Source organism: Prosthecobacter dejongeii (assembly GCF_014203045.1).
Taxonomy (GTDB): domain Bacteria; phylum Verrucomicrobiota; class Verrucomicrobiia; order Verrucomicrobiales; family Verrucomicrobiaceae; genus Prosthecobacter; species Prosthecobacter dejongeii.
Genome location: NZ_JACHIF010000004.1, coordinates 104,943 through 162,613 on the forward strand (window position 1 = coordinate 104,943; position 57,671 = coordinate 162,613).

Below are 57,671 nucleotides of genomic sequence, written 5' to 3' on the forward strand. Positions count from 1 at the left end.
CAGCTTCCTTCTCGGCCTGGAGACGAGCTTTCTCGGCGGCCTTTTCAGCCGCTTCCTGTTCACGGGCGAGTTTCGCAGCTTCCTTCTCGGCCTGCAGACGGGCTCTCTCAGCAGCCTTTTCAGCCGCTTCCTGTTCACGGGCGAGTTTCGCAGCTTCCTTCTCGGCCTGGAGACGAGCTTTCTCGGCGGCCTTTTCAGCCGCTTCCTGTTCACGGGCGAGTTTCGCAGCTTCCTTCTCGGCCTGCAGATGGGCTCTCTCAGCAGCCTTTTCAGCCGCTTCCCGTTCACGGGCGAGTTTCGCAGCTTCCTTCTCGGCCTGGAGACGAGCTTTCTCAGCAGCCTTTTCAGCCGCTTCCTGTTCGCGGGCGAGTTTCGCAGCTTCCTTCTCGACCTGGAGACGGTCTCTCTGGGCAGCTTTTTCAGCGGCTGCCTGTTCCTTGGCTACTCGAGCTGCCTCTTTCTCTGCGGCGATGCGTGCCTTTTCGGCTTCTTTAGCTGCGGCTTTTTCGGCAATCGCTTGTTCACGCGCGAGGATCACGGCTTCTTTCGCGGCCACATCGGCAGCGAATTTGGCCTCTTGGGCCTCGGCTAGCTGGGTGGCAAACTCACGCAACTGCCGAGCAAGATCCATGGCTGTTTCTTTCAGCGTCTCGGCGGCCTCCGCTGTCACCCGGGGCAAAAGTTCTAGCGAGTCCAGACGGGTGGCGGTGTCGCTGAGAAGTGAGGTAAACTTAGGGTCGAGCTTCGTGGTCATCGAATGTTTGGCTGAAACGGAGGGGTCATGAATGGAGACAGTTTCGACCCTGTAAAGTCACTTTGATGGTCAAATGAACTTCATTTCGTTGAGCGGGGTCATGAGGCGGCAGTCATTCGGAAGGAGAGATGAAACGGAGCTTGAACTAACCCTAGAGACTGCCTCATGCTTTGAACTTGTACATGACGAAAAAGTTCTTCTATCTCGGCCTAGCCGCGCTGCTCAGTGGTTTTATTGCCTCAGGCGAAGTTCCTCAACAGCCTCATGAAAAGCTAACCCTTTTACGCACGCTGAAGATCGACACCGGCACAATCACCACCGTGCAGCGTGATGACTCAGGGACGCGAACCGTCGTCAAACTGGTGCTCAATCCGGCCAAAGGATCAAACATTCATGTCGAGGTTTGGTTGCCCGATGCAGACAAGTGGAACGCGCGCTTTCTCGGGCTAGGCAATGGCGGCGCGGCGGGCAAGATCAATCCCGGGGGCCTAGCGTCCGCGAGCGCGCAAGGTTACGCTGCGGCAACGACGGATATGGGAACCGCGCCCAATCCTGACTCAGGGATTGGCAATCCAGAGGTGTGGAAAGACTTCGGTTATCGCGCCACCCACCTCATGACGGTTGTTGCCAAACAGATCGTGCATGCGCATTACGGTCGGGAGCCAGAGTATTCATATTTTAGTGGTGGCTCAACCGGTGGTCAGCAAGCGCTTCAAGAGGCACAACGTTACCCAGAGGATTACGATGGCATCGCTGCTGCCGTCCCCGCGCATTGTCGCACGCCGCTGCATGCTTACTTCCTGTGGAATGAACAGATTCTCAAACAATGCCCGTTTACGAAGGAGCAAGACGCGATTGTCATCGCCGCTGCCAATGAAGTCATGGCCTCTCGCGAAGTCCCTGTAGCGGCAGGGAAGTTCGTCTCGGATCCTGGTTGCACGCCACAGGACATTGAGGCCGTCATTGCACTGGCAAGGAGAAAGGATACCACCCTGACCGATGATCACGCTGCTGCGCTGAGAAAGCTTTTCAATGGCCCCCGCCATGCGGTGACGGGTGAGCGCATTTTTAATGGCATCCCCCTCGGTAGTTCCATCGATGCCGCGCATGGGCACCTGTATCTTTTTAAATGGGTCTTTGGTGCTGACAAGAAAATGGAGGCGATCAATTTTGGTGCGGACATGGATACCTACACGGCCAAACTTGCTCCATATTTGAATGCCGAGAATCCCGATCTCAGCGCCTTTGAGAAGCGCGGGGGCAAGCTCATCATGACTCTCGGTACCGCTGATTCTGTCGTGCCTTACCATGCCTCCGTAGATTACTACGAACGCGTGATCGGCCACTTTGGCAGTGTGGAAAAAGCGCGTTCGTTTTTCCATTTTTACATTGTCCCCGGCCTCGCTCATGGCGGCGGACCTGGGATCAATCAACCTCCCAATCTGCTGGAGGCCGTCCGGGCCTGGCGTGAACAAGGAATCGTTCCCCATTCTTTGTTAGGTCGTCATGCCACGGAAAATGGCAAAGGCAAAGTCGAATGGGAAATGCCGCTCTACCCTTACCCCAGCCGCACGAGCTGGAATGCGGCGACATCCCGCTACGAAGAAACGGCCGGCCCCCGTGGCTTGGGCCCGCCAGTAGGGATCGAATAAACCTTAGGCAGGGACGACTTTGATCTTGTCGGTTTTCTTGCACAAGGATCGCAACTCCTGTGCAGTTATAGTGAGACGCCGCGTTTCCACGGTAAAAAGTCGTCCTGCCCCAGTGCCACCGCTTTAGGAATGTAGGTGCCACTGGCCGTGGCGATGCAAAGTTCCAGCAGGCTTTCCCCCATCTGCTCCACGCTTTGTTCCCCACTGATGATGGCGCCAGTATCAAAGTCCAAGATATCGCTCATGCGTTTCATCAAGGTGCTATTGGTGGAGATCTTCAGAGTCGGGCAGATGGGATTACCCGTGGGGGTGCCGAGGCCGGTGGAAAAGAGCATGAGGTTGCAGCCTGCACCTGCTAAAGCGGTGGTGGACTCGACATCGTTTCCTGGAGTGCAGTAGAGCGTGAGACCGCCATGTTTGCGGATGGGTTCCCCATAATCCAGCACATCCACAACGGAAGAGGTGCCGCCTTTTTTCGCGGCACCTGCGGATTTGATGGCATCGGTGATCAAGCCATCACGGATGTTTCCTGGGGATGGATTGGCATCAAAGCCTGAGCCACAGGCCTGGGCAGCACCTTCATAAGTGCGCATCAGATGTACAAAACGATCCGCCAACTCTGGCGTGACACAGCGGTCACAGAGACTTTGCTCTACCCCACATAATTCAGGAAATTCAGAGAGCACCGGGGCACCGCCAAGTGCCGCCAAAAGATCTGCCGTATGACCGATGGCGGGATTTGCTGAAATGCCTGAGAAGCCATCTGAGCCTCCGCATTCCACGCCAACGATGAGATCCGAAAGCGGGCATGGCTCACGGCTCTGCTCATTGGCCAGAGCCACACCTTCAAACGTGGTGCGAATGGCACGTGCCATCATGTCCCGCTCCGAGTTGCTTTTCTGCTGCTCAAAGATGTGCAAGGGCTTATTGTAATGAGGATAGAGCGTGGAAAGAGATTCCTGTAAAAGACTGACCTGGGCATGTTGGCAGCCCAGGCTCAAAATCGTGGCACCTGCGACATTGGGAGAGGCGATGTAACCTGCCAGCAAGTTGCAGAGTGCGATGGCATCTTGGCGTGTCCCGCCACAGCCGAGGCCATGCTCCAAAAACTTGATGCCACTCACGTTAGGAAATAGAGGAAGCGGCGAAGCCAGAGCGTCCAATTCCAGTGATGCTAAAGACGTTAGATCTTGGCCATTCCGATAACCGTCAGCCAATCGCTGGGCATATCGTTCATAGGGGGAGCTCTGAGCATAACCTAAAGCACGAGTGAGAGCCTCGCGCATGAAAGCGAGATTCCTGTTTTCACAAAAAACCAGAGGGATGACCAGCCAGTGATTGGCCGTTCCCGCTGGGCCATGATGGCGTTTGTATCCCTGAAAAGTGCGGTTCTTCCAGCGGGATACATCCGGTGCCGACCAAGCCATGTGCTGCTTTTTCCCAGAAAAAGCTGCGGCCTCATGCTTGAGGTTATGCGTGTGTACAAGTGCCCCTGCGGAAATGTTCTGAGTGGCTCTCCCCACGGTGACTCCGTACATGGTGGCTAAATCGCCGGCGACAAAGTCTCGTGCGGCAAATTTATGTTTGGCCTGGATGGGTTCTTTCAAAGTCCATGGCTGCCCCTCAAGTACAGCGGTCTTACCTGCGGGTAAATCATGAAGGGCGACGATGAGATCATCAGCGGGATGGACGCGGAGCAGCATTTGCGGTAAAATGAATGGTTGTCAGGTCTGAGTTTGAATCACGTCTCTTCACTGATCCAGGATTTTACTCCAAACTGATCATACTTCTTCCGTCCATGTCACTTGATGAACGCGATTACATGCGCCGCAGACCTCCGCATTTCGGCGAATGGCTGAAGGGCTGGACGGCGTTCCATGTGATCTTCGCTGTCAATGTGGCCGTATTCTTTCTCCAGTGGGGTTTGCATGAGGCCTGGGTTCGAGATGTTTTAACGGGGGAGTTGATCCGGCCCTGGGGCGGCATCAGTGTAGAGGCGTTAACTTTGGGGCGCTTTTGGACCCCGCTCACCTTCATGTTCGTTCACGATGGTTGGTGGTCGTTTTTGGGGACCATGCTGCTTTTCTGGACTGCAGGACGGCGTGTACAAGTCTTGTTTGGCAGTCGAAGTTTGGTGATCATTTACCTTTTGGCTGGAGTCGTAGGGGCCGCTGTCCAAATGGCTATTTTCGCTTATCTTTTGAAGTCCACTTCTGTTATTTTGATGGGGGCCACAGCTTCGTCTCTCGGGGTTTTATTGGCCTATGCAGTGGCCATGCCGGAAGAGGAGGTGCCAGTGTTTTCGGTGAGTTTATGGACTTTTTTGCGGTTCGTCTTGGGAGGTTATGCCCTTGTCGGGGGGCTTTCACTCTTTGGGGTGCTACCTAGCTGGGTGCCACGAGGGGCAGGGGACTGCTTTGCGCATCTAGGAGGGGGCTTGGCGGGCTGGTATTTTGCACGTTCTCTTGGATACGGGGGTGTACCTGCTCATCTGCTGCATAGTTCGGGTTCCAGTTTAAGAAGGCAGCCACAGATGGTGAGCGCGAGGCGGCCCAGACTTCCGGTGGTGGATGTGGACCTGGAGGCCGTCCGAAAGGAAAATCCACGCAATGATCCCCTGCTTAATCTTATGAAGGACGAGATTGACCCCATCTTAGACAAGATCAACGATCACGGCATGGGAAGCCTAACCAACGATGAACGACGGACTCTGGAGAGGGCCAGTCGTCGCTTTGTGAAATAGGTGAGGGAACGTTAAGGAAGACGCGGAAATTTGTCGAAGTCAGGCTTCCGCTTTTCCACGAAAGCGTTTTTACCTTCTTTTGCTTCCTCGCTCATGTAATACAGCAGCGTTGCATTGCCGGCGAGATCGAGAAGGCCCATTTGGCCATCGCAGTCGGCATTGAGAGAAGCTTTAAGGCAGCGTAGCGCGAGTGGACTGTGACCCAGCATTTCACGGCACCATTTCAGGGTCTCTTCTTCCAGTTGAGCCAGCGGCACCACCGTATTGACGAGGCCCATGTCCAGCGCCTGCTGGGCATCATATTGGCGACAGAGATACCAGATCTCACGAGCCTTCTTTTGACCGACGATCCGTGCTAGGTAACTGGAGCCAAGCCCGCCATCGAACGAGCCCACCTTAGGTCCTGTTTGACCGAAGCGGGCATTGTCTGCGGCGATGGTGAGATCACAGACGACATGCAGGACGTGGCCACCGCCGATGGCATATCCTGCCACCATAGCGACGACAGGTTTTGGCAGCGTGCGGATCTTGCGTTGGACATCAAGAATATTCAGGCGAGGTACGCCATCGTCACCGATGTAGCCTGCATCTCCACGGACTTTTTGATCTCCACCTGAGCAGAAAGCCAGTGGCCCTTCACCACAGAGGATGATCACCCCAACTTCCCGATCTTCATGAAGGATGTCCAGCGCGATGAGCATCTCCTTCACCGTCTGCGGGCGGAAGGCATTGCGTACTTCGGGCCGATTGATGGTGAGTTTGCCGATGCCGTCAGCGGTTTTCTCAAGCTTGATGTCCTGAAAGGTCTGGATGGTCTGCCACATAGAGAGGGAAGTTTACGGTAGTTAGCACGGTGGATGGTTGCAGTGGATGGCAATGGTTAACACAAACCAAACGACTGCCACCCACCGCTAGCAACGGCAGACTTGGTTAAGCCACAAAGTCTGTGTAGCTCTTGAGCTGTTTCAAACGTGCAGCCACATCAGCCTGGGTCACCGTCTGCAACTTGTGTGTGCTGAAGGCTTCACAGGTGTAGCTGGCGGTAACGCTCCCGTGGACGACGGCGGTCTTGAGATCTTCAAAAGTCGGCTTGGTTTTGCCGTTGGCGGAGAGCCAACCCGCAAGTCCGCCGAGGAAGGAATCACCGGCACCTGTGGGGTCAAAAACGGAGTCGAGGGGGTAGGCCGAGCAAGCAAAGAAATCTTCCGTGTTTTCGCCAAACAAGAAGCTGCCGTGTTCACCGCGCTTGACGATGACAAAACGCGGGCCCTTGGCCTGGAGGCGGCGGCCTGCTTCAACCAGGTTGGTTGTGCCGGCGAATTCTTTGGCTTCGCCGTCATTGATGACGAGGAGGTCGATTTTTTTGAGGACGTCATGCAGGCGCTCATTGGCGATGCTGATCCAGAGATCCATCGTATCTGCCGTGATAAAATCGGCTCCAGTGCACTGTTCCAGGGTCTGCATCTGATTGTCTGGGCTCATGTTCGCCAAAACGGCGATCTTGGCAGCGGCACCTGCGGTGGAGAGCTTGGGAGTCCAATGCTCCAGGACGTTGATCGCCACATTGTGGGTGGTGCGGCTGTTCATGTCATCATGATACTCGCCACTCCAAGTGAAGGAGGCACCTGTGCTGCGCTCCAGGCCATCCAGGGTGATGCCTTTGCTGCTCAGAAGGTCAAGATGGCCCTGCGGGAAATCATGACCGATGATGCCGACAAGGTGAACCTCGGGGGTGAAAATGCTGGCTGCCAGAGCTGCGTAGGAGGCAGAGCCGCCGAGCAGGTTCTCCTGGGCATCTTGAGGGGTCTTGACATTGTCCAGGGCGACGGTTCCAGCGATAATGACTGACATGAGATAAGTAGGCGTTTGGGAATAGTTCTTGCAGCGTTGCGCCAGACCTCCGTAGGTTGTCGGGTGCAAAAGGCGGCGGAGTATCCGTTGGGCCTCTGCCGTGTCAATATCGTTCATCCCTGGTCCGCCTGCCTCCATGCGTTTCTCTGTCTTATTGATCACGCTGGCATTACTGCCGCTGGCGATGATCCTGCATGGCTGGATTTTTACCGAAAGGCAACTTCCTCACCTGCGGACGCACGCCATGGCCGCGATGCAGGAAAACGGCATCCGCGCGGCTGTAGCTGACTTGCGATATTTGGACCTGAGAGTGGCTGGAAATGCCGCGGATCTGGCCTCTCTCGAAAAAGCCAGGGCTGCTTTGGCTTCGCTAGGGCCGGTGAGGGTAGTGTCAGATGAATTAGGGATCCCTGCCAACCTGCGTGCCCGTTTAGAGGGAGGCACTTTATTTCTAGACGGCTGGTTGCCCGAGGCTGACAATATTCTTCAAGTTCAGCAACTGCTGCGCAAATTACGCCCTGACTTGGAACTCCAGACGGGGGGCTTGCAGCATGATGCTCAGGTCCGTTGGCCAGAGGGGGAAAAGGGACCTCTCACCGTAGATAGTCGGCTTTTGGGACCCATCATTGAAAAACTCAGGGTGGCACCATGGTTGGAAATGATCCGTGATCCTAACGGGTTGATGGCAAAGGGGATCTTATCCGCCAATGGGCTGAGGGCGGCCTTGGTGGCGAATTTCCCAGAGATGAAAATGGAGGAGCTTTTGGAGAGCACGCATACTCTGTCTGCCACCTTTTCAGATCCTGCATTGCTGCTGCCTCTGGTAACACGCTTTTTTCAGGGGGCTTCCCCTCGCCGCATTTTAATCAATGATGAGGGAGAACCTTTGCTAGAGGCTGCGGCCACGCGCACTTTGGAAAGTGAATGGTTGGCCCTGCTGCGACCTGTCACAGGTGGGAAAAAGGTCGTTTTAAATTTAACTTTTTATCCTTCCGAATATCACCTGCCAGATTACCGACCCCAAAGCCCACTTCAGGTGGATCAAGTGACGACTCTCCAGGAGGTTTTAGCCGGGCAATACATATCCTTTTCCCCTGGCAGCGCTACGCTAACCGCAGAGCAGCAAACGAGGTTGGCCGCTTTGACGCCGCTTTTACTGACAGCAGGCCCGGCCGCCCGTTTCGTGATAGGTGGTCATGCTGTTCCTGGGGAAAACTCATCGCAAGATAAGGCTCTGGCTCTAGCCAGAGCGGAGCAAGTGCATGCTTTTTTGATTGAGCAGGGGCTTCCTGCGCGGGATGTGAAAACAATGGCGTTTGATTCAGTCCCTGCTGGCACAGCAGGCGCTCCTGCGCAGATTGACAGTGTCGAGATTTTGCTGCGCTGATCCTTTGATATGAAGTACGAGTTCACTTCCCTCGAATCCGGCCCTTTGCTGTATTTTTTACTGCATAGTGGGGTCTTTGTGGCAGGGATTGGGTGCCTTTTTTTTCTTCTGGGACTTTGGTTTGGTGCTCTCACATGGGGGCGTTATCGGAGGCAGAATCAGCGATTGCAAGAAGAGTCCAATCTGCTGAGGGAAGAGATGGCGGGGCTCAAACGAAAGCTGGCAGAACAGGCTGTGCGACCTGTGACTGGGGCCTTGCCCGCAGTGGTCCCTACAGCTCTGCTCACTGAGGTTTTGCCCAGCGTCAGTGATATTTTTCCCGAACAGCGTAGCAGTGTTGGCATGGCTGCGACGCTCCCGCCTGATCCTGTCACAGAGCCTAAATTGGCGATTCCTTCCATTCCCGATCTTCCAGAAACGCTTCGGCCTGAACGCAGCCCGGTTGGTGAAGTTCCCATTTTTCGATCCCGCCTGCGTTTGAAGTCCATCGCTGACTCTCCTGCTTCTACTCAGGAAGAGCAGGCGGTGGAGCCCTTTTCTTTCCTCCTACCAGAGGAAGATCCCGACACTGCTGATTCAATGTCGCCAGAAGATGCTGAGTCCACCGAGGGTACGCCAATCTCTGCCCTGAGTTTCATTCTGAATCCTGATTCCACCGCGATCACGGCCCCTGTTTCCGCTCCACCTTCCGTCATTCCAGAGAATGATCCTGTTCTAGGATTGATTTTCAAAGAACGTCCTGCCGACGTGGATAATTTGACCCGTCTTCAAGGCATCTCGCCGACGTTACAAAATCGGCTGCAAGAACTTGGCATCTATCGGTTTCAGCAAATCGCTAGCTGGAACCACTCTCATGTCCGTGAGTTTTCCCGCCGTCTCGCCTTCAAGGATCGCATTGAGCGCGAGCGTTGGGTGGAGCAAGCTCGCCGTTTTATGGACGGCGAACTGGTTTGATTTTTCGAGGCGACCCCTAGGAAGGAACAAATTACCGTTCTTTGGAAGACGGCGCGTTCAGGAATTTACGCACTTCGTTGAAGAAGCCGTCAGGTGCCGCTTGCTGGGCATGGTCACGCACTCCTTCAAACCAGCTTTGGGTGCTTGGTGTGTGGCTATTGGCGACCTTCAGGAGCAATTCCATGGTGATGGGGACTGCCTGTCCAGTATGAATGGCTGCCGAAAGGGCGAGTTCTGCCGCACGGTCAAAAACCCATCCCAGATCTGCCCCAGAGAAACCGACCGTGGCCTCGACCAAAGCATCCACATTCAAGTTGGAGATGGGTTTGTCTTTGGCCAAAAGCGTGATGATCTGCGCCCGCGCGCCCGCATCTGGGGGCTGAACGAAGATGGCCTGGTCAAAACGACCTGGACGGCGGAAAGCAGGGTCTAGCGACCACGGCTGATTTGTGGCACCAATGACGAGCACCCGTTGATTCTCACGCAAACCGTCGAGTTCATGGAGGAACTGATTCACCAAATTCCGAAGTTGGCTTTCGCGCACGTTGCGGCGGTCTTGAGCCAGGGAATCTAGGTCATCGAAAACGAGCACGCATGGAGCATTTGCACGGGCGGTTTCGAAGATCTGATGCAGATTCCGCTCAGTGCTACCGAAGTAGGGATCAAAGATCTCATGCAGACCTACCGAAAGGTAATTGCACGGGACTTCCCCCGCGACAGCGCGCAGAACGAGTGTTTTACCACAGCCAGGAGGGCCGTAAATGAGGATACCACCTCCGGTGCGGCGACCGTAGGCTTTGTAAAGATCCGGATATTGAAGCGGATAAATGATCTTCAAACGGATCTCTTCTTTGAGCTCATCCATGCCACCGACATCGGCAAAGGTGGTCTCAAAGCGATTTGGATCTCCCGGCGTAAAGAATGTCTCTGGCCGCCAGTCATAGGGCGGCTCATCAAACGGATCATCGTAGAATTCCTGGGAGGATTCTCCTTCTTCGAGAGTGTCATTACCACTGGTCGGGGGCTCCGGTGTGGATGGGGCGGGGGATGTGCGGCGAGCGTCACGAGCGGTGCGGCCCAGCTCGCGTTCAAGCGCAGGATCGCTCATCGTCCCATCAATCTGGGCAGCACGGTCAAAATGCTCGATGGCTTTGGCGCGATCATTCTCGCTCAAGTGAACTCGACTCAGGAGCAAGTGCGCTGAGGCGTTATCAGGTTCCTGCAACAGGACGCGCTCAGCACGTACAGCGGCTCCGGAGGCATCACCTTCCATGAAAAGCACTCGAGCGACTCCCAACTGGGCGTCGGTATGGTCAGGATCAATCGCCAGCACACGTTCGAATGCCTCACGGGCATCTTCTAACTGCAACAAGTCCATGCACGCACGGCCGAAGAGTAGAAGTAGAGAAACATTGTCTGGCGACTGCTCAAGAGCGTCGCGGATGGCCTGGAGGGAAGACATAGCCTTTAAATCAGGGGGGTGATGGCACAGGGGTGCTCACACAGTGGCAGTTAAAAGCGGCTGGCGGCGGATGCGAGAGATTTCTTTCGCCTTTCATAGGGTTCTACGTTCCGAGTTGAAATCAAGCTGACCCAGTCTCTTGATGGAGACGTTGATTTTTTGACCCCGTATTATTTACCTCATGCTTTTTGACTGGATTGCCGCTGCTCGCCCTAAAACTCTAGGGGCTGCGATTGCCCCTGTGGTGGTGGGTTCTGTTCTCGGGTGGAAAATCAGTGGGCAGTGGAGCACCTGGCTTCTCCTCTGCACGTTGGGTAGCACGATTGCGCTGCAAGTTGCGACGAATTGGTTCAATGATGCCCTGGATTTTATGAAGGGGGCAGATACTCAGGCTCGAGTGGGCCCACGCCGCATTACGGCGGCTGGGGTGATGTCTCCCCGCACCGTCATGACAGCCGCCTGGGGCATGCTAGGCGTAGCGGTACTGCTGTCTCTTCCGCTGATTCAGGCGCGCGGCTGGGCCATTGTGGTGATCGGTGTCCCGTCACTGTATTTTTGCTACGGCTACACGGGTGGGCCCATGCCTCTGGCCTACCGCGGGTTGGGCGAGTTGTTTGTGATCTTGTTTTTTGGTTTTGTGGCCGTTTTAGGCTCCGCTTTTGTCCAGTCTGGGGAGTGGCTGGTGGCTGGACTAGTGGCCGGATTTCAGATTGGCTGCCTCTCCACGGTTTTGATTGCCATCAATAATCTGCGGGATCAGGCGGAGGATCGAACCACGGGAAAGCGCACTTTGGCAGTCCGGTTTGGAGTGACTTTTGCACGAGTAGAAATTACGGCGTTGATCATCCTGGCTCATTTGGCGGGTTTATATTGGTGGGAAAATGATTTTCCCCGGGCATTAACGGTGCCGCTGGCGGTGGTCCCTGTGGGCTTGTTTCTGATTTTGAAAATTTGGGTTTTACCTCCTGGTCCAGCTTACAATCGACTTCTTGCATTGAGTGGCATGCAGTTATTGCTTTTCGCCGCGTTGTTCTGCTGGGGCGTATCTCGAACACACTTGACGCACCTTTGAGTCCTGATCTCCAACCCATCTTCATTTACGAATACCTGCTGCGCAGTGGGGTAGCACTGAATTCAGCCTCCCACCGCCGGGTCTTTCCCGGGGCTTTATTGCGAGTTGGTGAAGGCTACGGTTGCGTGCATCCATGGCCTGAATTTGGGGATGCCCCTGTGGAGGAACAATTGCGCCTTTTAGCAGATGGAGTCACGACTCCGGTCACCGCCATGGCCTTGCGCTGTGCCGCTCTAGATGGGGCTGCCCGCGAAGCCGGGGTGAGTCTTTTTGAGGGGTTGGACATCCCTCGAAGTCACTACTCCTGGAGTTTTGCCCAGGACACTCGCCCTCAGTTCGAGCGAGTGATGGAGGAAGGATGGCTTGCGATTAAGGCCAAGGGCTACGCGAATTATGGTGAAACCACGCGTTTTCTGGAAAATTGCGCGCGCATGTCTGGCGGGCAGAATTTGCGATTCCGGGTCGATTTTAACGGATGCCTAGACGCGGAGTCATTTCAGAAGTTCATCGAATTCATGCCTCTGCGAGTTTACCGCCAAATGGATTTTGTGGAGGATCCTTTTCCATACGATGCGGCTCTGTGGGCTGGGGCTCAGTCGCGCTGGGGGGTGAAATTGGCGTTAGATAAAGGCTGGCGTGATGGCTCCGAAGGCTTTGAAGCGGTGGTCGTCAAACCAGCCCGGCGGGATTGGCGCAGTGTGGCTGAAAGACATCCCGAAAAACCTTTGATCCTCACCTCCGCCATGGATCATGGACTGGGACAAATGTTTGCTGCTTATGAAGCTGCCGTAGCGCAAAAGGAGATTGGCGAACGGGTTGGGCTATGTGGTCTGAGCACTCAGCATTTGTTCGAGCCGGATGGTTTTTTTGAGCGCATCCAGGTCCTTGGGGGATGGATGACGCCTGACCTTAGTGGCGGTGGACTGGGTTTTGGCGATGTCTTGAAAAAACTGCCCTGGCGGCCTTTGAAGTAGATGGGTAGGCTCCAGAAACACATCATGAACATCCAATGGGACAGTGCCGATAACCATCTGGCCATCAATCCAGCCCAGCCTGAGTCAGCGGAAGGGGTGGATGATTTTTTAAAAAGGCAGGGCTTGCAGGGGCTTTGCCTTTTCCAAACCTCTGGCAGTGAGGGTACGCCTAAGTGGGTAGGACTAACCAAAAGAGCGGCTTTGATTTCAGCAGCGGCGGTGAATGCCCATTTCGAAGTCACGAAGGGGGATCACTGGCTCATCGCTCTGCCTTTGCATCATGTGGGTGGTTTTTCCATCCTGGCTCGGGCGCACCTCAGTGGCAGCCGCGTCACGCAAACTTCGGCAAGGTGGAATCCGCAAGAGTTCGCCAATTTGTGTGAGAAAGAGAACATCACGCTGGTCTCACTCGTCCCCACCCAGGTGCATGATCTAGTGCAGACTCATGTGACGTGCCCAGACTCTATTCGCGCTGCAATCGTGGGGGGCGGGGGAATGTCGCAGACCCTTGCAGATTCTGCCATGGAGCTAGGCTGGCGAGTTTTTCAAAGCTACGGAATGACCGAGGCTTTTTCACAGATCGCCACCCAGCCCTACAATTCGTTCGGCCCAGTATTCGATGTGAAATCTTTGGAGGTCTTGCCGCATTGGAATCTAACGACCGATCCTTCCGATACCTTAACTTTACGAGGTCCTGCTTTAGCCTCGGGTTATGCGTCTCGTTCTGTAGTGGGCGAGTGGCGATGGGAGGCCATTCCAAAGGAAGGGTTGAAGACGCGAGATCGAGTCCGGCTATGGGTGCACGGCACTCGCCAGTTCCTGGAGTTTAAAGGCAGGGAATCCGGGTATGTCAAAATCTTGGGCGAATTGGTTCATCTAGCCCCGTTGCAAGAACAGGTGGAAAATGTAGCTCGGCAGTTAGGGTGGGCTTCTTTGCCTGTTTTGCTTCCTATGGCAGATGCTCGTGCGGAAACTAAACTGATCCTGGTGGTGGAGTCTTCAATGCCTGATCCACAGGAGCTGATGGAGGCTTTTCACCAGCAATCACCGCCCTGGCTGCGCATCACTCAGTCCTACTTTTGCCCGACGATTCCGCGGAGCGATCTCGGGAAAGTCAGAGGGGAAGTACTTCGTCAAATCGTAGAAAACGCTCTTTCTAGGAAGCAAATTTGATCTCTATCTCGAAGAATCTGCAGCTAATCGTTTTTCCTTCGGGCTAAATCTCAGGTTGACGCCAGACATTCAAGATCGTTTAACTACACAACTTTGTTCCCGATGCATTCGCCCTTTCTCGCTGCGGTTTCTGGCCTTCAGTTTGGGCTGGAAAGTCTCTCCCTCCCCAGCTTAATCATCGCTGGTCTGCTGGCTGTGCTTTCCATGATCAGTTGGACGGTTCTAGTAGCCAAGTGGCATTTGCTAGGCAAAGCTACAACAGCCAACAATGAGTTCATGGGCAAGTTTCGGGAAAGTGCTCATCCCTTAGCGCTTTACCTCATCCGCGAGCGCGTGGCCCTTTCGCCCATGTATCATGTGTATCACGAGGCTTGTCGTGAGCTTGCCTTTTATCTCGTTGGAGAAGAGGAACCTGGCAAAACTTTTAACAGTCGGCTGCAGGGAGCCGGACGCATCACTTCTTCACAGATGGGAGCTGTTCAAAATGCCATGGAGCGAGCCGTCGTCTCTGCGGCCACTCGTGTGGAGGTGCGTCTAGGTTTGATTTCCACGGTGTTGGCCGTGGCTCCTTTCCTAGGGTTGCTCGGTACGGTCTGGGGGATGCTGGATGTCTTTGCCATTCTTGCTCAAACCCAGGGTGAAGCAGGCATCGCTGAGTTAGCCCCGGGTATCTGCTCAGCACTACTGACGACTTTGCTGGCGTTGTTTGTCACCATCCCCAGCCTCCTCGCTCACAACTTTTTAGTTGGCAAAATCAGGGCCATGATTGTGCGACTGGATAACTTCGCCAATGAACTCAGCGGGGTATTGGATCGGCAATTTGTGGATCATCGCAGTCCTGATGAGTCTTTGCCCAGTCTAGGTGCCATGGGCACCCCGACCATGCCAGGATTCAGCCATTCTCCAAATCAGCCCCTGGCATCTGAAGGTAAACTGGCCACCACATGAAGCGTGTCTCTCAGCGTCATCTTCCCGTTTATGTCAGCCAGGTAAGCTTAGCTGCTCTTTTGGATCTTGTATTGATCCTTTTGCTGGCGGTCATTCTAGTCGTCCCTCTCCTCCGGCGCGAAAAGGTGATTGAAAAGGTCCCCGTGACTCCAGATCCGGGAATCAAAAATCCGATGCCGACAGCCAAGGTGGACCTGCGCATTCAGCCAGATCAGTCCATTCTACTGGATGGTAAAAAGGTCACGGGTGAACAACTGCTTCCAGAATTGAAAAAGATACTCTCAACAAAGCCGGATTGTGGCGTTCTTGTCCACATGCCGGCGAATTTTGCGGCGGGTTCCTTAGCTCGGCTGATGGAGGAAATGCATCGGGTGGGCGTTAAGCACACGGCGGTGGAAGTGCTGGACGGTAGCCAACCCTGATTCCTTCCTTTTCCTTTATGCCAGCTAAGTCGCAACACCCGCCTTTGGAGCCCGTCTGGGCCGTGATGGTGGCTGTCGTTTTAGGGCATGTTTTATTGGGGGTTGTCATTTGGACTGTGCTCCCCTTGTTTAAACCTACTCGTTTTATCCTGCCTGTTGAGGCACCTTTTAAAGATGCTCATCATTGGTTTTCTCCGGGTGATTTTCGGCGGATTCAGGCTCCGATAACGAGCTTACCTGTGAAAAGCGAGCCTCCACTAGGTGCGCTTTCTTTGAATGCACCCATCAAACAAGCTGCCGAGCTCAAAGACGTAACAAGCACACTGGCTGAAACGCCGCTAGTTTCGCCCCAGGGGAGTATGGCAACCGTTGCGCGACCTACGAGTAAGATCATCACGCTCTCTCCTGTCTTGGAGTTAGATCCAAATGCACAGCCTCAGGTGAGGTCTTCTCGGCCGCCCATCACCATGATGGAGATCCTCAAACAGGCGAAGCTAGAAGAGGCAGAGCGTCAAGCCACCGGGGGCGCGAACATGGATCGAGTTTTAAAAGCGCTGGAGCAAGCACTCAGCCAAAGCTGGAATCCGCCTCCCGTGAAGGAGGTGCCCGTGCTTCAGCGCGACGTTCGTTTGCAATTCATCATTGGTCGAGATGGAACGGTGTTACAGGCTGAGGTGACTAAAAAATCTGGAGCCTCCGCTCTGGATGAATCGGTCACCCAGTCGGCGAAGACCTTGAAAAAGATTTCCGAGTCTCTTCCTTCAAGTTTCCCAAAAGACCGCTACACTGTGGAAGTAAATTTCCACATTGAGTAAATGACTGGCCAGCGAATATTTCTCTTAGCTTTGCTCTTGCTGACCCAGTCAGCCGCACAAGCTGTGACTTTGCCGTCATGGTTGAAGCTACCTGCTGCTTCCAGAAAGGCTTCAGTCAAACTATCTCAGCATAAGCTGAGGCTGGGGGAGTTCTCGGGTGCGACTGGGGTAAGTGCCAAAAATTCCCTCCTAACTGAATTGACCAATTCACGAGAATTCCAGATCACGGATCTGGGGGCCGACTTTGTCGTTTCAGGCTCATCGGTCGGTGGACGTGTGATGGGGCGCCTGGTGCGAGCCGATGGTAAATTGGTCTTTGAGCGGACTTATGCAGCACCTGGACTGGATGAAAATTTGCGGGCTTTCGCCGACGATGTCATTTTTGCCGCCACTGGCAAACCGGGGCTTTCAACAAGTCGGTTGGTCTTTGTCAGTGATCGCACCGGTACGAAGCAGATTTACACCTGCGATGTTCAGGGAAAAGAGGTCCAGCAAATCACGCGCCATACGCATGGCGCAGTCTCCCCTTCATTGTCACCCGATGGAGGTGCCATCGCTTATACCGCTTATCGCTCAGGTTTTCCAGTGGTTGAAATTTTAGATCTCGGTGTAGGCTGGGAGCGCACTGTGACGGATACCCCCGGCAGTAGTTTTGGGGCGGCATTTTCTCCCGATGGTCAAAAGCTGGCCCTGGTTATGAGCTTCTTGGGAAATCCCGAAATTTTTGTTACCGATTTAAGCACTAACACCGCAGGCTGCATCAGCGATACCATCGGTGCCCCGAGCAGCCCTTCCTGGCATCCCGATGGCAAGCAGGTGATCTTTGCCGATGATCGGGGCCAGGGGCCACGATTGTATGTGGCTGAGGTGCCGGACAAGGATGGGTCCGAAGCTCGGTTGTTCTTGTGGCGTGCAGGACACTCTTTTTGCACAGACCCAGAATTCTCTCCGGATGGTCGCCATGTGGCTTTCACCACACGAATCGGTCGAGAAACGGCGGTGGTGATCAAGGAATATCCTCAGGGTGCAGCGCAGGTCATCCAGGCCGAAGGTGCTCAGCATCCATCTTGGAGCCCCAACGGACGCTACCTCTGTTACTCTCAGCATGGCACACTGTATGTGCATGATCTGCGCACGTCCGTCCGCCGCACTGTATTGACCCAGTACGGGACCATTTCTGAACCCCGATGGATGCGATGAGACTCTGCCTAACCAGTTTTCTGACTTCAATCCTGCTTTGCAGTTGTGGTGGTGTCACTTCTCCCTTTCAGGAAAAAAAAGCTGACATCGTTTTTGCCCTTGGTTCAAAAGATGGCTTCGCCAGTCCGATGATGGCTTCCTTGAAACCAGCCTGTCCCGCTCTGGAGTTTCGGGGGACAAATTATGCGCTCAATGGTGCCCATAAAAAGCAGCTTCTTCAAATGGCCGAAAGCTGGAAGGAAACGAAACCGCGCTACCTCATTGCTGGTTATACCCCGCCGGATCTGCCTGATGACTATGCCCGAGCTTTATCTGAACGCCGTGCTCAGGCTGTGAGGCAGAACCTCATCGAAGCAGGGGTGGAAGCCTCGCATCTTCAAACCGTGGGCTTTGGGCATGATTCAGCCCCGTCTGGGCCGACCACGTCGGTGGTCGTCATTTATAAGCAGTAAAGAATTTAAATAAGCTGAATCTATGCCTGAAAGGCCGCAATAAGGCCCTTCAGGCAGAGGATTATGAGGCAAGCACGGGTTCTTCTGTGGGAGCAGGCACCGATTCCTCGGCTGTTAATTCAAGCAATGACGTTTGCTCTTCGGTTTCATGGTGTCCTTCTTCTGCGGCGACTTCCGCAGCCAAGCGCAGTTCCTCCTGCTTCGTCGGGCGCGTGTCTTCCGTGGTCATCCGCACGCCAATGGGTTTGCTGATGCCGAACTCCTGCATGGACACACCATAGATGACGTCAGCGCGACTCATGGTGCGCTTGTTATGCGTCACGATGATGAACTGGGAGTTATCAATGAAGTTGTCCAGCATCTTCAGGAAACGTGAGATGTTCGATTCATCCAGTGGGGCATCAAGCTCGTCCAACACACAGAATGGGCTGGGTTTCACCTGATAGATGGAAAAAAGGAGGGCCACAGCCGTCATGCTGCGTTCTCCACCGGAAAGTAGCGAAATGGTCTGAAGCTTTTTGCCCGGCGGCTTGGCGATGATTTCAATGCCAGATTCCAAAGGATCCGTGTCATCTGTGAGCATCAGGTCGGCCTTCGCAGTGGGGCCAAAGAGCTCGCGGAAGTTGTTGTGGAAGAAACCCCGCACGAGTTCAAAAGTCTCTGAGAACATCTGCTTTGTGGTCTCATTGATCTTGGCGATGACCTGCAGCAACTCCTCTTTGGAATTGATCAAATCATTGTGCTGAGTGTCGAGGAAATTATGACGCTCCTCGAGTTCTTCGAATTCCTGAATGGCATCCAAATTCACTGGTCCGATACCCTCCAGCTTCTGGCGCAGTTCACCGACAACTTCATTCACGAAATCCCAGTCTGGATGGCCTTCTTCGCCAGGGATTTCAATCGCCTCTAGATCCACGTTGTCAGCATCTACGACCGGGATTGGAAGCGCTTCGGAGGAAATTTCAGAGGCACTGTCTTCTGATTCAGGAACTTGGCGGCTGTCCGCAGAGTCCATTTCAGCAGAAGATAAAGCGGTCTTTTTCTTCTCCCCTCGTCCTCTGGATTTTTTCTGCTCCTCAATGCTGTACATCAAGGCATGATAGTCTGGTTCAAACGCAGAGATGTGGAAGGAATAGCGTTCCTGCACCTGATTGATGAGGTTTTCCAGCCGCAGATCCACTCGGGTCAATTGCACTTCAATCCGGTTGCGCGAATCGCTCAACCCCGTGGTTTGCTGGCGCAAAAGCATGAGTTGGTTCTCAAGCTCCGTGACGCGCTCAAAAGCGGCGGCCCGATCTTCTGTCTTGTTTTGCAAATGTTCGTCGATGGCCTCAATAGCCCCTCGTTGCGATTCCACCTGTTCTGCAAAACGAGCATTTTCTGCAATGCTTTGTTCCATGCGGCTACGCCACGTATTGATCTCCACATCGAAGCGTTGGATAGAAGCCTCCAATTCGTGCAACCGGGTTGCCATAGGTGCCTTTTGACGTTCGAGAGATTGAAGCGCACTTTGTTCCAAAGCTAGGGCGGTGCGGAGCTCATTGAGTCGCTCACTGGATTCCAATTCGCGACGGAGAAAAGCCTCCATTTCCACTTCCAATTCACCTTCATGAATTCGTGCACCCTCGAGTTGCTCTTGGGCCACAGTGGATTCCTCACGCTGCCAGGCGATCTGTGCTTCAGCAGCTTGGATACGGCTGGTGATTTGGTTTTGATCCCACTCCACACTTTCCAGTTTGGTGGTGGCCTGCTGGAGAGCACGCTGCACCACAGAGAGTTTGCCTGTGAGTTGGGAGAATCCTTCGCGAGCTCGTTGGCTTTGCTCGCGTAGGGTCAATTCCTCCCGCTGCATTTCCTCCACCTGCGCACGCAATTGGTCCACAGCTTCTTCCTTTTCGAGAACTTGGTATTCGTAGCCTTCTAACTCGACTTTGAGCGTGCGGACTTCAGCTTCACGGCGGAGCATGGATGCGGCTTCTTCTTTGGTGGCTCCCCCATGGATCACCCCATCTGCACTGATGAATTCGCCCTTCATTGTGACGATGGCCACATCTCGAAGCTGCTTTTTCAGTCGCAGGGCCGTGTGTAGATCTTCGACGATGAGGACGTTGTTGAGCAGACGGTCTGTGAGTTCTTGCACACCCTGACGTGCCTTCACTTTATCCACTGCCCAAGCGATGCCGCCCTCCGGCACCAGTTGCCGATCTGGCACGGCTCGCATGGTCGCGAAGTCATGTGGAAGTAAAGCTGCTTTGCCGAGCTGTTTGTTAGACAGTCGGTCTAGGATCTGCGCGGCGAGTTCACTATCGGTCAATAGCACTGCCTGGAGATGGTCTCGAAGAGCCGCTTCAATAGCTGCTATGAACTGAGGCTCCACCTCAATGGAGGAGGCCAAAAGTCCGCGCACGCCGACAGAAAAGACTTCAGGGTTATCGAGGCCCTTCAATACTTGCTGGGTGCCTTCGGCTAAGCCCTCACCCTTTTGCAGAAGCTGCTCGATGATCTCAATGCGGGAACGTCTCTGAGTGACAGCGCGCTGAAGTTCGGTGAGTTCTTCATTCAGAGCATCCCGTTGAGCGCGCTTTTCAATGATGTCACGAGCGCAGTTTTTAGCCTTTTCATCCAGTTCATCACGGGTCTGTTCGAGATCCTGAATTTCGCTCTGAAGATTGTCGAATTCGATCTGGCTGGCTTCTTTAGCCTGAGCCGAAGATTGTCGGTCATGCGCTAGAGTTTCATGCCGTTGGCGGTCGGCGGAAATTTGGTTAGTCAACGACTGAGCACGAGCATCTGCTGCTGCGATTTGGCCTTCAAATTGACGAATGGATTCGCGCACAGCACGGCGATCGCTGTCCAGGCGACTGCGGTCTGGCAGGATGGAATTGTGGACGGAGAGGTGCTCATTGAGCGACATTTGCCGGGTCTCAATATTTTCGCGAATGCTGATGAGTTGCTCATCCGCGCTAATCATGTCGGCTCGTTGTTGTTCCAGATGCTGCTGGCCTAGCTGGATCTGCTCCTCATTCTGACGGATGCGGCCCTGCAACTCTTCATTACGCTCATTGTTAAACCCGATGCGACCTTCTGCACTTTGGACTTGGCTGCGCAGTTCCTGGGACTGTTGGCGGAGTTGGTTGATTTGTGATTCGACAGAGTGATAAGCCTCACGAGTTTCAGTGGCTTCTTGTTCAGTCGCTTGGAGGCGGGTTTGTAGGTGTTCCAGTTGCTCCGTCATCATGCGCACATGATTTTCGGACTCGGCTTTTTCCGCACTGTATTCGCTGTATTGGCGATGTGCGAGATGGGTGTCAAACATGCGGACATCATCCAGCAGAGTCTGGTAACGACGTGCTTTGGCGGCCTGCCTCTGCAGGGTTCCCATTTGGCGCTTCACTTCAGCGATCACATCGGCCACGCGCAGTAAGTTGGCTTCGGTGTACTCGAGTTTGCGCAGAGCTTCCTTTTTCTGCCCTTTGAATTTCGTAATCCCGGCAGCTTCTTCGAAAACCATGCGGCGGTCTTCAGGCTTAGAACTGAGCAACATGTCAATCTGGCCCTGGGCCATGATGGAGTAAGCCTGTCTGCCAATCCCCGTGCCTGAGAAGAGATCATTGATGTCCTTCAGACGGCAGACGGTGTTGTTTAGGCGGTATTCACTGCGACCGTCGCGGAAGACTCGGCGGCAAATGGCCACCTCGTTGTATTCCACGCCCAGGGCCTGCTCGCAGTCGGCCATTGTCAGCACCACTTCGGCAAGGCCTACGGGTTTGCGTTTGTCCGTACCGTTGAAAATGACGTCTGCCATTTCCTCTCCGCGCAAGGCCTTGGCCGAGGTTTCTCCAAGCACCCAGCGAATGGCGTCCACCACATTCGATTTGCCACAGCCGTTCGGTCCGACAATGCCAGTGACCCCTTTGTGAAACTCAAAGTGCGTCTTATCGGCGAAAGACTTGAAGCCGTGAAGGGTGAGGCTTTTGAGGTACATGAGAGTGAAAAGGTTGAACCTGTTAAAGTGCCAGACTCAGTCCTTATTGGGCAAGTGAGAAGGGAGGTTTTTACCATATCTTGTGTTTATTTAATTTTAATTAAACAATATGTATGGTTTTAGTGTGCGGGTTTCTTGTGAATAGTGGTTTGGGCTGTGAATAAGCAGGCAATAAAAAACCCGCCAGCGAAGTCGCAGGCGGGTTCTTAGTCGGATGCTGAAGCGGCGTTTATTTGGCTTTCACCAAGACCTTTTCAAGGGTTCCCGCAAAGTCTCCTGCTGTAGTGCTGCCGATCTGGTTGCCGAGGTCTTTGCCATCGGCGCTCAGGAACTGGATGTGGGGGATGCCTTCCACTTTGTATTTGGAGGAAGGGGCTGCGTTGGCTTCCTGGTCCACGTCTAGATAGGCCCAGACGAATTTGTCATGTAGGGGAGTAACTTCCTTGCTGGGATAAACAGTCTTTTTCATGGACTGGCACGGACCGCACCAGGCGGCTGAGAAGACGAGGATGACTGGTTTGTTTTCCTTTTTGGCCATCTCAAGAGCGGCTTTGTAATCGGTGCCAAATTTAGGACTGCCATCTGGGAAATCAGCGGCGAGCAGGGGCAGGGTAAAAACGGCAGCAAGGAGAGTGATGAGCTTTTTCATAAGTTGGAGGTGCGTGGTTTACGACACGTGGATAGGACGTCCGTGATCGGGTTTTTATTCCAATTGTAAACGTGCGAGGGTGCCATAAAGGCTGCCTTCCTTAGCCACCAATTCTTCATGGGTGCCGCGCTCGACGATGGTGCCTGCACTGAGAACGAGGATCTGATCACAGCGGCGCACGGTAGAGAGGCGGTGGGCGATGATGATGGAAGTGCGGTTTTCCATGAGCTTGTCCAGGGCGTCCTGCACGAGGCGTTCGCTCTCGGCATCAAGGCTGCTGGTGGCTTCATCGAGGATGAGGATGGCGGGGTCTGCGAGGATGGCGCGGGCGATGGCGATGCGCTGGCGCTGGCCACCGGAGAGTTGGGTGCCGCGCTCACCAACCAGTGTGTCGTAACCTTCGGGGAGTTTCTCGACAAAAAGATGCGCATTGGCTTTTTTCGCGGCTTCAATGATCTCAGCCTCGGTGGCATCGGGTTTCCCATAAGCAATGTTTTCCCGGATGCTGCCGCCGAACAGAAGAATCTCTTGGGGAACGAGGGCTAGGTTTTTACGCAGGGTTGGCAATGCCATTTCGGAGATGGGTTGGCCATCGATCAAAATGCGACCACTTGTGGGCTCATAGAAGCGGTAGAGCAGGGAAATGGAGGTTGTTTTACCACTGCCACTTGGACCCACAAGGGCGATGCGCTGGCCTGCTTTGGCTTGCAGAGAAAACTCGCGCAATACAGGCGCATCTGGGCGTGTAGGGTAGGCAAAGCAGATATCGTGCATCTCGATCTCGCCTTTGAACCGGACCTTAGGTGCGTCAGGGGCTTCTGGCTCGGTCGGTTCTAGCAGGATCTCACGCACGCGATCCGTCGCGCCAAGGGTGCGCTGGATCTGAGTGATGAGCTCTGAAAACTGACCGACCGAGGAAGCAATGACGGCACTGAAAGCGGCAAATTGAGTGAGCTCCTCAGAAGAAATCTGGCCTTCACTGAGCATCCGCAAGGCGACCCAAGTGACGACGATGAGGGCGAGACTGAAAGCAAAAATGATGAAGGCCACAAAGGCAGCCCGAGGGGCGGCGGCACGGATGGCTGTGGTGAGGAAATTGCCGAGGTTTTGGTTATACCTGGCCATTTCATGAGCTTCGTTGGCGAAGGCTTTGACACTGATGATGCTTTGGAGGCTTTCTTCCACCACCACCTGAGTGGTGGCCAGGTCATCCTGGGCTTTGCGCGTCAGTTTGCGGATGCGGGCACCGAAGATGGCGATCATAACGATGACCACGGGAATGGTGGCGATCATCACAAGCGCCAGTTTTACACTGATCTGGAGCACAAGGACTAATGAGCCCAGGAGCATGACGCTGTGGCGGATGACCATGGGAATGGCCACTACCAGTGTTTCACGCATGGATTCCACATCATTGGCCAAACGAGAAGCCAGTTCGCCTACGCGACGCGCATTGAGGGTGCCCATGGGCAGACGGATGATGCGGCTGTAGGTTTCTCTTCGCAGAGTTGCCAGCGCACGTTCACTGGCTTTGGCAAACAGCATGATACGCCAAAAGGCAATGAAGGCCTGCACTGTCACAATGCCGGCCAGAATGAAGATGGAGTGCTGCAACTCGGCCATCCATTCAGGTCCCTTAGCGCCCCCGAGTCCTTTGCCCACGACCTCTGCCGTCAGCTTAAAGAACGTGACCGAGAGTAATGCCGTCGTGGCCAGCGCAATCAACGCAGGGATGAAAACATTGAAGTGTGGGCGCAGATAGCGCAGGAAAAAAGAGGCATCCCGCCAGGCGGCGCGGTCCCAGATCTTTTTGGTCGGTGGGGTGTCAGGCATGAAAATTCAGGAGAGGAGATAGATCAAGAAAAAGGCGCGATGCACGCACTACTTGGCATGCGCCCACAGTTTCAGGGAACGAGATGGATTTTCGCGACTCAAAAAATTAAGGAAAAACATCAAGAGTCGGCAGTGTGGAAGGGATAAGAGTGGATGGCAAGGACGGCAGTCATCTGGTTGCAACAATGGCAAGGATGAACGAACGAGATTCCTGCCTCTCATGCTGCAAGTTTCTCAACTCAATCTCCCAGTGGACCACACGGATGCCGATCTGCGTGCGGCGCTGCTTAAACGCCTCGGAGCGAAGGATGCGACCTTTACTCTGAAGCAACGCGCCATTGATGCCCGCCGCGGTCATGTGAATTTCAGCTACACCCTGTTGGTGGAGGTGGCGGATGAAGCCCGGGTGCTGAAAGCGCTAAAAGACGATACCAAGGTCATCGCTGCTCCCGATGAGACGTATGTCGAGGCAGCGGCCACCCCCATCGGTCAATCCGGAGATGCTGGACGACCTGTGATTGTGGGTACGGGGCCTTGCGGGCTTTTTGCAGGCCTGCTGCTGGCACGGGCGGGTTTGAAGCCGATTTTGCTGGAGCGTGGCAAGGCTGCGGGTGACCGCGCGCGCGATGTGACGGGCTTTTGGCGACGTGGCTGGGATTTTAATCCCGAATCGAATGTGCAGTACGGGGAAGGTGGCGCGGGTACCTTTTCAGATGGCAAGCTTTACACGCAAATTCGTGATCGAGAGCATCGCATTCCTTGGTTGCTAAAAGAGATGGTGGCTGCAGGAGCCCCCGAAGATATTTTGATCAAAGCCCGGCCTCACATTGGGACGGATCGCCTCATCAAGGTCGTCCGGCATGTGCGGGAAGAGATCATCTCTCTGGGCGGAGAGGTCAGGTTCAGTTCCCGAGTCAGTGACGTGGTGGTGGAAAAAGGCGCGATGCGTGCCGTGGTGTTAGCGGATGGTGCTGTGATCGAAGGCAGCCCTATCGTCTTCGCCATCGGCCACAGCAGTCGTGATACCTTCCACATGCTGCATGCGCGTGGCATTCCCTTTGATCCGAAACCATTTTCCGTGGGTGTGCGGATCGAGCATCCGCAGAAGCTGGTGGATAAGATGCTGTTTGGCAAATGGGCCGGGCATGAGCGTCTGGGTTCAGCCCCCTACAAGTTTGTAGCGCATTGTGACACAGAACGGAGTGCATATAGCTTTTGCATGTGCCCTGGGGGCCTTGTTGTCGCGGCCACTTCAGAACCAGGCATGGTGGTGACCAATGGCATGAGTAGTTATGCGCGGGCCGAGGCGAATGCTAACGCTGGGTTCATGGTCGAGGTTGGGCCGGAAGACTATGGCCAAGCTCATCCACTGGCCGGGATCGAATTTCAGCGTCAGATTGAGCGCCGCGCTTACGAGGTCGGCGGCAGCAATTACCAGGCTCCGGCTCAGCTCCTGGGGGATTTTCTTTCAGGGCGTGCCTCGACCAGTCAAGGCAGCGTGAAGCCTTCGTACGAACCAGGCGTCGTCTGGACGGATCTGCGGGAAGTTCTGCCTGCGGCCGTGATCGAGACTTTGAAGGAAGCGGTACCTCGCATTAACAAAAGCTTGCCTGGTTTTGACCTGGCGGATGCCGTGCTCACGGCGGCTGAAACTCGCAGTTCTGCGCCAGTGCGTATTCCCCGTGACCCGACGACTTATGAATGCGTCTCGTTGAAGAATTTTTATCCGGCTGGCGAGGGCGCAGGGTATGCGGGGGGGATCATTTCAGCGGCTGCCGATGGCATGCGCGTGGCCGAGGCGATCCTAAAAGGACGCTAAAAGTCCGTCCAAGATTAGCCGTGATTTTGAGTTGGGAAGGGCGACTAAACGTCGCCGCCACTCGTTTTTGTGTGTAGAATAGTTTTCAACAATCGCTCAACGTTTTCGTCATAGCCTCTGCGCAGATACGCGTTTTTGAAAACTTACCCAACCCATGAAAACACCCATTCGATTGACTCAAATCCTGGCCGCTGCGGGACTGTTGACTCTCTCCATCAGCCCTTTAGTTGCCGATCTGAAAGCTCCCCCTAAGCTGGCGGCGAGCGAATTCCATGCGCGTCTTTTGAAAGACGATGCTGCCCTGCCCGCTGGTGGGCAACTGCAGATGAGCTACGCTACGGTAGTGGAAAAGATCCTCCCCAGCGTCGTCACCATCTTTGCCTACGGTGGCAAGTCAGATTCAGAAACGCCAAAGCTGGAGGACATCCCTCCTCAATTGCGTCCCTTCTTTGATCGTTTCTTTGATGAAAACGGCAATCCAGAGTCCCCGCAACAGCAGCCTCGAAACCCACGCGGACGCCGAGGTGGCCAACAGCAAGAGGAAGAAGAGCGTAGCCGACCAAATGGTGTCGGTTCGGGTTTCATCGTTTCAAGTGACGGCTACATCATGACTAACAATCACGTCGTGGGTGAAGCTGAGAAAATCGAAGCGGTGGTGGAAATCAATGGCCTGAGCCGCACTTATTTAGCCAAGGTTATCGGGACTGATCCTCTGACAGATGTGGCCTTAATCAAGATTGATGCCACAGATCTGCCCCAGGCCACTTTGGGTGACAGCGATAAACTTCGCGTGGGTGACATTGTGCTCGCTGCCGGGGCACCGATGGAATTGAACCGCTCCGTAACCCAGGGTATCGTGAGTGCTTTGGGTCGCAGTGGCATGAATATCGTAGGCAATGGCCGCATGGCGGGTTATGAAGACTTCATCCAGACGGATGCGTCTATTAACCCAGGGAATTCCGGCGGCCCGTTGGTGGATGCCCTTGGGCGTGTGGTGGGTATCAATACCGCCATCCTTTCTCGCTCCGGGATGAATGCAGGGATTGGCTTCGCCATTCCGGTGAACATGGCCATGCGCATTGTCGAAGACCTGATTGACAACGGTTCCGTTCGTCGTGGTCGCCTGGGCATTGTGTTGATGGATTTGGATCGCGAAAAAGCGGAAATCTTGGGCTTAAAAGACCAGGGTGGAGCTGTTGTTCGCACAGTCTTTAATGATACACCGGCTGAAAAAGCAGGGATGGAACCTGGAGATGTGGTGACTCACGTGGATGGTCAGCGTGTGGATAGCAGTGCCAAACTGCGCCTCGTTATCAGTGGTCGGAAACCCGGCACCGCCGTGAATCTCACGGTCTTGCGTGATGGCAAGAGCGTGCCGGTGACGGCGACTCTGGATGAGATGACCGATGATGCCGTGGCTCAGTCGAACACGAATTCGCCACGCGGTGGTGGCACGGGCACCAGCATTGCCGAAATCATTCCTGGAGTGACGGTGCAGAATCTCACTCCAGCCACGCGTGAACGATATGACATCCCGGCCAATGTCGTTGGAGTCATCGTCACAAAGTTGGAAGCTGAAAGCAAGGCCGCCGCCATGGGGATGGAGGAGGGGGACGTCATCATGACGGTCAATAAAAACCCCGTCCGTGCGGTGGGGGAAGCCCATGAGATGGCGAAGACCAGCGAAAAAACGGTGATGCTCAAAGTCTATCGTGGTGGTGACACCATGCTTTTCATGGTGAACAAAAACTGATGGGTCTCCCTTGAGATTCTTGCCCGTGCCTTCCTTCTGAAGGCACGGGCTTTTTTGTGCTCAAGGGTTGAGAAATAGTCCTTTTAGTGCATAGTGATGTTGTGACAGGTTCGTTCCATGGCCCTCCCCAAGCCTCGGCGACTCCCGTTTTGCCGGGAAGGCCGCGCACGGCCCCTGCGGAGCCGAGTCTCCAGCCAGATCTGGAACCGCCATACCATGTGATCCTGCATGACGACGATGAACACACTCATCGTTATGTGGTGAACATGATGATGCAGATCTTTGGGTACGATGCCTCGAAGGGCTTTCAAATCGCCTGTGAGGTGAACGAAAGTGGACGAGCCATCGTGGTGACCTGCCACAAGGAACTGGCCGAATTTCGGGTGGAGCAGATACATAAGTATGTGGACGAGCTTCCTGCCGCCAATGAACCCGGGCCCATGAAGGCCTCGATGGAGCCAGTGGAGTAAGTTTGAAACTTTTTGCAGGCTGGGCGGGTTAAATGAGGACCATGAAGCCTTCCTACACCCATTTGCTGTTCTTAGCTCTTTCCTTAAGCGTCCTGGCCCAGGAAACGCCCGCCCCGGCGGACCGTACTCAGCGGTTGTTTGACCAGATTGATGCTAATAAGGATGGCAAGCTGGCAAAGGAAGAACTGCCAGAACGGCTACGTCCAAATTTCAGCCGGGTGGATACTGACAAGGATGGCTTCATCTCACGCGCTGAGCATCAGACCGTGGTGGGTCGGTCAAAAGAGGCACGTCCAGCCCCTGGACAGCGCCCGTTACCGGCTGGGGTCGAGGCGAAATTGGACTTGGCTTATGCCGAGTCTGATAACCCACGTCAGAAGCTGGATCTCTATCTTCCCAAGCTACGCAAAACGGAAAAGCCGCTACCCGTCATCATTTTTATTCATGGCGGCGGCTGGCGGGGAGGGGATAAAAGCAGTGGCATTGGCAATGTGGGGCGCTTTGTCGCCTCCGGGGAATATGCGGGGGTTTCTGTGGGCTATCGATTAACCAATGAAGCTCAATGGCCTGCTCAGATTCATGATTGCAAAGCCGCCATCCGTTGGGTGAAAGCGCATGCTCAAGAATATGGACTGGATGCCTCAAAAATTGGCGTCTGGGGAACCTCCGCTGGTGGGCATCTTGTGTCTATGCTCGGCACGAGTGGAGATGTTAAAGAGCTTGAAGGCAACCTGGGCAAGCACCTGGATCAAGATAGCAAGGTGACCTGCGTGGTGAATTTCTTCGGGCCAGAAAACTTCCTCACCATGGTTCGCCAGCCTAGCACGATCAACCGCACTCAAGGTAAAGATTACCCTGAAGCTTTGTTGTTAGGCGGGCCAGTCCCTGAGCGTGAAGCCGTGGCTAAGGAGGCCTCTCCCGTCACGCACGTCTCTGCAGGAGATGCCGTTTTCTTCACTGCTCACGGCACGAAAGACCCTCTCGTGCCATTCGCGCAAGGGGAAGAAATCCATGCTGCACTGAAGAAGGCAGGCGTCCCTTCGATCCTCCAAGAAATGACCAATGGAGGTCATGGTTTCCGAAGTGAAGTGCTGGATCAACGGATTCAACAGTTCTTTAATCAGCATCTGCGTGGTGTTGAATCGGAGATCGAGACCACGCCGATTGCAATTGATGCGAAATGACAAAACTACGCTTTGTTACTTTTTAGGTTTTGCCGGTGTGGGTGGCTTCGGCTCGACGTAAGGCGGGTTCGTGTAGGCACCTGGGGCCACGTCTTTTAGGTTCGCAGGGATCTCAGCCTGCACTTGGCCGAGTGCCCAGCGCACACCGCCGATGAGGATGTCTTGGAAAACAGGATTGGTCCAAATGTCTTCCCGGTGGCCCATGGCGGTGTACCACACGCGGCCTTCGCCTTCTTTGCGTGCCCAGGCACTGGGGAAAGGCGGGCGTTTGTATTCATCTCCGGTCATTGCTGGAGCATCCATCAAACTGAGCACGTGGATATCTGGGGTGAAGTCTTTGAGCGAGTACCACTCTTCATGGAGGGAATATTCAGGACCAACTTTTTCAAAGCCTGGAAACGTGGGATTCACCACGGTGTTTTTCACCGCTTGTTGAGCTCCATGTTTGATGAACTCTCCGCCAAGGAAACGCACATAAGAATCGGCTTTTTCCCCATGATTGAGGTAACGATCTGGGCCTTTTTTAGACTCGTTGTTGGTGTGGAAAGTATCGCTGGCCGAGTGAGTGCCGATGAAACCTTTGCCAGACTTGACGAAGTCGAAAAGAGCCTGCTTGCCTTCTGCTGTCATGGGCGGCTGCTTGTCCGTGCCCTCCTCCAGGAGATTGCCTGTGGTGTAAAAGAACACAGCATCAAATTGAGCCAAATAGTCTTTGCCAAATTTGGAACCGTCTTTGGAAAACTCAAAGTCCCAGCCTTGCTTGGCTCCGAGTTCCAGCAGCACTTTTTCAGCATAACTGGGCTGGCCATTTTTCCACGAGATGACGCTGTGTTCAAAGCCGCTGGACTTAGAAAAGAACAGGATGCGAGGCTTTTTGGTTTCGGGTGCGGCGAAGACGAGGCTGAGAGCGAGGCCGAGACAGACCAATGGGGCGAGAAGTTTCGGGAGCATAATGAGTGTCGGCTTTTATCCTGGGTGGGCAGCGGTGTAAAGGCTAGGCTGTGGCTTTCCGGGCCGCAGTTACTAGATCCATAAACAGCTTTTTCTGCTCAGCGAGGGCAGCGATTCGATCTGCAGGTTTGGTGCGGGCCTCCAGAAGGATCCAACCTTCGTAATCCGCTTCAACGAGGAGTTTGGCCAACTGGTCATAGGGGTATTTGCCTTCATTGACTTCACGGATGTGAGTCGTTTTGCCCAGGTAAGGCTGCACTTTAGCAAAGTTGGCGGCAATGCCTTCGCCTTTTAGATCTTCGTCATTGGAGTTCCAACAAACGCGGACGTTATCCCGCGCAGCCACTTCCATGATGGTTTTGATATGGCCGAGGTCGCAGACACCTCCGTGTACTTCTAGACGGATTTCCTGGCCGAAGCCCAGGGCGTAATCGCCGAGTTCGGCCAGGGACTTGCCGATCTGTTCCAGAGTCTTTTCCACGGGTACCTCTTTGGGAAGGGCGTTTGGTTTCACCTTCACACCACTGCCGCCGATGTCGTGGCTGAGCTTGATGTAGTCTTTGGCCGTGGCGAGGTTCTTTTGCACCTGGGCTGCATCGGCACTGTGAAACTCGGCATTGGTGCCCATGCCCAGTATTTCGACAGGGGAGTCTTCGAAGCGCTTTCTTACTTCTCCGCGCTCTTGAGCGTTCAGGACGGGTTCCACCTTGTGGGCGTGCTCGATGCGCAGTTCCACGCCCAGCACCTGAGCTTGTTCGCAATTGGCGATCAGAGTGGGAAGGTCCCAGTCTGCACCCCACATGTAGGTCACCAGGCCATACTGGATGTTCTCACCCTTGTAGCTGAGCTTGGCCTCCTGAGCGGCGAGAAAGCCGGTGGCGCTGCTGCCGAGGAGAGTGGTGAGGAAATGGCGGCGGGTGTTCATGGGGAAAGAAGGAGGAAGCGAAGTTGAACGAAAGTCGGGGGTGAAAACAATCCTTTTTTGTCCGCCATTTTGGTCGGTAGTGATGCGCAGATGCTTTACCTCTGCCTACGTCTAATGAAAGAGCGTGCATGCCGTTGTTAACCTGGTTGATAAACATTTGGTTATGAACTTGTTTTCTTTTTTCCTGCGTTCCTGTCACGGGTTGCATGCCCTGGCTGTCCTGCTGCCCCTTTGCCTGGGGAGCTGCGTGGGGGCACGGGTGAAGTCGGGGGTCACCTTTCGGGATCCGGCGTTTGTCCAGGGGGCCCTGAAAGGAAAAACGGTGGCCGTCACTGGTGTGCTGGTGGGTCCCCACATCACTCCGCCCAACCGAGTGCAGGAAGCCATGATCCTAGAGGATCTGGAGGCTCAGCTCAAGGCTTCTCCCGCACTGGGTTCCGTCATCGGAGGGAAGTTTTTTGAGCAGAAGGTGGGGAAGGTTTGGGATCGTGCTCTGTGGCAGAAATCTGGCAACTTGAAACTGGCCCTGACCCCGGCGCAAAAGGCCAGGGTCCAGTCCCTGGGCATCCATTACTTCCTGGTGGTCACCCTGCCAGTAAACAACACCCAGGAGCGGATTGACCGCCATACTTTCACTCACACCAACACGACTTATGATGAGAAGGGAAACGTGGAGACCTGTGACTCTACGACAACTTACACTACCCAGTCCATGAGCTTCCGCAGGCTGGTGGCCTGCCATCATCTGTATGATGTAGCCACCGGACTCAATGTCTGGCGCACGTATGGCGAGCACGTTCTTTATCGAATGTCCGAAAGGAGCTCTACTTCCGGCTACCCTGAGGCGCCACCTTTTCCGGCCCCGCCAGGGGAGTCTGAGGTGGTGAAGGCGATCTCTGAAAAAGTGCTGAAGCTGCTCAAATGAAAAAGCCCGCATCTGTTTCCAGATGCGGGCTTATGCAATGATGCTGCAGGATCAGTGGGAAAGGAACTCCTCCAGCGCCGCCTTGGTGATGCGATACTGGGTGCCGATCTTCTTGCCCTTGAGGTCCCCGGCTTCAATGCTGGCGAGGACGTCGCCTTCAGTCACGCCGAGGGTCTGGGCTACCTGAGCCGGAGTGAGGATATCAGCTACCGGAGCAGCCGCAGGGGCGCCGACTGCGGGCGTGGCTTGAGGCTGGTTGGGATTAAAGACTCCCTGATTAAACATTTGGTTAGCCATGCCAAAGCCCATGGCGATTTCTGCGGCTGCACCGGCAGGGCCACCGCCTTCGCCTTTGGCCATGCCTTCAGCCATCTGGAACTTCACGTAATCGTTCAGGTTTCCGATCGCGCTCATGCTGCTGCGTTTGTCGATCGCGGCTTCGACTTCTGGCGGCACGCTGGCGTTTTCCAGAAGGAAGGTGGTGATTTCGATACCGTACTTGCTGACGGTTGCTGGATTGATGATCGGCAGTAGCGCATCGCCCAGCTCGCTGTAACGAGTGGCAAGATCAAGCACGGGCACCTTGGCGCTGGCCAGAGCATCCGTGAAGACGCTGACGATGCGGCTGCGCATGGTGTCGGCGAATTCATCCAGGCGGAAGTGGTGGTCGGAGCCGGCGACTTCCTTGAGGAAGACCTTGGGGTCCACAATCTTGAAGTCGAAGGTGCCGAAGGCGCGGACGCGGACGATGCCGAAGTCCTGGTCACGCATCATGATGGGGTTGCTGGTTCCCCATTTGTTACCGGTGAAAAGGCGGGTGGTGACGTAGTAGATGTCTGCCTTGAAAGGTGATTCAAAACCATACTTCCAGCCTTTCAGCGTGGAAAGGATGGGGATGTTGTCCGTGGTGAGGCTGTGTTTGCCAGGCTCAAACGTGTCGCCAAACTGTCCCAGATAAACGAACTGGGCCACCTGGGACTCCCGCACGATGAGCTGAGCCCCGCGTTTGATTTCCTTGTCCTCGTCTGGGAAACGCCAGGAGAGCGTGTCACGTGAGTCATCTGTCCACTGGATGATTTCCAGGAACTGTCCTTTGAGGTAATCCATGAGGCCCATAATCGTGTAAAATAAAGAGTTGTGATGTCCTAGGGTTTGAGACTGGCGGCTGACAGCGGAATCATAGCACGTTTAAAAGACTGTCTGTTACGATTCCGCGCTCAATTTATCATCCTTAGTGCTTCAGAAGCCACTCGGTGGTGCGAGGGTTGAAGTCGGATAAGCATTCCCAATGGAAGGCATGTCCGGCATTGTCATAGAGATGGAGATCTGCGCCGGGGATGGCAGCGGCGACTTCTTCGCCCATCCATTTTGGGGTAAAGACATCGTCCTTGCCCCCGATGACGAGCGCAGGGCATTTGACGTTTTTCAGCTCGCCGATGGTGTTGTGAGTGATGGCGGCTGCGGCCTGGGCCTCCATGGCATGCACGGGCTGAGGGGCAGGATTGGTCGCTGCGTCTTTGAGGCCTTGCTGCATGTTGTTCCAGCAGTCGTCATTGTCGAACCAGGGTTTGGTGAAGATGAGCATCTGCACATAGTGCATGAAATCTTCTGGCCGCATGGTGGCTTTGCACTTCATCATGTGCTGCCAGGTGTAGAGACCGAAACGATCTTGCCGTGCCCAGGTGCACATGAGGATCATGCTTTTCACTTTATCTGGGTGACGTAGGGCGAGCTGCTGTGCGATGACTGACCCAAGGGAGCAGCCGACGACGCGGGCCTGTTTGATGCCAAGTTGATCCATTAGGCCTGCATAGTCATCGGCCATCATGGCGCTGGTGTAAGGACCTTCGGGTTTATCCGTCTGGCCCACGCCTCGATTGTCGCCGAGGATGCAGCGAAAGTGTTTAGACCACTCGGCGGCATGGGCTTCCCAGACTCCGCCCGGCGCGGTCACGCCCATGATGCAAACCAGCGGTTCGCCGTTGCCGCGTTCTTCGTAATACATCTGGATTCCGTTGGTGCTAACGTGGGGCATGGTTTTGGAGGAAGGTTGTGTTTGAAGTGCTTAAGCGATCCATGTTCGCAGGGAACTAGGGTTAGCCGGGATTTAGCGGAAATGCGTGACTGCGCCAAGTAAAAGTCTCCATGGATGTTGCTTCCTTCAATGTCGGAAGCTTGGTAGGGCGCTGCAAAAGGGCATTTTTAGGTTATGGTTGTCGGTCACTACCAACAAAAAATTTGTGACGTACCGGGGGGCTCCGCGTTAAATGTTTCCGTTGAGACCAGAATGGGGCATAAAGGATTTGTCCTTTATGCCAACAGAATCCAGTTCCCTGAATCATCTGCTTATCAGTGCCTCAGCAGGCTCGGGCAAGACATATCAGTTGGTCCGTAGATATCTGCACTTACTAACCCTGAACCAGGAGGCAGAAGGGATCGCAGCCATGACCTTTACCCGAAAGGCGGCGGGGGAATTTTTTAGCCGCATTCTTCAACGGCTGGCAGAGTTAGCTCAGCACCCCGAGCGCGCGGCTGCCTTCTTTCAGGGGTGCCACCCCGCCGTTCGAGAAACTTTAGATTATGGGCTCTTACTGCGCCACGTCACCCGCCGCATGCATCGTCTGCGGCTGGGGACGATGGACAGTTTTTTTGCCAATGTGGCCGCTTGTTTTCCGATGGAACTCGGGTTGCCGGCGGGGGCGCGCGTGATGGATGAAGATGAAACACGCCAGGCTCGGCGAGAGGCGCTGGACGGCCTACTCGAACGTCTTTACGTTGAGGAAAATGGCAAGGCGCAGAGTGCATTGATGGAGGCCTACAAACAGGCTACTTTCGGGGCGGAGGAAAAGACGGTGGATAGCACGCTCCAGGATTGGCTGGCTGAAGGCTTGACTCTCTGGGAGGACAGCCGGCCAAGGTTAACCGCTGAGCAAGGTGAGGTGGAGACCGATTTTCGCGGTTGGGGTGAAATTCAGGCGATTTGGACGGATAGGCCGAATGCTACTTCTCTGGCAGATGCAATTGCTGAATTGCGCGCTAGCTTCGTGCCCCTCAATGAAGCGGGGGTGAATTTGTTGGAGGAAACCTTGAGTGCAGTCTTGGAGACCGTGCCTGGTATGAGCATGCCCAAGAGGACCAAAGAATTGCTGGAAAAGGCGCAGGAAAATTGGGCGGACCTTTTAGCAGGCGATGCGGAACTGGTGTGGATGCGCAAAAAAACACCCATTCAGGGCGCTGCAGCACGGGCTTGGGTGGAGGTGGTGCGAACTCTCATGGCACGTGAGTTTGTGGTGCGAGCGGAGCGGACACGAGGGTTGGCCTCCGTCATATCCCTGCTGGCTGAGGAATATGCGCAGACGGTGCGCTCGCGTGGTCGTCTTTCGTTTGCAGATGTTCAACGTCTGTTGTCGCAGGCTGCTGCGCAAGCGTCTCCATGGGGCTCTGGGGAAGGGGAGTTATGGTACCGTTTAGATGGCCGACATCAGCACTGGTTATTGGATGAGTTTCAGGACACCAGTCGAGTGCAATGGCATGTGATTGGTGGACTGGTGGATGAAGTGATCCAGGACGATAGTGGCGAGCGCAGTTTCTTCTCCGTGGGAGATCCGAAGCAATCTATCTACCTTTGGAGGCAAGCGGAGCCGGATCTCTTTGATGACATCTTAAGCGCCTACCCAGCCTATGCTGATCGAGGGCTACACACAGCGCGTCTGAGTCAATCTTTCCGCAGTGCCCAGTCAGTGCTGGATACAGTCAATGCAGTCTTTAGCCAAGTCTCAGTCCTGAGGGAGCTTTTACCTGACGGGGCGCTCAAAGGCTTCGCCTTCGAAGAACATGCGGCTGCCCAGACTGCCCTCACTGGGCATGCAGCGCTCATTTCACCCGACCCGAAACTCGATGTGGAGAATGCAACAACGCATCTGACCGCAGAGCTTTTGTGCAAAATTGAGCCCTTACGGCGGGGCCTTACCTGTGCCATTCTCGTACGGTCTAACAAGGAAGCGCGTGAAGTGACGGAGGAACTGCGGGCGCTCACGGGCATGGAGGTTGTCTGTGAATCTGATCAGCATCCTTGTAGTGATAATGCGGTCAATCTTGCCCTGTTATCGCTGCTTTCATTGGCTGCGCATCCCGGTGATAAACAGGCGTTGGAGCATCTGCGTATGACGCCTTTGTGGTCGCAAATCGAAACCTCGGAGACCTCTTGGCCTTACACCATTACCAAAGTGCAGAGCCTGGTTTTTGAAAAAGGGTTTGCAGCTTATCTAGAATTCTGGACTCCGCTTCTGCGCCAGGTCCTTCCGGAAATGGATGCCTTCCACGTTCAACGACTGGGGCAGATGGCTGACATTGCAGCTGAGTTTGATGCGTCAGGAAGTCGTGACATTGACAGCTTTCTTGAGTTTGCCAGGGAGTATCCTTTGCGCACCCGCCGTGCAACGGCAGCCGTTCAAGTGATGACCATTCATGCTTCCAAAGGACTGGAGTTTGATGTGGTGGTTTTGCCCAATCTGGATGGCACTGCGATGGATCATGCGCGGCGGGATGATCTTTTGGTGAGCCGCATGGAGGGCGAGGTACGTTGGGTTTTGGAAACTCCTCCCAAAGTGTATGCTCAATTGGATGCGACGCTCCGTGCAGAACTTTTAGAAACTCAGCGTCGCACTGCTTTTGAGTCACTCTGCCGTCTCTATGTGGCGATGACTCGGGCAAAACGGGGGCTCTATTTTATCACTGAGACGGAGCCTAAAGCTGGCAAGGCCGTCAAAGAATCTAAACTGCTCCGGGCGACTTTGGGGCGCGATGGATCTCGCCCACTGACTGGCGACGCCAGTCTGGGCATCGTTGAGTGGGAGACCGGTATGGCGGATTGGTTTGAAGCACATGCGTTTATTCCTGAATCTATGCCCCAGCCTTTGATATTACACTCTCCGTTAGGGGAATTGTTGCGTCAAACTCAGCCGATGCCCCGCCGTCGCACTCCCTCGGGTGAAGAAAGTTTTAAGGTCAAGGGTAGAATCCTTTTTGGTGAAGGACGTGAGCCGGGGCGGCGCCTAGGAACTTTAGTTCATGAGCTCTTTGCCGAAGTCGAATGGACTCCAAACTTGCCGGAGCTGGAGGCTCGTTGGTTGGCCAAAGGCCTCATCACTGCTGATGACTTGTGCGCGAGTGAAGGACCTGCCTGGACGGCTCTCAAGATGGTGTGCAAAGTCTTGCAAAATGAGGACTGTGCAGGAGCGTTTATGCGTCCTACAGGACATGCCGAAGTCTGGCGCGAACGCTCTTTTGACTTAGTGCTGCATGGGGAATGGATTTCTGGCACTTTCGACCGCGTGATTTTGACCCGTGACCAAGCTGGACGTTACCAACATGCATGGGTGGTAGATTTCAAAACAGATGAGGTTTCAAATGAAGATGCTTTAGGGGAGAAATTGGCAGGATACGGCCCCCAAATCGCGCTTTACCGAAATGCGATCTCCAAACTTACCTCGATTCCTGAAGACTCCGTCAGATGTAGCCTGCTATTCACACGGCTGCTTCGACTGGTGGAATTGTAATTCAGTTCGCCACGGCCCGAGCTCGGATAATGACTAGCTGTTTGACCAACAGTTCGCTGCTGACCCGATCGCCTGCGCTCAGGCGGAGAGTTTCCCCTTTCGCCTCAGCGGAAAGGGTGATTTGTCCCAATCTCATGACGCCATAGGTCGTCGCATTGGCCGTTGTCTTGCTGCTATCTAAGGACGCTTCGGCTTTTTCTCCTGCTAAGGAAACTTGGACGGCGAGGGGTTGAGTGAGGCTGGGGCAGGCATAGTTCAGGACAATGTCATAGGTGCCAGCAGGCAGGGATTCAATGCGCCATTCAATTTCGCCGACAGCGGCAGCTTCTGGGCTTGCACTGCTAGATGGAGTTGGGCTGATGCTTCGAGCTAGGGCTGGGGTAAGCGCTATAAACGCGCGCGAGTTTTTTACCAGCGTAGGCATGGGCTGAGTCACCGGCATTTCCGAAGGTGTCTTCAAGGACTGCACAGCCGCAGCCAGATCTACGACGGCGCCGTTTGAGATGATGCCCTGGATGCGCTGAATCTCGTTTTGATACGGTTTGGGGTCGGATGCTTGAGCGGCCAGTTTTTGCAGGTCTGTGATGTACTTGCTCAGTATTGGAATATGTTTGGCCCTTAACTGAAGTTGGTAGATGGTTTCCATCTGCCGGAGACGCGAGGCATCACTGCTTGCCGCCACTGGTGCTGAATTCACGGGCAGTGATATCTGGGCAACTCCTGAGCCCGTCAGTGCGCAAAGACAGGTAAGGATGATGGAAAGATATCTCATGCTCATGGCTGTGAATCCTCCGATAACGACCATGCACCGGGGGCTGGGTTTTGTCGACGGGCCGTTTTTTCACGCTCCAGCAAAGAGTCAAACAATCCGTTCTCCATCATTCCTCGGCGGTCTTTTGGTGAGATGACGGCTGCTAAGCCCTGGTCCACCAAAACATTCTGGTAGAGACCAATCTCGGGTAAAAATACCAGGGCATTGACCGTTCCATCCTTATTCTTACCTGGACGCACGAGGATACGCAGGGCTTTTCCTTCGAGATACCCGGCAGTGAATTCTTGAGCGGTTCGACCCAGAGGTGTGATGTCGTTGCTGCCTAACCGGAAGTGTTGAGTGAAGGTTTTGGCGGCGTCTTTGTCACCCTCATCCAGCGGAGCGCAGAGCAACCAAAGAAGCTTGATCGTTAGGCGGCGACCCTCGTGATCAATGACAAAACGGTCTCCTCGGTTGGCAGGATCTTCAATAAAACGAGCACCATCCAGGTCTTCAAAACCATTGAGTCCACCATTGTTGCCTAACAAACGTAGTGGACCTGCGGCTTGGCCACGGCTGGTTTCCATCAGTTTAAGTAGGCGTTTGATCTCGGCATCCGCGGCATCTCCCAGAGTCGGATTTGAGGCTGAGAGCTGACGGATGTTCTCAAGGTAACTTTCGACGATGGGTTTTTGAACCGTCGTGAGAGCATCGTGGAGTGATTTTTTCAGGGCGTCGAGAGAGGGGCCTTCAGGTGCTGGGCTGGTGATGGTAGGTGCCTCCACCGTCATGGGCATGAGGCGTAGATTGCGCAACCGCAGTAGATTGCCTGGATAGCCTGAGGCAGCCGTAAGTCGCAGGGTGACTGGACTGCGGGTGAAGTTGACTGGCCCGATTTTTAGCGCCTCGAAGGTGGTGTCATCATGACTCAGTTTGACCTCAAAAGAGCGACGGTTTTCAGCCGCGCCTGCGAGTAAAGAGACTTCTAAAAACTCAAATACGGCGCTTTCTTGCGGTTGTGAGCGCCCAGGAACTAAAGTCCCGGGAAGCGAAGGCAATTCGACCAAGTTTGCCTCCAGTTCGAGGTAGTATTTTCCTGGGGAGAGTCGTAGGTTGGCCCACTCCGCACCGCTGCCGCCTGTGCGCCAACCCGTGATGAGGTCACCCCGGGTCTCGGCTGAGCCAATGAAGCGCGCCTGAGCCGGGAGTAGTGGGAAGGCTAAGGACTGAGCCTGAGCTGTGTCATTCGTGGGGTAGAGAGCTTTGAGTTCAGCACGGCGCTGCTGCACCAATCGCGCTTCTTCATAGTCAGTCGCTTCTGCGAGTTCTTGCTCTACCTTCGTCAGGGCACGTTCATACTGATCTGTCAGCGTCTGAGAGTCAGCCATGATTTGGCGGAGAAAGCCTGCCCGCGTGACGGCAAGCGGTGCGGGGTCAGGCTTTTGTGCCCAGGCGCTAGCTGCGCAGGCCAACCCACCTGCTAGAAGGCAGAGGCTCAGGAAATAGCTTGGGCGCGGGGGAGTCATCATTTGCTGGCTGGCACCAGTTCTACTGCGAGCAGTTGCATCAAATTATCTTTTAAAACCGTGCGTGCACGGATCTTGAGCGGGCCTGTGCCATCGGTAATCTTCAGGGTTCCCAGATTTTTTTCTTGGGGGCCTTTCAGGGTCGTTTCCACATCAGCCATGAGGCTGAAACGAGCTTCCTGCACGGCCAGAGCCCCGCCTTCGAGAGGTGTGCAGCGATAACGCAGAACAACTTCATAACCGCCAGGCGGGAGATTTCCCAATTTCCACTCGGCTGTAGCACCTGGCTTGGCCCAACCTGTGAGTGCACCGCCATCCCGCCGTACTCCGGAAAGTTTAGCGGCCTCTATAGGCAAGCGAATGCGGTCTGGCAGTAGGCTAGCCTTGATGGATTGTTCTCGAGTTTGCAGGAGTAAGAGTTCTTTATCCAATCTTTCCAGCTCTGTCTCCAAGCGTTTGCGCAAGTCACGGGCTTCAATAGCCCCTGTATAATCCCGTGTTTCGGCCCGGCTTTTTTCCAGCAAGATGAGTTCTGAAAGGTGTTTTTTGAGCGGAGCTAGGCTAACTTCGAGCAAGTTTCGCTGAAAGCTCAATCTGGCTAGGTCGAGCGTGCGCTTGGGATCTGGCTCAGCCCCGGGCATGGTTGTGGGGACGGCCAGCAGCGCCAGCCCGCCAAGCCACAGGCAAAAGCCGGATAAAAGCGCGAGGTTCACAGAAGAGAGATTAGGGCAAAAACCGTGCCGATCCGGGTGCGAATCAAGCAGCTTGGGAATCCTAGCCATGCCAGCCAGCATGGCAAGGCCTGTGTTCATTCCATCCATCAGCGATTTCTCTTCATGGGCCATGCTGTGGTGCAACTTTTTTCCTCAATCCAAGTTTCAGGAGGTGATGAAATATTCTTTTCTGTTCCTCTTTCTCTGGGGTGTAGCCCTTCAAGCCTCCGACTGGCCGCGTTTTTTAGGTCCGACGGGAGCTGCGGTGCTGCCTGAAAGCAACATTCCGACGACTTGGTCACAGACAGAAAACTTGGCCTGGAAGGCTAACCTGCCAGGCCCTGGCTCATCGAGTCCCATCGTGGTGGGTGATAAAGTGTTTATCACATGCTGGAGCGGATATGGAGACAAGCCCGATGCCAAAGATATGGCGAAACTCCAGCGCCACATCGTTTGTCTAAAGCTGGCAGATGGCAGTCCATTGTGGGAGGCCACCATTGCTTCGACCGTGCCTGAAGATCCTTTCGAGGGCTTCATCACAGAGCATGGGTATGCCACTCATACACCGGTCAGTGATGGTGAGCGTGTGTATGTCTTTTTTGGCAAAAGTGGGGCCTACGCGTTTGATCTGAATGGGAAAGAACTGTGGCACACCTCCTTAGCCACAGGGTCTGGAAGTCGAAAGTGGGGCTCCGGAGGCAGTCCGATCTTATACAAGGACACTTTGATCGTAAATGCGACCGATGAGAGCCAAGCGCTTTACGCTCTGGATAAAAGGACTGGTAAGCAGATCTGGAAAGCGGGGGGCGACATGATTGATCTGGCTTATGGCACTCCATCCATCGTGGAATCCGGGGGGCGCACCGATTTAGTTTTTGCCATTGCTCAGGAAATCTGGGGGCTGAATCCTGAGACTGGTAAAATGCGTTGGTTTGCAACCCATGGTCTGCCTGGGAATATTTCTCCCTGTTTGATTCACGACGAAGATCGAGTTTATCTTTTCGGCGGGTACCCGACTCAGGGCAGTGCCGCCATCAAACTGGGAGGTCAGGGGGATGTCACTGCGACTCACATTTTATGGACGAGCAAAAGCAGCTCGTATGTGCCGACGCCAGTGCTTTATCAGGGGCACCTTTATGTGGTCAATGACCAGGGCTTTGCCATCTGCATGGATGCTAAAACCGGTCGAGACATCTATCGTGAACGGGTCATTGACAGCGGTGGTGGGCGTGGACGGGGAAAGCCCTTTTATGCGTCTCCTGTGTTGATTGGCGAACGGCTCTACTGCGTCTCCCGCCGTGGTGGAACATACGTCATCGCGGCAAAGCCTACCTATGAGAAGCTGGCTCATAACATTTTAGCGGATGATGCCTCCCAGTTCCACGGCACCCCTGCTGTGGCGGGAGATCGCCTACTGCTGCGGAGTGAGCAGGCTATCTATTGCATTCGATCAGTGAAGTAAACCGAGCCAGATCAATGTGGGTACTATTCGTCACTCAATCGCTGTAGTTGCCTAACCAATTCTTTGACTTCGTGGGCGCCCCGGATATCGCGAAACTGAACCTCTATGTCCGCATTCGCCGCGGATGAAAAATTCACGGTTCCAAGACCTAGTAGGCCTTTGAGGCCACTTTCGTGCACATCAATGCTACGAATGTCGCAGATACGCACTTCTCTAGAACTCCGCCCCAGCAATCCCCAGACAACTTCGACACGCTCTTCGGTCACGAGGTAGGTCCGGGTAGATCGGAAAATGCCAACCAGAATAAAGAGGACCAGCGCGAGTCCTGCGCTTATAGGGGCATAGATCGGGTCAATTTTTAGGATCATGAAGGTGGTAATCAGGAGCAACAATGCCAAAAAAAGTGCTTTGCCTGCCCCGAACCAAGACGGGTGCGATTCATGCAGTATCCATTCTCCGGCAGGAGTGTAGCGCTCCGTCCCTTTAGGAATTTCTTCTTCAGACTCTGCTTGTTCGGTTTCTTCGTATTCGATTTCAGAACCTTCTTCATGCGGTGCGTCTGCGCGAAATTCGCGGAATAAAGGGCGGTCAATCCGTGCCCCAGCGTGAGCTCGCGGCGCACGCATGCCGCTGATGACATCGCCCACGGTGTGATCACGGCCTGAGGTCGTATCTTGGCACAGGTCCCCGCGTGCGAGCGAGCCTCTTTCCACTAAAAGAAACAAGTCCTCTTTGGAAAGTAGCCCCGGAAACGCCGGATGTTCTAGCAAACGATAACGCATGATGGATAAACCCGAGCAGTCATAAAGGAATGCGACTAGACATGCAAAAGACAAAGTGTGGCCCAGCCCTCGACTAAACCACCAAAACAGGCACCTTAGACTACGCCGCCCACTTGCACGATGCGGAGGGAGATGATAGGGCACCAGATTCTCATGGACTGGCTTCATTTACGCGCAGATTTCCCCATTCTCGATCAGGAGGTGCATGGGCAGCCGCTGGTGTACTTTGACAATGCAGCAAGCAGTCAAAAACCACGCCAAGTGATTGATGCGCTTGTGCGTTATTACCAAGAGGACAATGCCAATGTGCATCGCGGACTCCATGAGCTCAGCATGCGTGCTACGGATGCCTTTGAAGGCACACGGAAAAAAGTGGCTCGCTTCATTGGTGCTGGACGTGAGGAGGAAATCATTTACACCCGTGGCACCACGGAAGGGATCAATCTAGTGGCACAAGTCTGGGCGGCCCAGTTTCTGAAACCTGGGGATGTTATTCTCCTCACCGGGATGGAGCACCACAGCAATTTGGTGCCATGGCAAATGGCCGCGAAACGCAGTGGGGCCGAGTTAAAACACATCCCGGTTCTAGAGGACGGTACGCTGGATCTGGAGACTGCTGAAACGCTTTTGAATGAGCATGTTAAGGTCTTTGCCTGCGTTCATATTTCGAATTCATTGGGAACGCTAAATCCAGTGGTCGAGCTTTGTGCCAAGGCTCGAGCTTTGGGCGCAATGACCTTGGTAGATGGGGCGCAGGCCGTGGGACACATCCCCGTAAATGTGCAGGCCATTGGCTGTGATTTTTACGCTTTTTCAGGTCATAAAATGTGCGCTCCTACGGGTATCGGCGCACTCTATGGTCGTTATGAATTGCTAGAAAAAATGGATCCCTGGCATGGAGGTGGGGAAATGATCACCACCGTGACTCTGGAAACCTCAGCTTACAAAGCCCCTCCAGCGAAATTTGAGGCGGGAACCCCTAATATTGCCGATGTTATCGGGCTGGGAGCCGCGATTGATTACTTGGAGACCATAGGTCTGGAGAACATCCAAGCTCATGGCGCTGAATTGACCGCTTATGCTTATGAGCGCATGTCCACACTCCCTGGCATCCGCATCTTAGGGCCGCAGCAGCCACGGGCTTCTCTCATTGCCTTCGCCTTAGCTTGTGCCCATCCGCATGATCTGGTGGAGTATGCCAATACTTACGGCTTGGCTTTGCGTGGCGGACATCACTGCACGCAACCCTTGATGAAGCGTTTTAAACTTCCCGGAACTAGCCGCGCAAGTTTTTACTTTTACAACACCCGTGCCGAGGTGGATCGGATGATGGACATCCTGCACCAGGCTGTTAAATTTTTCTCCTGATGGCTCTTTCTGACGAACTCCGCGACCTGTATCAGCAAGTGATTCTCGATCACTCGCGCAATCCTCGTAACCATGGTGAACTCACGGGTGACTGTGTGCATGTGCATGGTGATAATCCCACCTGTGGAGATGAGATTGACATGTGGGTGAAATTTGGCTCTGAAGGCCAGGTGGAAGACATCAAGTTTACAGGGCAGGGGTGTGCCATCAGTCAGGCCAGCGCCTCCATGATGACCGTTAAAATCAAAGGAGCAGAGGGGGGCAAAGCACGTGCCATGCTGGAAGATTTCCGCCATGTGGTGCTGGGTGATGCACCCGTGAAAGATGAAGAGGCTCTAGGCGAGTTAATCCTTCTTGAAGGGGTCCAAAAATTTCCCCAGCGAGTGAAGTGTGCGATGCTCGGCTGGCGTGCTCTGGAGCAAGCGATGGGCGAGCGAAAAGAGTAAGGTCCCAGATAACCGTTATTTTCCGACGGCCCTTTTAAGAGCGTGCTGCGCTTTGTTGTAGTCGGTGACGGACTTCACGCGGCCTTGGCGGGCTCTCGTTAATTCTTCTCGGGCTAACAAGTATTCCAGCACGACACCTAGCTGACTGGCCTGGCGGTCTTTGGCTAGCTGCACCATTTCTTCCGCAGCAGTGACGGCTTCTTCGTTGATCTGAAGTTGGTCCTTAGAGGACTGAGCTTTTAAGGCCGCCTCCACGACTTCACGACCAATCGCGGCTTTGACCTGCGAGGTTTGGAGAGCAATCCCTTGTTCGCGTGCTTCAGCTATTTTTTGGCGCTGGCGATCAAAGAGTCCCCCTGGGCCGATCTTCCAGCCCAGACCCAAGAAGAAGTCTTGTTGGTCATTGAAGTTACCCCATTCTCCAGCAAAACCCCCGCCTAAACCTCCAAGACTGTAGCCCGCCTGCACACTCGGGATGATGGGGGCGATGCGTGTCCGATCACTCTCCAGCACTGCGGCTGTGTTTGCGGCACTGGCGGCGCGTAATTCAGGGCGATTTTGATGGGCCTGAGAGATCAGTGTGGCTACTCCGTGGGTGCTTACCAAGCTCACGGGAACAAGGTCAGATTTAGCAGGCCGTAGAGCCGTGTCTGGAGCTAAGCGCAGCGTTTCAGCCAGTGCAGCTGCGGCAAGATCACGCTTTTCTTGCCCCTGACGGACAGAAATTTTGGCGCGGCTTACTTGTGTTTTAACCCGCAGAAGATCTGCCCTGAAGGCGGTGCCTGCGGTGACAGCTCCGCTGAGTTGATTTGCGTAATCCTCTGTTAGGCGGAGATCATCTTCAATAACGGCCATGTCCGCTTCCGTCGCGAGAAGATCGTAATAACGTGCGACAGATTCTTGGAGGATATCTCGGCGCGTTTTTTCTGCAAGTTCCTCAGCTGCGATGGCTTTTTGTTTCGCGGCTAAGGCACTGTAATAAATATCTCCTGGAGACCAGTCCACCAGGATCGCTGTGCCCAGCGTGTATTGCTGCTTACGAGCATCAAAAACTGCACCTGCGATGTCCTGCACCCGGCCTTCATGGCCTCGATAACCCGCATTCAAAGATAAAGTGGGCCAAAAGCGCTGCCAGGCCTGCTTAGATTCGGCAATCATCTCCGTATGCTTGACCTGGGCTTGCTGGATCTCGTCATTGTTCGCACCTGCCAACTTCATGACCGTGGGCAGACTCACGTGCATGGGAGCTGCACTAGCGACAGCGGTGAGCAGCAAAAACAAAAGGATTTTCATAGCAAAAGACTTTATCTAAAAAACTGTGGCTCTGGGAGCCTCACTTTTTGTTATTCCTCTTTAGGGTTTGGCGGTGACATCTTGCCCGTCAGTCAGCACGGTGGTGCCTGGTAAAAGAATGACCTCATTCTCTTTCAACTCAGGTATCTCGACATTCACACCATCGTTGAAGCCGGTCTTGACTGGAGTTTTCACGGCTTTGCCGTTGATGTGCTTGAAAACAAAGCTGTTGGCTTTTTCCTTCACCAGTCCCGCCACGGGAATGAGTGTTGTGTCATCATGCTTTTCCACCGCGATTCGAGCGGTGACATAAAGGCCAGGGCGCAGGCGTCCCTCGTCATTCTTCAAGTCAGCCTCGATGAGTAGTGTGCGAGTCGCTGCATCCAGTTGGCCCGTGATGCGTGTAATTTTGCTTTGGGTGACCACTCCCGCTAAAGCTTCTGCTTTGACTTCCACCTGCTGGCCTATTTTTAGAAAGGCGCTCTCCAGTTCTATGACTGGCACCTGCAAACGTAGTTTGCTACTGTCTATCAAGTGTAAAAGAGTTTCACCGCCGGCGGCTGCGTAGGCTCCAGGATCCACATGACGTGCCACCACGCTTCCTGCAAACGGAGCTTTGATTTGAGCAAATTCTAGCAAGGTCGCTGCACGGTCCAGGCCCGCTTGAGCAATCGCAAGTTTTGCCTCCGCGTCATCCACAGACTGAGGTAAAATGAGGTCTGGGGATTTCTTGCGGGCCTCATGAAGACGCTTCACTTCGACCTCGGCGGCTGTTACCTCGGCGCGATGGCTGATGAGGTCAGCCGCAAGTTCTGGAACTTCGATTTCAATGAGTTTCTGTCCGGTGGTAACGGTATCGCCGAGATCTACCGAAACACTTTTGACATAGCCAGCGACTCGGGCCTTTAAGGCGACCTGTTGCCATGGAGTGAGTGTGGCGGGCAGGCTGATCCATCGGTGAATGGTGCCTTTTTGCGGCTTTGTCACGGGCATCTCCACGGCGAAGATACTGGAAGTGATGAATGCCAGGCAGAGAGGGATTATTTGAATGGAGGTCTTCACAGGATGTCAGGAATAACAAGATTTGCAGAGCCGATCGGAGGAATGAATCAGGTTAAGCGGTGGGCCCTTCATACAGAGCTCCATTTTCATCATCAGGATCGAGAGATGCGGAGGTGGCCTTCTTGCTGGCCAATAAAGCAAAAACGGCAGGTAAGATAAACAAGGTAGCCACCGTCGCGAGGGCAAGACCACCGACCACGGCACGCCCCAAGGGGGCCGATTGTGCTCCTCCTTCACCCATTCCTAGGGCCATCGGCATCATGCCAGCGATCATCGCGAAACTGGTCATTAAAATGGGGCGCAGACGGCTCAGCGCCCCCTCAATGGCACCTTGCCGGCGATCCCCACGGCGTGCGATGCGTGTACGCTCTGCAAAGGTGACCAAGAGAATCGCGTTAGCCACCGCAACCCCAATCGCCATGATAGCCCCCATTGCCGATTGGATATTGAGTGAGGTTCCTGTGCAAAAGAGTGCAAGGATCACTCCCGCGATCACCGCTGGCATCGTGGAGACCACGATCAAGGCAAGACGCAAGGATTGAAAATTCGCACATAGTAAAAGAAAAATGACCACGATGGAAATGATCAGGCCATTGCTGAAACCTTCATAAAGTTGGTTATACGGAATGACTTGACCCCGCACATCTACCTTGGTCTTTCCATCGGGAGCCGGCCCTAAGTCTGTTAGCACCTTTTGTACCGCCTTGATGGCGCTGCCGAAATCTTTGCCCACAAGATTGGCCGTTACGCTGACGATTCGCACAAGATTGTAACGTTCGTATGTGCCCACCGCAGTGCCGGGTTCAATCTTCGCCAGATTGCGTAGTAGCACTGGCGTGCCTGTTTTGGAGGTGATGGGCATGTTACCCAAATCTTCCAAAGACTGAGTGCGTTCCTCGGGGATTTGCACCTGAACATTGAAACTGATACCCGTGGCTGGATCTGCCCAGAAAACAGGGGCCGTGAAACGGCTGGAGGTGGTGGCTGCAACGAGAGAACGTGTGACGTCCTCCACATCCACGCCTAACAATCCGGCTCGTTCACGGTCTATCTGAACGTTCACTGTAGGTGCATCCAGCGTCTGTGCGATCTGGGCATCGCGAATGAACGGCAACTCCTTTAACTTGGTTAAAATCTTTTCTGCATGTTCTTTGCTGGTTGGCAGACTGGGGCCACTGACCGCAATTTCGATGGGCGTTGGCGAACCAAAGCTCATGACTCGGCTAACAATATCTTGCGGCTCAAAGGAAAGACGCACATCCGGCAATTCTTTGGCAAAGATACTGCGTAATTTTTCTTGGAAAGCTTCGACGTTTACTTTGGCCTCGGGCTTCATCTGCACGGCTAGCCAGCCCTCTTCAGGCCCACCATTCCATAGGTGAACAAGGTTCACTGGAAAGCTGGAATTGTGCACACCCACCATACCGATGGACATGTCAATTTTGTCTTCGCCCCCTGCTTCTGTGGCAATCGTTTTCAGAATCCTTTGAGCTATCTTTTCAGTGATGCCAACTTGAGTGCCACTGGGGGCTCGGAAACGAATGGCAAACTGGCCACTGTCTGTTTTGGGGAAGATTTCCGTCCCGAGAAAGGGTGCTAATGAAACAAGGATCACGCCTGCGCCTACTAAATAGCCGGGCACCACGATCCAACGAAGAGTCACCAGACCTTTGACGATGCTCTGATAAGTAATAGCAAGCAGACCGAGCTTTTCTTCCGAGAGTTGATTCTTTTTAGGCAGCAGCCAGACGGAAAGCACGGGCACTAGGGTGCTGGATAGAATGAAGGAGGCAAACATGGCGAACCCCACCGCTAGGGCCATCGGCACAAACAAAGCCTGGGCCGCACCCACCATGAAGAATGCTGGTATGAACACGGCCAGAATGCAGAGCATCGCGAGTAAGCGGGGTAGGGTGGTTTCCATCGTGCCATCCAGTGCGGCGCGTGCGAGAGATTTTCCCCTAACTAAATGCGTGTGGATATTTTCAACCGTTACTGTCGCCTCATCCACTAAAATACCCACGGCTAAGGCGAGTCCGCCTAGAGTCATGAGATGAATATTTTGCCCGCTGATCCAAAGGCCAAAGGCTGCTGCCATGAGGGACAGCGGTATGTTGATGACCACGATGAATGCCGTGCGCACGTCGCGCAGGAAAATGAGGACCATCAGACCGGTGAGGATGGCTCCCAAAGCTCCTTCCTTGAGGAGGTCCTGGATCGTTCGGTTGACGACGGGGGTTTGATCAAACTCAAAACTAACTTTGATGCCTGGGGGCAAAAGCTTTTGAAACTCAGGCACACTTTCGAGCACTTTTTTGACGACCTCTAGAGTGGATGCCTCGGCGCGTTTGGTGACGGGCAAATAGACGGTGCGCTTGCCATTTGCTAAGGCATAAGAGGTGGTCACATCGGCCCCATCCGAGACCGTGGCTACGTCGCGTATGAAGACAGCGCCGGAATCCGTTTTTTTGAGTGGGACAGCTTCGAGGTCTTTGACGTTTGAGACGATGGCATTCGTCGGAACAATCGGGTAGCGGCCATCGAGATTGATGTTGCCAGATGGGCTGATGGGGTTTCCACGCGAGATGGCTTTAACGATGTCATCGGGTGATAGACCGTAGGCTTTCATGCGGTCTGGATTCACATTGACGACGATGGCTCGTGAACTTCCCCCAAAAGGTGGTGGTGCCGAAACTCCTGGCAGGGTAGCAAAGGCAGGGCGCACCTTGTTAAGCGCCTGATCTTGCATCTGATTCAGGGTAACGTTGGAGTCATCTGTTGAAAATACCAGATGACCCACGGCCACACTGCCCGCATCAAATCGCATGATGAAGGGTGCTACCGTTCCGGGTGGCATGAAGGCGCGGGAGCGGTTTACTTGCGCAACGGTTTCGGACATGGCTTGGCTCATGTCCGTGCCTGGATGAAACTGGAGCTTCATGATGGAAGCGCCCTGAATGGATTTGCTCTCCACGTGCTCGATGTTGGCAATATAGAGGAAGTGGTACTCGTAACGGTACGTGAGATACCCTTCCATTTGCAGGGGATCCATCCCCCCGTAGGGCTGCGCCACATAGATGGTGGGGATGCCCAAAGGAGGGAAAATATCCCGCGTCATTCGTTGCAGTCCTAGCCAAGCTCCCAAGCACACTGCCACGACTGCGACAAGGATAGTCCAGGGGTGACGAAGGGCAAAACGGGCGAGATTCATACAGGAAACAGAACAAAAGACACCATTAAGTTAAACGAACGGCGATTACGGGCGTCGTAAAACTATGGAAACGCAAACCTCTTTCAAAGAAAGCAAATTTTTGCCTCCAAACCTTAGTGTTTGTTCACTTCCACACCTAACTCCTTGAGCTGCTTACGCACGACTTTTAGCACCTCTCGCCCAGAGGCAGTGATCCGGTAGGCACGTGGAGCCTTGGGACCACGGTCGGCTTCGACCGTAGAAACTAACCAGCCATTTTTTTCCATGCGTTTGAGCAAAGGATAAAGAGTGCCTGGGCTCACATCATAACCATGATGTCGCAATTCTTTGATCATCCACTGACCAATCACATCCCCATCTGTGGCATGGTACAAGATATGCACCTTCCAAAAGGAAAGGAGAATCTCGCGATTGATGAGTTTTAGATCCATGACAGCCCTGAGAATCTGAGGGCATTTCATCCAAAAGCCAAGTCTCGATTGGGAGACTTCATAACATGGACATAAGCTGTCCTCTGGGACCTGAATCAAGCCTTGCCACCTATCTCAACAATCTTCAGTTTGCAGGTTTGCGAATTTGCCATTGTTTCTCTTCCCAGCCCAAATTTTTGATAGTGATATTGGCGTAATCCCATGGGGCAGGATCTGGGCTGTACAGAATAACGCGGGTTCTCTCTGCTGCCAGCGTGGCAGCTTGGGGAATATCTAAAAATTTCAAGACGTTCAGGTAGGCCGGACCTTGCCGATGACTGGTGGGTAGATCATGCAAATCCAAACGGGTGATTCCCTCTTCAAACAGCGAGGCGTAAAGGGCATTTGCGGCCATCTCCCGGTGACCCTGCAACCACAGCGGTGTCTTAGAAAAACCGGGCACCTTTTTCAGGATCTGCACCGTGCGGCGGACGTCCCAGACGCGCATGGAATCCAGAGTCTGTCCTGCTAAATAAAAACGCCGCAGCCGCTGTGTCTGCGCTTTCTCGCTGCCTTGCCATTCGGTGGGCCCGATGCCGCGTGGGCAAACATAGGCCATGCCCCATTTGAAGCTTTGGAACATTTTCTTCTCGCTTTCAAAAGCGCTGTCATCTTTAACCGCTGTGGAGGGGCCTTCGATGAGTTTGCCAAATCGCGCTCCATAGGTTGCGGTGAAGTCCTGCCAGCCATGGGCATCCAGGACATTGAGCGCGACCAGTTCTAAATCCTCAGCCCTGAGACCTTCCCGATGGGCGATGTAGAGCCGCAAGCGAAAGGCACTGTCGGTTTGAAAATCATAAGCGGTTAGGCTCACTCCATCTCGTGTGGTGATGCCTGCCGACGCCAGAGTCAGAGCCGGGGCTTCCTGAGGCCAATTCACAAAGACTTTTTCCTGGAGGGATTTCATCCACGCAGCTTTTTGGGTTTCCCATTCTATCTTGGTTGTGATAGGGGCTGGAGCGGCAGCAGCGGGGACAAAACTCTCGTCTATCCTTGTATTTTTTTCATCTTTGGGGAGCTCTTTGAAGACTTGCAGAACTTCTGGTTCTAGAGACTTCTTGGCACCTTCGTCAAGCACGGCCATGGGATCGGCACCTTTGAGGTGGCGCTCGAACCAGTGGAAAGCACCGTTATTGAGCGGCTGTAGGTCCTTGTGTGGACCCTCGGCTACCTGGAGGCCAATATTCTTTTCCTGGCCTAACAGAGAGTAGATGCGGCGGACGTTCTGGTAGATGTTGAAGACCCCGTCAATGGGGAAGATGTCGTCCTTATCGGTGTTGCAGATCAATAAAGGACGCGGGGCCACTAGGGCGACAAGGCGGTCGTAATCCCAGCGGTAGGTATTCACCTGGAACATGCAGTCGCAGTGGCCTTCGATACAGCCATCCACCACGTGATTACGCATCGTGGTCACACCTGCTGTGGGGGCTGCTGCCTTGATCCTTTCATCCAGCGCAGCTATCCACCAGGAGTAGGCTCCACCGCCACTTCGTCCCGTGATGCCAAAGCGTGTTTTGTCCACTTCAGGTCGGGTCTCCAGGTAATCCAGGGCGCGGATGCCGGCCCAGGCCTCCAATCCTGCCGGGGTATAGCCGCGTGACATCCACCACCAGCGCCCCTTGCTGTAGGTGCCATGGTGCTCGCCCCGAATCTCGCCTAACTGCACAGTATCAATGATCAGGCAGGCATAACCATGCCGGGCAAACCAGATCCCGTGATGGTGGTAGCTGGTCTTGTTTCCATAACTCACGCTGCCTTTCATCACGCTGGCGTGACCGCAGACGTAGAGGATGGTGGGCAGCGGGTTTTCCACCTGGGTGGGCAAATAGAAATTGGCCGTTACGTACAGACCCGGAACCGCCTGGTAGTGCATGTTTTCAATCAGGTACCCATCGCCTTTCACCTCGCTCGTCTTGGTGGCCTGGAGGGGCGACTTTAACGGCATAGGCTCCAGCCCCAGCATCTCGGCGAGCTGCGTGCGGTACACGGGGGCCTTGGCCAGCCAATCCTGTGCCGTGGTAATGTCTTTCAGGCCGCCATTCTTCTCCATGTCCTCCGTCTGCTGCTGCATGTAACTGTCCAGCATGCGCGCACCGGGTGAGTCCGGGGTCTTTTCAGGGAAACGCCCGGCATAGACAGTCAGCGGCAATAGAAGCAGGAGAAGGGACTTCATGAAGTAATGAAAATACTCTCCATGAAGTGATGATCTTGTCGCCGGAGTTGATACTGGGCTGACGACTCTCACCGCTAAAAAAAATGACGGGTCGTCGAGACCCGTCATTCGTTTGGTATTAAGCTTTAAGGCTAGACTGATTTTAATCTGCGCTGTCTATCAGCTTGGCGAACTCGTCGAAGAAGTACTTCGCGTCATTCGGTCCGGGTGCGGCCTCTGGATGGTATTGCACGCTAAGGACGGGTGCTTCGCGGTGGCGCATGCCTTCCACAGTGCCATCGTTGAGGTTGATGTGCGTGACTTCCACATTGGAGGGCAGGCTGGCGGGATCAATGGCAAAGCCGTGATTCTGGCTAGTGATGGAGACTTTACCGGTGCGCAAGTCTTTGACGGGCTGGTTACCACCACGATGGCCGAATTTCAGTTTGAAAGTTTTGCCACCGTAGGCGTGACCCAGAATCTGATGACCTAGGCAGATGCCAAACACTGGAGTCTTGCCGATGAGCTGTTTGACTTCATTGTGGATGTAACCCAGCGCAGAGGGATCTCCGGGACCATTAGAAAGGAAAACACCGTCTGGATTGCGCGCCAGCACTTCCGCCGCCGTGGCGGTGGCCGGGACGACGGTGACGTGGAAGCCACTTTGGCGAAGGCCGCGCAGGATATTGCGCTTCATGCCAAAGTCATAAGCGACGATGTGGTGGCGTGCCTCAGGCAGAGGGTGAAAGGCACCTTCAGGGCCGCCTTCGCGGTTCTGGCTAGGGCTTGGGATATCCCACTGGCGGCTGAGTTCGCTCTCTGGATCCCACGTGTAAATGCTTTTGGTCGTGACTTCTTTGACGAAATCGCTGCCGCTCATCGGTGCACTTTCCTGGGCCAATTTCACGGCCTCTTCTACAGTGCTGACTTCAGTGGTGATGACGGACCGCATGGCTCCTAAGGTGCGTAGGTGCTTGGTCAGGGCGCGGGTATCAATCCCTTGGATACCAGGAATGTTGTGCTGCTTCAGGTAAGCATCCAGAGACTGAGTGCTACGCCAGTTGCTGGGCACATCACAAAGTTCTTCAATGACGAAGCCACGCACGTGGGGCTCATTACTTTCGTCATCCAGTGCATTGATGCCGTAATTACCGATCATTGGATAAGTCATGGCGACGATCTGGCCACGGTAGGAGGGATCGGTCAGGACTTCCTGATAACCGCACATGGAGGTGTTAAAGCAAATTTCGCCCGTGCGGGTGCCGGGTGCGCCAAAGGATTCACCTTCAAAATATCTTCCGTCTTCGAGTGCCAGGATTGCTTTCATTAAAAATGGGAAACTTGGGCACCTAGCGTCGTTGTGCGATGAATGCAAGAGGCGGATGCAATGTCTCTGTGAAGTGAGGTGGAAGAATCGAGGTTGCAGGGAGGCAGACTTGCAGATTCAATCGGTCCAATGATTTCTGGTCTCATCGCAGGCTCCTTACGCATGGCCACTGGGGCGCTCGCCCGTTGGCATGGCTGCGGCCCGGAACTCCGCCAGCGTATTTATTTTGCCAACCACACCAGCAACTTGGACGGTCCCCTCCTCTGGGCCAGCCTGCCCGCCCCCCTCCGAATGCGCACCCGCATGGTGGCCGCCCATGATTACTGGAGTCTCGGGAAACTGCGCCCCTGGCTGGCTCAAAGCGTCTTCCATGCCGTCCTCATCGAACGGAAAAAGCCCACCGCAGAGTGTAACCCACTCGACACCATGCTTCAGGCCCTGGGCGACGACCACTCACTGATCATTTTCCCCGAGGGGGGGCGCCAGACCAGTCCAGATCCGCAACCTTTTAAAGTGGGGCTTTTCCACCTGGCTAAACGCCGTCCGGACGTGGAACTGGTGCCTGTATGGATGGAGAATCTAAACCGAATCCTGCCCAAGGGTGAATTCCTCCCCGCACCGCTTCTTTGCAGCCTCGTTTTTGGCACGCCCATCCGCCTGGAGGTGGGAGAGACGAAGGTGGACTTCCTGGAGCGTGCGCGCCAGTCTGTGATCTGCCTGCGCGAGACAACCTGCTCTTAAACTGACTTTGCCCATGAACCTGGACCGTGAACTTACCTGGCTGATTTCCGGCGTTGTCGCCATCCTCATCATCGCCAGCGTGCTAACGCGGATCTTGAGGAAAAAGGCGCGCTCTGAAGGAACCCGTGCAACGATGGACAATGTCCTATCTCGCACCCGCGCCTGGTGGGGGATGGTGGCCATCTTCACCCTTGCCATTCTCATCGGGCAGACCGGCACCATCATCCTCTTTGGCCTGCTCTCATTCATGGCATTGCGGGAGTTCATCACTCTCACTCCCACGCGTCCTGGGGATCATCGGACGCTGTTTTGGGTCTTCTTCATCATCACGCCTCTGCATTACTGGTATTTGCAGGATGGCTGGTATGGCATGTTCTGCATCTTCATCCCGGTCTATGCCTTTCTATTTGTGCCCATGCGCAGTGCATTAGCTGGCGACTGCGAGCGGTTTCTCGAACGAACGGCCAAGATCCAATGGGGACTGCTGATTTGCGTTTACTGCGTTAGCCACGCACCTGCACTGCTGAAGCTGGATTTAAGAAACTACACAGGCGAAAATGCCAAACTGCTGTTCTGGTTCGTGATCATTGTGGAGATCAGCGATGTGCTGCAATACGTGTGGGGAAAGACGTGTGGAAAGCATAAGATTGCGCCTTCGGTTAGCCCCAACAAGACCTGGGAGGGCCTCATTGGCGGAGGTCTTTGCACCGTCGTTATCGGGGCAGCCTCATGGCAGGTCACTCCTTATTCGCCGTTTCAATCCGCAGGCATGAGTGCGCTGATCGTGCTCACGGGTTTCCTTGGAGGACTTGTGATGTCAGCCATCAAGCGAGATCGTGGCGTCAAGGACTGGGGCCACGCCATCGCCGGTCATGGCGGGGTCATGGACCGTCTGGATTCCCTGTGCTTTGCCGCTCCGGTAGTCTTTCACATTACGCGCTACGGTTTTGATTCCCACGCGCTGCTACAAAAGTTTTGAGCTAAGTATATCACAGGGTTTGATGTTCCTGCGATAAAGTTTGTTATGTGATGATGCATGCCTGCATTATCTTTTGATTTTCGCCAACGCGTGTCAGTGCGTCCTATTGGGCGAAGGCATCCTCGTTCCCCCAAGAGTCATCCCCGCGCTATTCTCTGCTGCAGCAGCACCTCAAAGAAAAGCAGCACAAGTAGGCCGATGAGAAACGGTTGCCATAGCTCACTGCCATGGCGGCGGGTCCGGTCCAGTTTTTGCCAAGCCTCAATGGACTCTACAAAGGCTGCGTCATATCGCTCCGCCAGTTGCTTCACTTGTTCCTGGGGCAGGGGAGCTAGATTGGATTCTGCCGGGTCCAGATTGTAGGCCAGCAGGCGCGTGCTGTTGCCCTGCGTCAGCTTGTAGATACCTGGGCTCGTGATCGGTGGGGATTCTAGCAAGGCGTGGTCGCCTTCGGCTTTCACTTCCAGTGTCTGCGTCTGGCCGGCCACATCTCGCAGTGTGTATTCCACCCCCGTGCGTTCTTTCGGCATCACCACCCGTAGTGGTGCGCCCACCTCATCCCAGGCGGTGACGGTGCTCTGCGTGGCTAAGTAGGTTACCAGACGCTGCATCAGCGGCACAAAGAAAGGCTGCAAAGGCAGGTTCGACCACTCAGCATCCGCCGTGGTGGCGGAGAGGATCACCCGGCCACGTTCCCTCGCTTTTTCAAGAAACAGCGGCGTGCCACGATCCAGCATCAGCAGAGGTTTGGCTCCGCCATCTTGCGCTGTATCCAGCTCCATCCAGGCCTGGAAGCCAGCTTCTTGCAGCCGCCCTCCACGGGCATCGTTGAAGTAAACCGTGGCCGGGTGGGTGAGCCGCTGCTGTAGAATGCGCGCCGGGGCTGCCGAGGTGGCGCGTTGCAGCCCTTTCAGGCCTGCGGGCAACAGGCCCTCACCCTTGCGGTAGAACTCCTGGTTATACCAGTTCAGGTCACAATGCGGACCCGCGAACACGATCAATCCGCCGCCCGCCTTTACAAACTTGTCCAGTTCGCTCAGCCGATTGCCTTGGAGACGGTCAACATCGCCCAGCACGATGATTTCCTGACCGCGAAAGTCCGTCTCGCGCAACCGTTTGGAATCCACCTTGGTGATTCGGATGAGGTCCTTGAGGCTGGCGCTCGCGGATTGATAAGGTGTGAGTGCCAGTTCCAGAAAGTCCGCCGCACCGCTCAGGGCTTCCATGCCGGGATCTCCATCCACAAGCAGCACGTTCAGTTGATTGCGCACCTGCACCACGGAGTAAAAGGCATTGTCATCCGCAAAACTGTCCCCCTCCAGCCGTACGGTCAGGGAATGATCGCCAACACTTGTAAAAGCGTGAGTAAAACTGATCAGCGCCTCGCCCTCTGGAGCCAGCGTCACACGCGAGGTTCGCAGCCGCGCACCGTCCGCCTCCAGATGCACCGCCACATCCTGCCAAGGACGCTTGCCGT

General features: G+C 54.5%; 45 protein-coding genes and 1 pseudogene (1 of these 46 only partly in view). 23 read left to right on the forward strand and 23 right to left on the reverse strand.

Annotation, left to right across the window (positions count from 1 at the left end):
• Positions 1-754 (reverse strand): annotated as a pseudogene (locus tag HNQ64_RS10995) (signal recognition particle-docking protein FtsY); the annotation flags it as partial.
• A 182-nt stretch (positions 755-936) separates the two neighbouring features.
• Here HNQ64_RS10995 and HNQ64_RS11000 point away from each other — a divergent pair.
• On the forward strand, positions 937-2,406 hold the full coding sequence (locus tag HNQ64_RS11000) for a tannase/feruloyl esterase family alpha/beta hydrolase (RefSeq protein WP_184208458.1): 1,470 nt from the start codon (positions 937-939) through the stop codon (positions 2,404-2,406).
• 65 nt (positions 2,407-2,471) lie between these two features.
• On the opposite strand, the gene HNQ64_RS11005 is transcribed toward HNQ64_RS11000, so the two are convergent.
• A complete protein-coding gene (locus HNQ64_RS11005) occupies positions 2,472-4,109 on the reverse strand; it encodes a UxaA family hydrolase (RefSeq protein WP_184208460.1) in 1,638 nt (545 codons plus the stop codon).
• A 95-nt stretch (positions 4,110-4,204) separates the two neighbouring features.
• On the opposite strand from HNQ64_RS11005, the gene HNQ64_RS11010 reads away from it, so the two are divergent.
• Positions 4,205-5,149: a rhomboid family intramembrane serine protease gene (locus HNQ64_RS11010; protein WP_184208462.1), complete on the forward strand. Its 945-nt coding sequence runs from the start codon at positions 4,205-4,207 to the stop codon at positions 5,147-5,149.
• Between the two features lie 11 nt (positions 5,150-5,160).
• Here HNQ64_RS11010 and menB read toward each other — a convergent pair whose 3' ends face one another.
• Together menB and HNQ64_RS11020 are read right to left on the reverse strand one after the other, a co-directional pair.
• The gene (gene menB, locus HNQ64_RS11015) at positions 5,161-5,973 is read right to left on the reverse strand and encodes a 1,4-dihydroxy-2-naphthoyl-CoA synthase (protein WP_184208464.1); all 813 of its coding nucleotides are present in this window, start codon (positions 5,971-5,973) and stop codon (positions 5,161-5,163) included.
• A gap of 106 nt (positions 5,974-6,079) precedes the next feature.
• Complete coding sequence (locus HNQ64_RS11020) at positions 6,080-7,117, reverse strand: PfkB family carbohydrate kinase (RefSeq protein WP_246431023.1); 1,038 nt, start codon at positions 7,115-7,117, stop codon at positions 6,080-6,082.
• A 19-nt stretch (positions 7,118-7,136) separates the two neighbouring features.
• Here HNQ64_RS11020 and HNQ64_RS11025 point away from each other — a divergent pair, with 19 nt between their 5' ends.
• On the forward strand, positions 7,137-8,387 hold the full coding sequence (locus HNQ64_RS11025; RefSeq protein WP_184208466.1) for an OmpA family protein: 1,251 nt from the start codon (positions 7,137-7,139) through the stop codon (positions 8,385-8,387).
• A gap of 165 nt (positions 8,388-8,552) precedes the next feature.
• The gene (locus HNQ64_RS11030; protein WP_184208468.1) at positions 8,553-9,341 is read left to right on the forward strand and encodes a hypothetical protein; all 789 of its coding nucleotides are present in this window, start codon (positions 8,553-8,555) and stop codon (positions 9,339-9,341) included.
• A gap of 31 nt (positions 9,342-9,372) precedes the next feature.
• Here HNQ64_RS11030 and HNQ64_RS11035 read toward each other — a convergent pair whose 3' ends face one another.
• A complete protein-coding gene (locus HNQ64_RS11035) occupies positions 9,373-10,803 on the reverse strand; it encodes an ATP-binding protein (RefSeq protein WP_184208470.1) in 1,431 nt (476 codons plus the stop codon).
• 181 nt (positions 10,804-10,984) lie between these two features.
• On the opposite strand from HNQ64_RS11035, the gene menA reads away from it, so the two are divergent.
• From menA to HNQ64_RS11075, 8 genes are all read left to right on the forward strand, one after another.
• Positions 10,985-11,875, forward strand: a complete 891-nt coding sequence (gene menA / locus HNQ64_RS11040) for a 1,4-dihydroxy-2-naphthoate octaprenyltransferase (RefSeq protein WP_184208472.1) — start codon at positions 10,985-10,987, stop codon at positions 11,873-11,875.
• Positions 11,872-12,849: a hypothetical protein gene (locus HNQ64_RS11045; RefSeq protein WP_184208474.1), complete on the forward strand. Its 978-nt coding sequence runs from the start codon at positions 11,872-11,874 to the stop codon at positions 12,847-12,849. Before menA ends, HNQ64_RS11045 begins: the two co-directional genes overlap by 4 nt.
• A 24-nt stretch (positions 12,850-12,873) precedes the next feature.
• Positions 12,874-14,022, forward strand: coding sequence for an AMP-binding protein (locus HNQ64_RS11050; RefSeq protein ID WP_184208476.1), 1,149 nt, complete (start codon positions 12,874-12,876; stop codon positions 14,020-14,022).
• A 102-nt stretch (positions 14,023-14,124) separates the two neighbouring features.
• Positions 14,125-14,970: a MotA/TolQ/ExbB proton channel family protein gene (locus HNQ64_RS11055; protein WP_184208478.1), complete on the forward strand. Its 846-nt coding sequence runs from the start codon at positions 14,125-14,127 to the stop codon at positions 14,968-14,970.
• Positions 14,967-15,392, forward strand: coding sequence for a biopolymer transporter ExbD (locus HNQ64_RS11060; RefSeq protein WP_184208480.1), 426 nt, complete (start codon positions 14,967-14,969; stop codon positions 15,390-15,392). Before HNQ64_RS11055 ends, HNQ64_RS11060 begins: the two co-directional genes overlap by 4 nt.
• 239 nt (positions 15,393-15,631) lie before the next feature.
• Positions 15,632-16,207, forward strand: coding sequence for a TonB family protein (locus tag HNQ64_RS24320; RefSeq protein ID WP_184208482.1), 576 nt, complete (start codon positions 15,632-15,634; stop codon positions 16,205-16,207).
• Between the two features lie 198 nt (positions 16,208-16,405).
• Entirely contained in the window at positions 16,406-17,407 is a 1,002-nt protein-coding gene (locus HNQ64_RS11070; RefSeq protein ID WP_184208484.1) for a PD40 domain-containing protein, read from the forward strand.
• A gap of 140 nt (positions 17,408-17,547) precedes the next feature.
• Positions 17,548-17,859 carry an OmpA family protein gene (locus HNQ64_RS11075; protein ID WP_184208486.1) on the forward strand — a complete coding sequence of 104 codons (312 nt, stop codon included), beginning with the start codon at positions 17,548-17,550 and terminating at the stop codon, positions 17,857-17,859.
• Positions 17,860-17,920: 61 nt separating this feature from the next.
• Here the strand turns inward: HNQ64_RS11075 and smc are convergent, their stop codons facing one another.
• From smc to HNQ64_RS11090, 3 genes are all read right to left on the reverse strand, one after another.
• On the reverse strand, positions 17,921-21,844 hold the full coding sequence (gene smc / locus HNQ64_RS11080) for a chromosome segregation protein SMC (RefSeq protein ID WP_184208488.1): 3,924 nt from the start codon (positions 21,842-21,844) through the stop codon (positions 17,921-17,923).
• A gap of 229 nt (positions 21,845-22,073) precedes the next feature.
• The gene (locus tag HNQ64_RS11085; protein ID WP_184208489.1) at positions 22,074-22,493 is read right to left on the reverse strand and encodes a thioredoxin family protein; all 420 of its coding nucleotides are present in this window, start codon (positions 22,491-22,493) and stop codon (positions 22,074-22,076) included.
• Between the two features lie 54 nt (positions 22,494-22,547).
• Entirely contained in the window at positions 22,548-24,326 is a 1,779-nt protein-coding gene (locus tag HNQ64_RS11090) for an ABC transporter ATP-binding protein (RefSeq protein ID WP_184208491.1), read from the reverse strand.
• Positions 24,327-24,546: 220 nt separating this feature from the next.
• Between HNQ64_RS11090 and HNQ64_RS11095 the strand changes: the two genes are divergently transcribed.
• The 4 genes from HNQ64_RS11095 (at position 24,547) to HNQ64_RS11110 (ending at position 29,552) form a co-directional block, all read left to right on the forward strand.
• Positions 24,547-26,145: an NAD(P)/FAD-dependent oxidoreductase gene (locus tag HNQ64_RS11095; protein WP_184208493.1), complete on the forward strand. Its 1,599-nt coding sequence runs from the start codon at positions 24,547-24,549 to the stop codon at positions 26,143-26,145.
• Positions 26,146-26,299: 154 nt separating this feature from the next.
• Positions 26,300-27,898 carry a Do family serine endopeptidase gene (locus HNQ64_RS11100; RefSeq protein WP_184208495.1) on the forward strand — a complete coding sequence of 533 codons (1,599 nt, stop codon included), beginning with the start codon at positions 26,300-26,302 and terminating at the stop codon, positions 27,896-27,898.
• Between the two features lie 101 nt (positions 27,899-27,999).
• On the forward strand, positions 28,000-28,368 hold the full coding sequence (locus HNQ64_RS11105) for an ATP-dependent Clp protease adaptor ClpS (RefSeq protein WP_184208497.1): 369 nt from the start codon (positions 28,000-28,002) through the stop codon (positions 28,366-28,368).
• Between the two features lie 41 nt (positions 28,369-28,409).
• Positions 28,410-29,552: an alpha/beta hydrolase fold domain-containing protein gene (locus tag HNQ64_RS11110; protein ID WP_184208499.1), complete on the forward strand. Its 1,143-nt coding sequence runs from the start codon at positions 28,410-28,412 to the stop codon at positions 29,550-29,552.
• 15 nt (positions 29,553-29,567) lie between these two features.
• Here the strand turns inward: HNQ64_RS11110 and HNQ64_RS11115 are convergent, their stop codons facing one another.
• Entirely contained in the window at positions 29,568-30,503 is a 936-nt protein-coding gene (locus HNQ64_RS11115; protein ID WP_184208501.1) for a ThuA domain-containing protein, read from the reverse strand.
• Between the two features lie 43 nt (positions 30,504-30,546).
• Complete coding sequence (locus HNQ64_RS11120) at positions 30,547-31,428, reverse strand: sugar phosphate isomerase/epimerase family protein (protein WP_184208504.1); 882 nt, start codon at positions 31,426-31,428, stop codon at positions 30,547-30,549.
• 163 nt (positions 31,429-31,591) lie between these two features.
• On the opposite strand from HNQ64_RS11120, the gene HNQ64_RS11125 reads away from it, so the two are divergent.
• Positions 31,592-32,353: a hypothetical protein gene (locus HNQ64_RS11125; RefSeq protein WP_184208506.1), complete on the forward strand. Its 762-nt coding sequence runs from the start codon at positions 31,592-31,594 to the stop codon at positions 32,351-32,353.
• Positions 32,354-32,404: 51 nt separating this feature from the next.
• On the opposite strand, the gene HNQ64_RS11130 is transcribed toward HNQ64_RS11125, so the two are convergent.
• On the reverse strand, positions 32,405-33,469 hold the full coding sequence (locus tag HNQ64_RS11130; protein ID WP_184208508.1) for an SPFH domain-containing protein: 1,065 nt from the start codon (positions 33,467-33,469) through the stop codon (positions 32,405-32,407).
• Positions 33,470-33,584: 115 nt separating this feature from the next.
• Complete coding sequence (locus HNQ64_RS11135; RefSeq protein WP_184208510.1) at positions 33,585-34,388, reverse strand: alpha/beta fold hydrolase; 804 nt, start codon at positions 34,386-34,388, stop codon at positions 33,585-33,587.
• A gap of 277 nt (positions 34,389-34,665) precedes the next feature.
• Here HNQ64_RS11135 and HNQ64_RS11140 point away from each other — a divergent pair, with 277 nt between their 5' ends.
• Positions 34,666-37,911: a UvrD-helicase domain-containing protein gene (locus HNQ64_RS11140; protein ID WP_184208512.1), complete on the forward strand. Its 3,246-nt coding sequence runs from the start codon at positions 34,666-34,668 to the stop codon at positions 37,909-37,911.
• 1 nt (position 37,912) lies between these two features.
• Here the strand turns inward: HNQ64_RS11140 and HNQ64_RS11145 are convergent, their stop codons facing one another.
• Genes HNQ64_RS11145 through HNQ64_RS11155 form a run of 3 tightly spaced genes read right to left on the reverse strand, consistent with a single transcriptional unit; the run spans position 37,913 to position 41,000 of the window.
• Positions 37,913-38,683 (reverse strand): hypothetical protein, encoded by a 771-nt coding sequence (locus tag HNQ64_RS11145; protein WP_184208514.1) that lies wholly within the window; start codon positions 38,681-38,683, stop codon positions 37,913-37,915.
• Between the two features lie 2 nt (positions 38,684-38,685).
• Positions 38,686-40,191: a hypothetical protein gene (locus HNQ64_RS11150; protein ID WP_184208516.1), complete on the reverse strand. Its 1,506-nt coding sequence runs from the start codon at positions 40,189-40,191 to the stop codon at positions 38,686-38,688.
• Positions 40,188-41,000, reverse strand: coding sequence for a hypothetical protein (locus tag HNQ64_RS11155; protein ID WP_184208518.1), 813 nt, complete (start codon positions 40,998-41,000; stop codon positions 40,188-40,190). Before HNQ64_RS11155 ends, HNQ64_RS11150 begins: the two co-directional genes overlap by 4 nt.
• A gap of 76 nt (positions 41,001-41,076) precedes the next feature.
• Between HNQ64_RS11155 and HNQ64_RS11160 the strand changes: the two genes are divergently transcribed.
• Positions 41,077-42,363, forward strand: coding sequence for an outer membrane protein assembly factor BamB family protein (locus tag HNQ64_RS11160; RefSeq protein WP_184208520.1), 1,287 nt, complete (start codon positions 41,077-41,079; stop codon positions 42,361-42,363).
• A gap of 23 nt (positions 42,364-42,386) precedes the next feature.
• Here the strand turns inward: HNQ64_RS11160 and HNQ64_RS11165 are convergent, their stop codons facing one another.
• On the reverse strand, positions 42,387-43,145 hold the full coding sequence (locus tag HNQ64_RS11165; protein WP_184208521.1) for a PH domain-containing protein: 759 nt from the start codon (positions 43,143-43,145) through the stop codon (positions 42,387-42,389).
• Between the two features lie 153 nt (positions 43,146-43,298).
• On the opposite strand from HNQ64_RS11165, the gene HNQ64_RS11170 reads away from it, so the two are divergent.
• Together HNQ64_RS11170 and sufU are read left to right on the forward strand one after the other, a co-directional pair.
• On the forward strand, positions 43,299-44,513 hold the full coding sequence (locus HNQ64_RS11170; RefSeq protein ID WP_184208523.1) for a cysteine desulfurase: 1,215 nt from the start codon (positions 43,299-43,301) through the stop codon (positions 44,511-44,513).
• Positions 44,513-44,959, forward strand: coding sequence for a Fe-S cluster assembly sulfur transfer protein SufU (gene sufU / locus HNQ64_RS11175; RefSeq protein ID WP_184208525.1), 447 nt, complete (start codon positions 44,513-44,515; stop codon positions 44,957-44,959). Before HNQ64_RS11170 ends, sufU begins: the two co-directional genes overlap by 1 nt.
• 15 nt (positions 44,960-44,974) lie before the next feature.
• Here the strand turns inward: sufU and HNQ64_RS11180 are convergent, their stop codons facing one another.
• The 6 genes from HNQ64_RS11180 to carA all read right to left on the reverse strand — a co-directional run bounded on the left by HNQ64_RS11180 (position 44,975) and on the right by carA (position 54,474).
• A complete protein-coding gene (locus HNQ64_RS11180) occupies positions 44,975-46,252 on the reverse strand; it encodes a TolC family protein (RefSeq protein ID WP_184208527.1) in 1,278 nt (425 codons plus the stop codon).
• A 60-nt stretch (positions 46,253-46,312) separates the two neighbouring features.
• Positions 46,313-47,314 carry an efflux RND transporter periplasmic adaptor subunit gene (locus HNQ64_RS11185; RefSeq protein WP_184208529.1) on the reverse strand — a complete coding sequence of 334 codons (1,002 nt, stop codon included), beginning with the start codon at positions 47,312-47,314 and terminating at the stop codon, positions 46,313-46,315.
• A gap of 52 nt (positions 47,315-47,366) precedes the next feature.
• Positions 47,367-50,525: an efflux RND transporter permease subunit gene (locus HNQ64_RS11190; protein WP_184208531.1), complete on the reverse strand. Its 3,159-nt coding sequence runs from the start codon at positions 50,523-50,525 to the stop codon at positions 47,367-47,369.
• Positions 50,526-50,638: 113 nt separating this feature from the next.
• Positions 50,639-50,956, reverse strand: coding sequence for a PadR family transcriptional regulator (locus tag HNQ64_RS11195; RefSeq protein ID WP_184208533.1), 318 nt, complete (start codon positions 50,954-50,956; stop codon positions 50,639-50,641).
• A 124-nt stretch (positions 50,957-51,080) separates the two neighbouring features.
• On the reverse strand, positions 51,081-53,168 hold the full coding sequence (locus HNQ64_RS11200; protein WP_184208534.1) for an alpha/beta hydrolase family protein: 2,088 nt from the start codon (positions 53,166-53,168) through the stop codon (positions 51,081-51,083).
• 142 nt (positions 53,169-53,310) lie between these two features.
• Positions 53,311-54,474, reverse strand: a complete 1,164-nt coding sequence (gene carA / locus HNQ64_RS11205; RefSeq protein WP_184208536.1) for a glutamine-hydrolyzing carbamoyl-phosphate synthase small subunit — start codon at positions 54,472-54,474, stop codon at positions 53,311-53,313.
• A 129-nt stretch (positions 54,475-54,603) separates the two neighbouring features.
• On the opposite strand from carA, the gene HNQ64_RS11210 reads away from it, so the two are divergent.
• On the forward strand, positions 54,604-55,215 hold the full coding sequence (locus tag HNQ64_RS11210; protein WP_184208538.1) for a lysophospholipid acyltransferase family protein: 612 nt from the start codon (positions 54,604-54,606) through the stop codon (positions 55,213-55,215).
• Positions 55,216-55,228: 13 nt separating this feature from the next.
• Positions 55,229-56,194: a phosphatidate cytidylyltransferase gene (locus tag HNQ64_RS11215; RefSeq protein ID WP_184208540.1), complete on the forward strand. Its 966-nt coding sequence runs from the start codon at positions 55,229-55,231 to the stop codon at positions 56,192-56,194.
• 137 nt (positions 56,195-56,331) lie between these two features.
• Here the strand turns inward: HNQ64_RS11215 and HNQ64_RS11220 are convergent, their stop codons facing one another.
• A protein-coding gene (locus HNQ64_RS11220) for a BatA domain-containing protein (protein ID WP_184208542.1) crosses the window boundary here: on the reverse strand, positions 56,332-57,671 show its 3' portion. Its footprint extends 796 nt past the window's final position; 1,340 of the gene's 2,136 nt are visible here — the last part of the coding sequence; its start codon lies beyond the right edge, outside the window; it ends in the stop codon at positions 56,332-56,334.

What these genes read in the sequence shown, in the direction of transcription:
- HNQ64_RS11000 (WP_184208458.1), top strand. Translation starts at nt 937, where the DNA reads ATGACGAAAAAGTTCTTCTATCTCGGCCTAGCCGCGCTGCTCAGTGGT.
- HNQ64_RS11005 (WP_184208460.1), bottom strand. Translation starts at nt 4,109, where the DNA reads ATGCTGCTCCGCGTCCATCCCGCTGATGATCTCATCGTCGCCCTTCAT.
- HNQ64_RS11010 (WP_184208462.1), top strand. Translation starts at nt 4,205, where the DNA reads ATGTCACTTGATGAACGCGATTACATGCGCCGCAGACCTCCGCATTTC.
- menB (WP_184208464.1), bottom strand. Translation starts at nt 5,973, where the DNA reads ATGTGGCAGACCATCCAGACCTTTCAGGACATCAAGCTTGAGAAAACC.
- HNQ64_RS11020 (WP_246431023.1), bottom strand. Translation starts at nt 7,117, where the DNA reads ATGAACGATATTGACACGGCAGAGGCCCAACGGATACTCCGCCGCCTT.
- HNQ64_RS11025 (WP_184208466.1), top strand. Translation starts at nt 7,137, where the DNA reads ATGCGTTTCTCTGTCTTATTGATCACGCTGGCATTACTGCCGCTGGCG.
- HNQ64_RS11035 (WP_184208470.1), bottom strand. Translation starts at nt 10,803, where the DNA reads ATGTCTTCCCTCCAGGCCATCCGCGACGCTCTTGAGCAGTCGCCAGAC.
- menA (WP_184208472.1), top strand. Translation starts at nt 10,985, where the DNA reads ATGCTTTTTGACTGGATTGCCGCTGCTCGCCCTAAAACTCTAGGGGCT.
- HNQ64_RS11050 (WP_184208476.1), top strand. Translation starts at nt 12,874, where the DNA reads ATGAACATCCAATGGGACAGTGCCGATAACCATCTGGCCATCAATCCA.
- HNQ64_RS11055 (WP_184208478.1), top strand. Translation starts at nt 14,125, where the DNA reads ATGCATTCGCCCTTTCTCGCTGCGGTTTCTGGCCTTCAGTTTGGGCTG.
- HNQ64_RS11060 (WP_184208480.1), top strand. Translation starts at nt 14,967, where the DNA reads ATGAAGCGTGTCTCTCAGCGTCATCTTCCCGTTTATGTCAGCCAGGTA.
- smc (WP_184208488.1), bottom strand. Translation starts at nt 21,844, where the DNA reads ATGTACCTCAAAAGCCTCACCCTTCACGGCTTCAAGTCTTTCGCCGAT.
- HNQ64_RS11085 (WP_184208489.1), bottom strand. Translation starts at nt 22,493, where the DNA reads ATGAAAAAGCTCATCACTCTCCTTGCTGCCGTTTTTACCCTGCCCCTG.
- HNQ64_RS11090 (WP_184208491.1), bottom strand. Translation starts at nt 24,326, where the DNA reads ATGCCTGACACCCCACCGACCAAAAAGATCTGGGACCGCGCCGCCTGG.
- HNQ64_RS11095 (WP_184208493.1), top strand. Translation starts at nt 24,547, where the DNA reads ATGCTGCAAGTTTCTCAACTCAATCTCCCAGTGGACCACACGGATGCC.
- HNQ64_RS11100 (WP_184208495.1), top strand. Translation starts at nt 26,300, where the DNA reads ATGAAAACACCCATTCGATTGACTCAAATCCTGGCCGCTGCGGGACTG.
- HNQ64_RS11110 (WP_184208499.1), top strand. Translation starts at nt 28,410, where the DNA reads ATGAAGCCTTCCTACACCCATTTGCTGTTCTTAGCTCTTTCCTTAAGC.
- HNQ64_RS11115 (WP_184208501.1), bottom strand. Translation starts at nt 30,503, where the DNA reads ATGCTCCCGAAACTTCTCGCCCCATTGGTCTGTCTCGGCCTCGCTCTC.
- HNQ64_RS11120 (WP_184208504.1), bottom strand. Translation starts at nt 31,428, where the DNA reads ATGAACACCCGCCGCCATTTCCTCACCACTCTCCTCGGCAGCAGCGCC.
- HNQ64_RS11125 (WP_184208506.1), top strand. Translation starts at nt 31,592, where the DNA reads ATGAACTTGTTTTCTTTTTTCCTGCGTTCCTGTCACGGGTTGCATGCC.
- HNQ64_RS11130 (WP_184208508.1), bottom strand. Translation starts at nt 33,469, where the DNA reads ATGGGCCTCATGGATTACCTCAAAGGACAGTTCCTGGAAATCATCCAG.
- HNQ64_RS11135 (WP_184208510.1), bottom strand. Translation starts at nt 34,388, where the DNA reads ATGCCCCACGTTAGCACCAACGGAATCCAGATGTATTACGAAGAACGC.
- HNQ64_RS11140 (WP_184208512.1), top strand. Translation starts at nt 34,666, where the DNA reads ATGCCAACAGAATCCAGTTCCCTGAATCATCTGCTTATCAGTGCCTCA.
- HNQ64_RS11145 (WP_184208514.1), bottom strand. Translation starts at nt 38,683, where the DNA reads ATGAGATATCTTTCCATCATCCTTACCTGTCTTTGCGCACTGACGGGC.
- HNQ64_RS11150 (WP_184208516.1), bottom strand. Translation starts at nt 40,191, where the DNA reads ATGATGACTCCCCCGCGCCCAAGCTATTTCCTGAGCCTCTGCCTTCTA.
- HNQ64_RS11155 (WP_184208518.1), bottom strand. Translation starts at nt 41,000, where the DNA reads ATGAACACAGGCCTTGCCATGCTGGCTGGCATGGCTAGGATTCCCAAG.
- HNQ64_RS11160 (WP_184208520.1), top strand. Translation starts at nt 41,077, where the DNA reads ATGAAATATTCTTTTCTGTTCCTCTTTCTCTGGGGTGTAGCCCTTCAA.
- HNQ64_RS11165 (WP_184208521.1), bottom strand. Translation starts at nt 43,145, where the DNA reads ATGCGTTATCGTTTGCTAGAACATCCGGCGTTTCCGGGGCTACTTTCC.
- HNQ64_RS11170 (WP_184208523.1), top strand. Translation starts at nt 43,299, where the DNA reads ATGGACTGGCTTCATTTACGCGCAGATTTCCCCATTCTCGATCAGGAG.
- sufU (WP_184208525.1), top strand. Translation starts at nt 44,513, where the DNA reads ATGGCTCTTTCTGACGAACTCCGCGACCTGTATCAGCAAGTGATTCTC.
- HNQ64_RS11180 (WP_184208527.1), bottom strand. Translation starts at nt 46,252, where the DNA reads ATGAAAATCCTTTTGTTTTTGCTGCTCACCGCTGTCGCTAGTGCAGCT.
- HNQ64_RS11190 (WP_184208531.1), bottom strand. Translation starts at nt 50,525, where the DNA reads ATGAATCTCGCCCGTTTTGCCCTTCGTCACCCCTGGACTATCCTTGTC.
- HNQ64_RS11195 (WP_184208533.1), bottom strand. Translation starts at nt 50,956, where the DNA reads ATGGATCTAAAACTCATCAATCGCGAGATTCTCCTTTCCTTTTGGAAG.
- HNQ64_RS11200 (WP_184208534.1), bottom strand. Translation starts at nt 53,168, where the DNA reads ATGAAGTCCCTTCTCCTGCTTCTATTGCCGCTGACTGTCTATGCCGGG.
- carA (WP_184208536.1), bottom strand. Translation starts at nt 54,474, where the DNA reads ATGAAAGCAATCCTGGCACTCGAAGACGGAAGATATTTTGAAGGTGAA.
- HNQ64_RS11210 (WP_184208538.1), top strand. Translation starts at nt 54,604, where the DNA reads ATGATTTCTGGTCTCATCGCAGGCTCCTTACGCATGGCCACTGGGGCG.
- HNQ64_RS11215 (WP_184208540.1), top strand. Translation starts at nt 55,229, where the DNA reads ATGAACCTGGACCGTGAACTTACCTGGCTGATTTCCGGCGTTGTCGCC.